The sequence below is a fragment of the Catellatospora paridis genome, from assembly GCF_009720365.1.
GTDB classification, from domain to species: Bacteria; Actinomycetota; Actinomycetes; order Mycobacteriales; family Micromonosporaceae; genus Catellatospora; species Catellatospora paridis.
In genome coordinates this window covers 1-57671 of sequence record NZ_WBZD01000048.1, presented here as the reverse complement: position 1 = coordinate 57671, position 57671 = coordinate 1, and the positions used below count along the sequence as shown (strand labels likewise).

The 57671-nt window shown below is 73.8% G+C and carries 48 protein-coding genes and 1 tRNA gene (1 of these 49 running past the window's edge); 17 read left to right on the top strand and 32 right to left on the bottom strand.

Annotated features, from left to right (window positions below; all coding sequences use genetic code 11):
• The 3 genes from F9C41_RS40160 to F9C41_RS40150 all read right to left on the bottom strand — a co-directional run.
• Positions 1-89, bottom strand: partial view of a MerR family transcriptional regulator gene (locus F9C41_RS40160; RefSeq protein ID WP_155392096.1) — the 5' portion only. The gene continues 298 nt to the left of window position 1, outside the view; the window shows 89 of its 387 coding nt (coding positions 1-89); it begins with the start codon at positions 87-89; its stop codon lies off the left edge, out of view.
• A 225-nt stretch (positions 90-314) separates the two neighbouring features.
• On the bottom strand, positions 315-2840 hold the full coding sequence (locus tag F9C41_RS40155; protein ID WP_155392095.1) for an ABC transporter permease: 2526 nt from the start codon (positions 2838-2840) through the stop codon (positions 315-317).
• A complete protein-coding gene (locus tag F9C41_RS40150) occupies positions 2840-3637 on the bottom strand; it encodes an ABC transporter ATP-binding protein (protein WP_155392094.1) in 798 nt (265 codons plus the stop codon). The genes F9C41_RS40155 and F9C41_RS40150 overlap by 1 nt, the downstream gene beginning before the upstream one ends.
• A gap of 160 nt (positions 3638-3797) precedes the next feature.
• Here F9C41_RS40150 and F9C41_RS40145 point away from each other — a divergent pair, with 160 nt between their 5' ends.
• Complete coding sequence (locus tag F9C41_RS40145) at positions 3798-5078, top strand: sensor histidine kinase (protein WP_230690379.1); 1281 nt, start codon at positions 3798-3800, stop codon at positions 5076-5078.
• Complete coding sequence (locus F9C41_RS40140; protein WP_155392093.1) at positions 5075-5746, top strand: response regulator; 672 nt, start codon at positions 5075-5077, stop codon at positions 5744-5746. The genes F9C41_RS40145 and F9C41_RS40140 overlap by 4 nt, the downstream gene beginning before the upstream one ends.
• A 66-nt stretch (positions 5747-5812) precedes the next feature.
• Here the strand turns inward: F9C41_RS40140 and F9C41_RS40135 are convergent, their stop codons facing one another.
• Positions 5813-6061 carry a CsbD family protein gene (locus F9C41_RS40135; RefSeq protein ID WP_330164812.1) on the bottom strand — a complete coding sequence of 83 codons (249 nt, stop codon included), beginning with the start codon at positions 6059-6061 and terminating at the stop codon, positions 5813-5815.
• 179 nt (positions 6062-6240) lie between these two features.
• Here F9C41_RS40135 and F9C41_RS40130 point away from each other — a divergent pair, with 179 nt between their 5' ends.
• Together F9C41_RS40130 and F9C41_RS40125 are read left to right on the top strand one after the other, a co-directional pair.
• Entirely contained in the window at positions 6241-6513 is a 273-nt protein-coding gene (locus tag F9C41_RS40130; RefSeq protein WP_155392092.1) for a hypothetical protein, read from the top strand.
• Positions 6514-6568: 55 nt separating this feature from the next.
• Positions 6569-7549, top strand: coding sequence for a carcinine hydrolase/isopenicillin-N N-acyltransferase family protein (locus F9C41_RS40125; RefSeq protein WP_155392091.1), 981 nt, complete (start codon positions 6569-6571; stop codon positions 7547-7549).
• Positions 7550-7586: 37 nt separating this feature from the next.
• Here the strand turns inward: F9C41_RS40125 and F9C41_RS40120 are convergent, their stop codons facing one another.
• Both F9C41_RS40120 and F9C41_RS40115 read right to left on the bottom strand, forming a co-directional pair.
• A complete protein-coding gene (locus F9C41_RS40120) occupies positions 7587-8018 on the bottom strand; it encodes a hypothetical protein (protein WP_155392090.1) in 432 nt (143 codons plus the stop codon).
• 79 nt (positions 8019-8097) lie between these two features.
• Complete coding sequence (locus F9C41_RS40115; protein ID WP_155392089.1) at positions 8098-8724, bottom strand: pyridoxamine 5'-phosphate oxidase family protein; 627 nt, start codon at positions 8722-8724, stop codon at positions 8098-8100.
• Between the two features lie 228 nt (positions 8725-8952).
• Between F9C41_RS40115 and F9C41_RS40110 the strand changes: the two genes are divergently transcribed.
• From F9C41_RS40110 to F9C41_RS40085, 6 genes are all read left to right on the top strand, one after another.
• Positions 8953-9303 carry an STAS domain-containing protein gene (locus F9C41_RS40110; protein ID WP_170212919.1) on the top strand — a complete coding sequence of 117 codons (351 nt, stop codon included), beginning with the start codon at positions 8953-8955 and terminating at the stop codon, positions 9301-9303.
• Entirely contained in the window at positions 9300-10748 is a 1449-nt protein-coding gene (locus tag F9C41_RS40105) for a trehalose-6-phosphate synthase (RefSeq protein ID WP_155392088.1), read from the top strand. The genes F9C41_RS40110 and F9C41_RS40105 overlap by 4 nt, the downstream gene beginning before the upstream one ends.
• A 7-nt stretch (positions 10749-10755) precedes the next feature.
• Positions 10756-11433, top strand: coding sequence for a response regulator transcription factor (locus F9C41_RS40100; protein ID WP_155392087.1), 678 nt, complete (start codon positions 10756-10758; stop codon positions 11431-11433).
• Positions 11433-12794 carry a sensor histidine kinase gene (locus F9C41_RS40095; RefSeq protein ID WP_407924787.1) on the top strand — a complete coding sequence of 454 codons (1362 nt, stop codon included), beginning with the start codon at positions 11433-11435 and terminating at the stop codon, positions 12792-12794. The genes F9C41_RS40100 and F9C41_RS40095 overlap by 1 nt, the downstream gene beginning before the upstream one ends.
• A gap of 86 nt (positions 12795-12880) precedes the next feature.
• On the top strand, positions 12881-13444 hold the full coding sequence (locus F9C41_RS40090; RefSeq protein ID WP_196280165.1) for a GerMN domain-containing protein: 564 nt from the start codon (positions 12881-12883) through the stop codon (positions 13442-13444).
• 26 nt (positions 13445-13470) lie between these two features.
• Complete coding sequence (locus tag F9C41_RS40085) at positions 13471-13974, top strand: DsbA family protein (RefSeq protein WP_155392084.1); 504 nt, start codon at positions 13471-13473, stop codon at positions 13972-13974.
• A 16-nt stretch (positions 13975-13990) separates the two neighbouring features.
• On the opposite strand, the gene nhaA is transcribed toward F9C41_RS40085, so the two are convergent.
• The 6 genes from nhaA to F9C41_RS40055 form a co-directional block, all read right to left on the bottom strand.
• On the bottom strand, positions 13991-15343 hold the full coding sequence (gene nhaA / locus F9C41_RS40080) for a Na+/H+ antiporter NhaA (RefSeq protein WP_230690378.1): 1353 nt from the start codon (positions 15341-15343) through the stop codon (positions 13991-13993).
• 244 nt (positions 15344-15587) lie between these two features.
• Positions 15588-17399, bottom strand: a complete 1812-nt coding sequence (gene ggt / locus F9C41_RS40075) for a gamma-glutamyltransferase (protein WP_155392083.1) — start codon at positions 17397-17399, stop codon at positions 15588-15590.
• A gap of 77 nt (positions 17400-17476) precedes the next feature.
• The gene (locus tag F9C41_RS40070; RefSeq protein WP_155392082.1) at positions 17477-17974 is read right to left on the bottom strand and encodes an EXPERA domain-containing protein; all 498 of its coding nucleotides are present in this window, start codon (positions 17972-17974) and stop codon (positions 17477-17479) included.
• A gap of 81 nt (positions 17975-18055) precedes the next feature.
• Positions 18056-18478, bottom strand: a complete 423-nt coding sequence (locus F9C41_RS40065; protein ID WP_155392081.1) for a protein-tyrosine phosphatase family protein — start codon at positions 18476-18478, stop codon at positions 18056-18058.
• A 53-nt stretch (positions 18479-18531) separates the two neighbouring features.
• Complete coding sequence (locus tag F9C41_RS40060; RefSeq protein ID WP_155392080.1) at positions 18532-18885, bottom strand: hypothetical protein; 354 nt, start codon at positions 18883-18885, stop codon at positions 18532-18534.
• Between the two features lie 248 nt (positions 18886-19133).
• On the bottom strand, positions 19134-19964 hold the full coding sequence (locus F9C41_RS40055) for an alpha/beta hydrolase family protein (protein WP_155392079.1): 831 nt from the start codon (positions 19962-19964) through the stop codon (positions 19134-19136).
• Positions 19965-20147: 183 nt separating this feature from the next.
• Between F9C41_RS40055 and F9C41_RS40050 the strand changes: the two genes are divergently transcribed.
• Entirely contained in the window at positions 20148-21173 is a 1026-nt protein-coding gene (locus tag F9C41_RS40050; protein WP_155392078.1) for a DUF695 domain-containing protein, read from the top strand.
• 6 nt (positions 21174-21179) lie between these two features.
• On the opposite strand, the gene F9C41_RS40045 is transcribed toward F9C41_RS40050, so the two are convergent.
• The 7 genes from F9C41_RS40045 to F9C41_RS40015 form a co-directional block, all read right to left on the bottom strand.
• Positions 21180-22154 carry an AraC family transcriptional regulator gene (locus F9C41_RS40045; RefSeq protein ID WP_196280164.1) on the bottom strand — a complete coding sequence of 325 codons (975 nt, stop codon included), beginning with the start codon at positions 22152-22154 and terminating at the stop codon, positions 21180-21182.
• A gap of 135 nt (positions 22155-22289) precedes the next feature.
• Positions 22290-23564, bottom strand: coding sequence for a Gfo/Idh/MocA family protein (locus F9C41_RS40040; RefSeq protein WP_155392076.1), 1275 nt, complete (start codon positions 23562-23564; stop codon positions 22290-22292).
• A 141-nt stretch (positions 23565-23705) separates the two neighbouring features.
• Complete coding sequence (ypfJ, locus tag F9C41_RS40035) at positions 23706-24614, bottom strand: KPN_02809 family neutral zinc metallopeptidase (RefSeq protein ID WP_155392075.1); 909 nt, start codon at positions 24612-24614, stop codon at positions 23706-23708.
• Positions 24615-24652: 38 nt separating this feature from the next.
• Complete coding sequence (locus F9C41_RS40030; RefSeq protein WP_155392074.1) at positions 24653-26320, bottom strand: hypothetical protein; 1668 nt, start codon at positions 26318-26320, stop codon at positions 24653-24655.
• A 215-nt stretch (positions 26321-26535) separates the two neighbouring features.
• Entirely contained in the window at positions 26536-27483 is a 948-nt protein-coding gene (locus F9C41_RS40025) for a sensor histidine kinase (RefSeq protein WP_155392073.1), read from the bottom strand.
• A 126-nt stretch (positions 27484-27609) separates the two neighbouring features.
• A complete protein-coding gene (locus F9C41_RS40970; protein WP_196280163.1) occupies positions 27610-27945 on the bottom strand; it encodes an STAS domain-containing protein in 336 nt (111 codons plus the stop codon).
• Between the two features lie 53 nt (positions 27946-27998).
• Complete coding sequence (locus F9C41_RS40015) at positions 27999-29999, bottom strand: APC family permease (protein WP_155392071.1); 2001 nt, start codon at positions 29997-29999, stop codon at positions 27999-28001.
• Between the two features lie 117 nt (positions 30000-30116).
• On the opposite strand from F9C41_RS40015, the gene F9C41_RS40010 reads away from it, so the two are divergent.
• Positions 30117-30189: transfer RNA gene (locus F9C41_RS40010), tRNA-OTHER, on the top strand.
• Between the two features lie 23 nt (positions 30190-30212).
• Positions 30213-31808, top strand: a complete 1596-nt coding sequence (locus F9C41_RS40005) for a hypothetical protein (protein ID WP_155392070.1) — start codon at positions 30213-30215, stop codon at positions 31806-31808.
• A gap of 70 nt (positions 31809-31878) precedes the next feature.
• Here F9C41_RS40005 and F9C41_RS40000 read toward each other — a convergent pair whose 3' ends face one another.
• Together F9C41_RS40000 and F9C41_RS39995 are read right to left on the bottom strand one after the other, a co-directional pair.
• On the bottom strand, positions 31879-32670 hold the full coding sequence (locus tag F9C41_RS40000; protein WP_155392069.1) for an SDR family oxidoreductase: 792 nt from the start codon (positions 32668-32670) through the stop codon (positions 31879-31881).
• A gap of 16 nt (positions 32671-32686) precedes the next feature.
• Positions 32687-33022 carry a nuclear transport factor 2 family protein gene (locus F9C41_RS39995; RefSeq protein WP_155392068.1) on the bottom strand — a complete coding sequence of 112 codons (336 nt, stop codon included), beginning with the start codon at positions 33020-33022 and terminating at the stop codon, positions 32687-32689.
• Between the two features lie 91 nt (positions 33023-33113).
• On the opposite strand from F9C41_RS39995, the gene F9C41_RS39990 reads away from it, so the two are divergent.
• Positions 33114-33830 carry a TetR/AcrR family transcriptional regulator gene (locus F9C41_RS39990; protein WP_155392067.1) on the top strand — a complete coding sequence of 239 codons (717 nt, stop codon included), beginning with the start codon at positions 33114-33116 and terminating at the stop codon, positions 33828-33830.
• Positions 33831-33884: 54 nt separating this feature from the next.
• Here the strand turns inward: F9C41_RS39990 and F9C41_RS39985 are convergent, their stop codons facing one another.
• The 8 genes from F9C41_RS39985 to F9C41_RS39950 all read right to left on the bottom strand — a co-directional run bounded on the left by F9C41_RS39985 (position 33885) and on the right by F9C41_RS39950 (position 47543).
• Positions 33885-35564 carry a PucR family transcriptional regulator gene (locus F9C41_RS39985; protein WP_230690377.1) on the bottom strand — a complete coding sequence of 560 codons (1680 nt, stop codon included), beginning with the start codon at positions 35562-35564 and terminating at the stop codon, positions 33885-33887.
• Positions 35565-35704: 140 nt separating this feature from the next.
• On the bottom strand, positions 35705-36904 hold the full coding sequence (locus F9C41_RS39980; protein WP_230690376.1) for a M20/M25/M40 family metallo-hydrolase: 1200 nt from the start codon (positions 36902-36904) through the stop codon (positions 35705-35707).
• On the bottom strand, positions 36904-40239 hold the full coding sequence (locus F9C41_RS39975; protein WP_155392066.1) for a serine hydrolase: 3336 nt from the start codon (positions 40237-40239) through the stop codon (positions 36904-36906). Before F9C41_RS39975 ends, F9C41_RS39980 begins: the two co-directional genes overlap by 1 nt.
• 164 nt (positions 40240-40403) lie before the next feature.
• Positions 40404-41390 carry an ABC transporter ATP-binding protein gene (locus F9C41_RS39970; protein WP_155392065.1) on the bottom strand — a complete coding sequence of 329 codons (987 nt, stop codon included), beginning with the start codon at positions 41388-41390 and terminating at the stop codon, positions 40404-40406.
• The gene (locus F9C41_RS39965) at positions 41387-43285 is read right to left on the bottom strand and encodes a dipeptide/oligopeptide/nickel ABC transporter permease/ATP-binding protein (RefSeq protein ID WP_155392064.1); all 1899 of its coding nucleotides are present in this window, start codon (positions 43283-43285) and stop codon (positions 41387-41389) included. Before F9C41_RS39965 ends, F9C41_RS39970 begins: the two co-directional genes overlap by 4 nt.
• Before the next feature lie 3 nt (positions 43286-43288).
• Positions 43289-44281, bottom strand: a complete 993-nt coding sequence (locus F9C41_RS39960; RefSeq protein WP_230690375.1) for an ABC transporter permease — start codon at positions 44279-44281, stop codon at positions 43289-43291.
• 185 nt (positions 44282-44466) lie between these two features.
• Complete coding sequence (locus F9C41_RS39955; RefSeq protein ID WP_155392063.1) at positions 44467-46050, bottom strand: ABC transporter substrate-binding protein; 1584 nt, start codon at positions 46048-46050, stop codon at positions 44467-44469.
• A 110-nt stretch (positions 46051-46160) separates the two neighbouring features.
• Complete coding sequence (locus tag F9C41_RS39950) at positions 46161-47543, bottom strand: serine hydrolase domain-containing protein (protein WP_155392062.1); 1383 nt, start codon at positions 47541-47543, stop codon at positions 46161-46163.
• A gap of 203 nt (positions 47544-47746) precedes the next feature.
• Between F9C41_RS39950 and F9C41_RS39945 the strand changes: the two genes are divergently transcribed.
• The 3 genes from F9C41_RS39945 (at position 47747) to F9C41_RS39935 (ending at position 50054) form a co-directional block, all read left to right on the top strand.
• Positions 47747-48394 carry a hypothetical protein gene (locus F9C41_RS39945; protein ID WP_155392061.1) on the top strand — a complete coding sequence of 216 codons (648 nt, stop codon included), beginning with the start codon at positions 47747-47749 and terminating at the stop codon, positions 48392-48394.
• Between the two features lie 67 nt (positions 48395-48461).
• Positions 48462-49214 (top strand): aminoglycoside adenylyltransferase domain-containing protein, encoded by a 753-nt coding sequence (locus F9C41_RS39940; RefSeq protein ID WP_155392060.1) that lies wholly within the window; start codon positions 48462-48464, stop codon positions 49212-49214.
• 93 nt (positions 49215-49307) lie between these two features.
• Positions 49308-50054: a hypothetical protein gene (locus F9C41_RS39935; RefSeq protein WP_155392059.1), complete on the top strand. Its 747-nt coding sequence runs from the start codon at positions 49308-49310 to the stop codon at positions 50052-50054.
• Positions 50055-50058: 4 nt separating this feature from the next.
• Here the strand turns inward: F9C41_RS39935 and F9C41_RS39930 are convergent, their stop codons facing one another.
• Genes F9C41_RS39930 through F9C41_RS39920 form a run of 3 tightly spaced genes read right to left on the bottom strand, consistent with a single transcriptional unit; the run spans position 50059 to position 57477 of the window.
• Positions 50059-53106: a non-ribosomal peptide synthetase gene (locus F9C41_RS39930; protein WP_155392058.1), complete on the bottom strand. Its 3048-nt coding sequence runs from the start codon at positions 53104-53106 to the stop codon at positions 50059-50061.
• Entirely contained in the window at positions 53103-56186 is a 3084-nt protein-coding gene (locus F9C41_RS39925; protein WP_155392057.1) for an AMP-binding protein, read from the bottom strand. The genes F9C41_RS39930 and F9C41_RS39925 overlap by 4 nt, the downstream gene beginning before the upstream one ends.
• A 4-nt stretch (positions 56187-56190) precedes the next feature.
• Positions 56191-57477: an SGNH/GDSL hydrolase family protein gene (locus F9C41_RS39920; protein ID WP_230690374.1), complete on the bottom strand. Its 1287-nt coding sequence runs from the start codon at positions 57475-57477 to the stop codon at positions 56191-56193.
• Positions 57478-57671 lie beyond the last annotated feature (194 nt).

The following is a 57671-nucleotide window of genomic DNA, read 5'->3' as shown; positions in this document are numbered from 1 at the left end:
CGCCGCGACCGGATCAGGCCGTGCTGCTCGTAGTACCGCAGCGTGCGGGTGCTGGTGCCGGCGCGTTGCGCCAGCTCGCCGATGCGCATCCGAGTCCTCCTCCCTGTCCCCCGCAACGCTAAACGTTGCCGCCGGTGTCAAGGCAAGCGTGGCGCCGGTCACGCCCCGCCTCCGGGGCCGTGGGCGACCCGGCTTGAAATAGACATTGGCCTATCTAGATGAAAAAATCGACATCACAGTCATCCAGATAGGCCAACGTCTATCAAAGGCCCGGCCCGGTGCTGCGACTCGCGGAACCGGGCCGGGACCGCGGATCACTCGGTGGCGATCGCCGCCAGGATGTCGGCGCGGGCGGCGCGGCGGGCCGGCCACAGCGCGGCCAGCACCCCGACCAGGCCCATCCCGGCCAGCGCCACCAGGGCCGTCAGCCACGGCACCGACATGCCGAACACCGGGTTGGCCAGGATGACGTACTGCATCACCCCGCCCAGCAGCACGCCCACCGCGATGCCGAGCACGCCGCCGTACAGCGAGATCACCACGCTCTCCCGGCGCACCGTGCGGCGCACCAGCGCCCGCGACGCGCCCAGCGCCCGGAACACGCCCAGCTCGCGGGTCCGCTCCAGCACCGACAGCGCCAGCGTGTTGACCACCCCGAACACCGCGATCACCACGGCCGCGCCGAGCAGCACGTAGACCAGCCCCAACACCAGCTGGTACGGCTCCAGCAGGTCGTCGAGCAGTTCGTCCCGGTCCTGCACCAGCACGTCGGGCCGGGACGCGAACGCCTTCTCCAACGCGCCGCGCAGAGTCGAGGCGTCCGCGCCGACGGCGTACATGGAGTCGCCCTGCCGGTACACGCCCGCGGGCACGAGCGCGTCGTCGATCAGCTGCCCGCGCAGCAGGTCACTGCCCTCGTGCACGCCGGCGACGGTCGCCGGCACCTCGACCGGCGCAGCCTTCCCCGCCTCCCCGATGACCGGGAACCGGAGCCGGACCTGGTCCCCGGGCTGCACGCCCAGCGCCGTGGCGACCCGCTCGGCCAGCAGCACCCCGCGTCGCAGATCGGAGCCGCCCGCGAGGACACGGGGGCGGATCGCCGAACCGACGGCGGCCGGGTCGAGGCTGGTGAACTCGGTGTCCTGCGACGAACCCCGCGCCGAGATCACCTCCACGCCGCCGGAACGCGGCGCGGCCAGCGCGGTCACCCCGGGTGCCGCGGTCGCGGCGGCGCGGGCCGTGTCGTCGAGGTAGCCGAACGCCGCGGCGCGCAGCACCACCGCGTTCTCGGGCACCGTCGAGCGCACCTGCTCGGTGATGTCGGCGCTGAGCGTCTGCCCCACCGTCGCGAACGCGCACACCAGCGACAGCCCGATCATCAGCGCGGACGACGTCGCCGCGGTGCGGCGCGGGTCGCGTACCGCGTTGCGCAGCGCGATGCGGGTGACCGGCCGCGGCGCGCGCAGCAGCCGGGTCAGCGGGCCGAGCACCGCCGACACCAGGATCGGCGCGGTGAGCAGCACCCCGACCCAGGCCAGCACCGCCCCGGCCATGGCCAGCATGCGCTTGGGCTCGGTCAGGTCCTCGGGCGAGGTCACCGCGACCATGGCCGCCCCGGCGGCGACGGCCAGCAGGCCGAGCACGCTGCGCAGCACCAGTGAGCGCCGCGGCACGGCCGCGTCGGTGCGCAGCGCCGCCATCGGCGACACCCGCGCCGCCCGGCGCGCCGACCCGTACGCCGCGACCATCGTCACCACCACGCCGACCGCGTACCCGAGCAGCACCGCCCACGGCGACACCACGTAGGCGACGTCGCCGACCACCGGTAACAGCCGCATCGCCAGCAGGCCCAGCCCGACGCCGAACGCGACGCCGACCGTCGAACCGACCAGGCCCAGCACGACGGCCTCGGTCAGCACGGCCCGGCGCACCTGCCGCCGTCGCGCCCCGACCGCCCGCAGCAGCGCGAACTGCCGGGTGCGCTGGGTCACCAGCATGGTGAAGGTGTTCGCGATGACGAACACGCCCGCCATCAGCGCCACCGCCGCGAACGCCAGCAGCGCCTTGCGGATCACGTCGCCGTCGGCGGCCGCGTCCTTGGCCCGCTGCTCGCGAAGCTCGCTGCCCGAGTCGATCCAGTAGCCCGCGCCGAGATCGGCCTCGACGGCCGCGACGACCGCCCGCTCGTCGGGCCCGGACAGCTCGACCTGCGCGAAGCCCGGCTCCGCGGTCGGCGTGGCGTCGGGGTCGCGCAGCAGCCGGGTCGCGGTGTCCGCGTCGTACACCACGGCCGGGTCGAACCCCCAGCCGGTCGCCCGGTAGCTGAACACGCCGACGACGGTGGCGGTGTCGGACCGGTCGCCGCCGAGCAGCACCCGCGCGGAGTCGCCGACCGACAGCCCGGCCTCGGCGGCGGCCTGCTGCTCCAGCGCGACCTCCCCGGCGCGCTGCGGTCCGCGGCCGTCGATGAGCGCGAACCGCTGGGAGTCGTCCCAGTCGGTGCCGGCGGTCTTCGCCCAGGACGTGGTCCCGATCTTGCCGCTGGCCCCGACCAGGGCCGCGTAGCCGGCGCGCACTCCCTCGGCCCGGGTGACCCCGGGCAGCCGGGCGAGCCGGTCGAGGACGTCGGCGGAGATCTCCGCGTCCGCCGGGCCCGTCGGCTTGGCCCGCACGAGCGCGCCCAGGTCGGTGCGGGACGAGCCGCTGCTGACCGTGGCCGCGGCGGAGTCCGACACCACCCAGGTGGCGACCACGAAGGCCACCCCGAGCACGATCGCGGCCAGGGTCATCGCGACCCGGCCCAGGTGTGCGCGCAGGTCGCGCAGCATCGCCCGCAGCATCAGGCACCCGCCCCGACGGCTGTACGGGCGCCGCGCGCGACGGACTCCAGCGAGCGGATCCGGTCGAGCACCCGGTCGGCGGAGGGTTCGCGCAGCTCGTCGACGATCTTCCCGTCGGCCAGGAACAGCACCCGGTCGGCGTACGACGCCGCGACCGGGTCGTGGGTGACCATGACCACGGTCTGCGCCAGCTCGTCGACGCTGCGGCGCAGGAAGCCGAGCACCTCCGCGCCCGCCCGGGAGTCCAGCGCCCCGGTCGGCTCGTCGGCGAAGACCACGTCCGGGCGGCTGATCAGCGCCCGGGCGCAGGCCACCCGCTGCTGCTGGCCGCCGGAGAGCTGGGCGGGACGGTGGTGCAGCCGGTCGCGCAGCCCGACGGCGTCGATCACGGTGTCGGCGAAGGCCTGGTCGGGCCGCCGCCCGGCGAGGTCCAGCGGCAGGGTGATGTTCTCCCACGCGGTCAGCGTCGGCAGCAGGTTGAACGCCTGGAACACGAAACCCATCCGGTCGCGGCGCAGCGCCGTCAGCGCGTCGTCGCGCAGGCCGCTCAGCTCGACCCGGTCGGCGTCGCCGTGGCGCGAGCCGTCCAGCCACACCCGTCCGGCGGTCGGCGTGTCCAGGCCCGCCAGGCAGTGCATCAGGGTGGACTTGCCGGACCCGGACGGGCCCATGATCGCGGTGAGCTCGCCGCGGCCGAAGGCCACCGTCACCGTGTCCAGTGCGGTCACCTGCGCGTCGCCCGAGCCGTACCGTTTGGTGAGGTCTTCCGCGCTCACCGCGGCGTCGAAGTTCGTCATGACCGACACGCTGCCGCCCGGCCGCGGCCGTGCACTCGGGCAGGAGTAGATCACGACCCACTACTTAAGTAGCAGGACGCGGCGACGGAAGTAGTGGCCGCCACGGCGGCACACCTGCCTAAGCTCGTCACCGACACGGCGGCGAACGGGAGGTGGGCACGTGGAGCACAGCGCGGCACGGGTGCCCGGCCTGCCGTCGTGGCTGCAGCCGTCGAGCCGGCTGCGCCGGTTCGCGCACTGGCTGTACCCGTTCGCGCTCGGCTGCGGGGTGACGACCCTCTCGTTCGTCTCGCCGTGGCGGCCGCCGATCTTCCTCTTCGACGGCATGTCCGCCGACCCGCCCTGGGCGCTGGTCGCGCTGGCGATGCTGGCCGCCGGGGTCAGCGCCATGTTCATCCGGCGGGCGCGCTGGCCGCTGTTCGTCGTCTCGCTCCTGGCATGGCTGGGGCTGACCATGATGGCCGCGGTGTTCGTCGCCGCCTACTACGCGGGCGCGGGTCGCCCCGGCCGCCCGCACGACCCCGGCCGCGCCTGGCCGTACTTCCTGGTCGCGAGCACCCTCGTCGGGTTGCCGGTCGGCTGGAGCGCGGTGCACGGCGACCTGCTGTACGAGGGCATGACCGGCGGCGTCATCGTCGGCGGCACTTTCACCGCCCTGTTCTGGGTGGGTATGACCGTCGGGCTGCCGTTCGTCTTCGGGCTGTGGGTGCGCGCCCGCCGCCAGGTCCTGGAGCAGCTGCGCGACCGGGCCGAGCGGCTCGAACGCGAGCAGCACGAGCGCGCCGAGCGGGCCCGGTCCGAGGAGCGGCGGCGCATCGCCCGCGAGATGCACGACGTGGTGGCGCACCGGGTCGCGCTGATGGTGCTGCACGCCGGGGCGCTGGAGGTCAGCACAGCGGACCCGCGCACCGCCGAGGAGGCCGCCTTGATCCGCACCACCGGCCGGGAGGCGATGCAGGAACTGCGCGAGGTGCTCGGCATGCTGCGCGCGCCCGACCTGGCCGACGGCACGGTGCCGGAACTCGCGCCGCAGCCGACGCTGGCCGACCTGGACCGGCTGCTGGACGCCAGCCGTGCCGCCGGGCTGCCGGTACGCCGCGTCGACGAGGGGCAGCCGCGGGAGGTGCCCCTGTCCGCGCAGCGCACGGCATACCGGGTGGTGCAGGAGGCGCTGACCAACGTGGCCAAGCACGCGGGGGCCGTGCCGACCACGGTCACGCTGCGCCACGAACCGCACGGGCTGACCGTGTCGGTGGACAACGCGCCGCCGCCGCAACCGGCCCCGCCGGTGCCGGACAGCGGGCTGGGCCTGGTCGGGCTCGCCGAGCGGGTCGCCCTGGCCGGCGGCTCGGTGCAGGCGCGGCCGCGGCTGGACGGCGGGTTCACGGTGCACGCGCGCATCCCGGCCGACCCGCCGGAGATCCGGGCGGTGCCCGCGTGATCCGGGTGCTGATCGTCGACGACGAGGCGCTGGTGCGCTCCGGGCTGCGGATGATTCTGGAGGCGGCCGGTGACATCGCCGTCGTCGCCGAGGCCCGCGACGGCGCCGAGGCGGTGGAGGCCGCCCGGCGGCACCGGCCCGAGGTGGTGCTGATGGACGTACGCATGCCGGGCACCGACGGGCTGACCGGCGCGGCCGCGGTCGCCCGGCTGCCCGACCCGCCCCGCGTGATCATGCTGACCACGTTCGACCAGGACGAGTACGTGCACGGCGCGCTGCGCGCCGGCGCGGTCGGCTTCCTGCTCAAGGACACCCCGCCGCGCGACCTCGCGGAAGCGGTGCGCACCGTCGCGGCCGGCAACGCGATGCTCGCCCCTACGGTCACCCGCCGCCTGATCAGCTCGTTCGCCGAGCGCGGGCCGTCGGTGGCCGACCAGGCCCGAGCGCGCCTGGCGGTGCTCACCGACCGCGAGCGCGAGGTGGTGCGCGCGGTCGCCCGCGGCCTGTCGAACGCCGACATCGCCCGCGAGCTGGACATGGCCGAGGCGACGGTGAAGGCGCACGTCAGCCGGGCGCTGGCCAAGCTCGGCCTGACCAACCGGGTGCAGGCGGCGATCCTGGTCCACGACGCCCGCCTCGACGACTCCCCCGGCCCACCGGCGGCCTGACCCGGGCGGCGGCACGAGGCGGGCCGGCCTCCACGGGGAGACCGGCCCGCCTCGGATCAGCCGAGATCAGTTCTTGGCGTCGTCGCGCGTGCCGTCACGCTCGTCGTCGCGGCCGCGCACGGCGTCGCGCACATCGTCGGCGGCCTTGCCGGCCGCGGCCTTCGCCTGGTCGGCGATGCCCTCGGCCTGCAGGCTGTGGTTGTCGGTCGCGTCGCCGACGCGCTCCTTCACCTTGCCCTTGAGGCTCTGGAGATGGTGCTTGGCAGAATCGACCGTACCCATCGGAACATCCCTTCGTAGCTGGTCGTGCTTCATCGATCTGCCCCACTGGCGGCCACGGCAAACCCGGGAGCGACCAGGTCACAGCCGAGACGGCGCGATGTTCGCCGAACCGTGACGTACGCGACTACGGGAAGTAATAACGGCTCACTCACGTTTGTCGTTGGTGCGGTGAGGACATGGCTCACACGGTGGATTCGGGAGGGGTGGGACCCATGACGGCGACGGACGTGATGCTGGGCGGCACACTGGCCGGGGCATACCTCCTGCTGCTGGCCCTGCGCCGGCGAGCCGCCGCCCGCAAGCGCCGGACCGAGCGGGCCCTGTCCGCCACGCGCCTTCCCGCACGGGCCTTCATCCGCTCCGCCCGGCGTCCGGTCCGGGTGCTGCGCACGGGGCTGCGCCACCACGCCGACCGGGTGCTGCGCCCGCGCCGCTCGCGGCGGCGGCTGCCGGTGCGCCCCGCCAACCGCAACGCCCTCGCCTGAGGCACCCCCGATCCGGCCCCTGTCCCATCGACGCCGACCGTGCCACTGTGGAGCCATGAGACGGTTCGGGTTCGCGCTGCTGCTCGTCCTGGCCTCGTGCACCCCCGCACCGTCGTCCCCGCCCGCGCCGGGCGCGGCGTCACGGCAGTCGGCCGCCGAGGCGGACGCCACGCTGGCCAGCCTGCGGCGCGTCGACGACCTGCCGCTGTACGAGATGACCTACACCGGCGACTACGACACCTCGGCACCCGGCCCGCAGCCGACGGCCGCGACGCCGTTCGGGTGCTCGCTGTTCGCCGCCTTCGGCGACCCGGCCCGGCCAATGTTCGGGCGCAACTTCGACTGGGACCCGAACCCGGCGCTGGTGCTGCGGGCCGACCCGCCGGACGGGTACGCCTCGATCTCCCTGGTCGACCTGCGCTACCTGGGACTGACCGCCGCCGACGACCCGCAGGGCGACCGCCGCCTGCTCGACGCACCGCTGCTGCCGTTCGACGGGCTCAATGAGCGCGGGCTGGCCGTGGGCATGGCCGCCGACGAGGGCGCATCCGCCACGCCCGACCCGGCCAAACCGACCGTGGGCAGCGTACGCATCCTGCGCCTGGTCCTGGACCAGGCGGCCACGGTCGACGAGGCGCTGGCCGTGTTCGACCGGCACAACATCGACTTCACCGGCGGTCCGCCGCTGCACTACCTGCTCGCGGACGCCTCGGGCGCGTCGGCGCTGGTCGAGTTCACCGCCGGACGGCAGCAGGTCGAGCGCCGCACCGGCCCGTGGCAGGCGCTGACGAACGTCCCGCTCATCGGCGTCGGCGAGCAGGAGCGGCGTCATGACCAGCGCTACCGCATCCTCACCGACTCGCTCGGCCGCTCCGGCGGCACGGTGACCGAGGTGGACGCGATGGGCCTGCTGCGGGCGGTGTCCCAGTCGAACACCCGCTGGTCGGTGACGTACGAGCTGGGCACCGGTCAGCTGCGGCTGGTGACCGGCCGGCACTGGCAGAGCGTGCACACGTTCCGCCTCGCGCCCGGCTGAGCGACGGCCTCCGGGGCGGCTCGGCCGGGTCCGTGGCTCAGTCCCGGGGCAGCCGGGGGCGCGGGATGGGCTGCAGGAACGGCTGGCGCTGGTTGCGCAGCACCTCCGGCACGAGCCAGGTGGCGCCGCTGGCCAGCACGGTCACCATCAGCGGCACGGCGAGGTACGGGATGCCCGACAGCAGCACCACCAGCCCGCCCCCGACGAGGTAGGCGACGATCGTGCCGAACCGGCGCTGCCGGACCTCCGCCGGCTCACCGCGCTCGGCGACCCACCACTTCGGCGGCTCGGCCCGGCGGCGACGGATCTCCCCCTGCACGGCGCGGTTGGCCGCCTCCCACACGTTGCGGCGGTAGTCGTAGTCCTCGGCATCGAAGTCATCCGGGAAGTGCCTGCGCAGCACGATCAAGCGCAGGTAGAGCGTCTCGTCGGGCACCTGGCGCAAGTCGTGGAGCGGCAAGCCTGACATGTCCGACACCTCCCATTCGGGGATCGGCCCTGACGCTACCTGCCTGCTCACCCGGCCGATATCACCCGCCGGGCGTATTTCAGCTGTAGATCTTCTCCTCGTAGCCGGGCCCGTAGTGGGCCTCCAGCTCCTCAATGGACTGGTGCGGACGCTCGAAGGTCCGCGCGAGCTGCGGCCGCGACGGGACCGCGTCCGGCTGCCAGCCCTCGGGCTTCCACAACGCCGAACGCAGGAACGACTTCGAGCAGTGATAGAACACCTCTTCGATCGACACGATCACGGCCAGCTGCGGCCGGTGGCCCTTGACCACCATGTCGTCGAAGAACGGAGCGTCGGAGACCAGCTCCGCGTGCCCGTTGATGCGCAGCGTGTCCGTCCGGCCCGGGATCACGTACAGCAGGCCGACCTGCGGGTTCGACAGGATGTTGAAGAACCCGTCGGCGCGCCGGTTGCCCGGACGCTCCGGGATCGCGATGGTGGTGTCGTCGAGCACCAGCGTGAAGCCGGCCGGATCGCCCTTGGGCGACACGTCGCAGCTGCCGTCGGCGTGCGCGGTGGCCACGAGGCAGAACGGCGACGCGGCCAGCCACGTCCGGTCGTGCTCGTGCAGGCTGGTGCGGGTCTTGCCGGCGGCCGCCGCGGTGGGCTCCCCCAGCAGCGCGCGCAGCTGTTCCGGTGTCGTGATCCGATGCGGACTCGCGCTCATGATCAGGTCCTCCCCGTCGGCGATCCTGGTCAGCAGCCTACTCGGCAGGCGGCACAGCCCCCGCCCCGCGCCGTCGCGGTCCGGTCCGGACCTCCAACCTGACCGCCCGGACGGCCGGAACACCGAGTCCTGACACGAAACAGCGGAACTGTCACACAACTGTCACAGTTCCGCCGGATGATCGCCGTACCGGCGGGTAAGGCTCGGGGTCCATTCCAGGAGGTGACGGTGGACGACGTGGTCCCCGCCGGCGCGACGCAGGTCGTGCCGTTGGTCGAGGTGCAGGTACGCGGCGATCTGGACGTGCGGTCCGCGCCGAGCGTGAACGACGTGCTGGAGGAGGCCCTGGCGCTGCACCCGCGCCAGCTCGTCATCGACCTCGCCGACTGCGAGCTGATCGACGCGGCCGGCATCCTGCTGCTGCTGGACACCCACCGCCGGGCCATGCGCGACGGCGGCACCGTCGCGCTGCGCTCGCCGTCCGCGCGGGCGCGGCGCAACCTGAAGCTGGCCCGCGTCGACCGGGTGCTGCAGGTGCTCAACCCGGAGCCCGAACCGCCGCGGCAGGTGACACCGTGAGCCGCGGGCGACGGTACGGCCTGGTCGTGGCCACGGACCGCCTGCCCGCAGCCGATCCCGACGACAGCCGCGACCACGTCGACGCCGCGCTGGCGTCGCTGCGGCCGCTCGTCGCGGGCAGGTCCGGGGCGTGGGCGCCCGCCGGCGGCGAGGGCTCCGGCGACGGCGTGCTCGGCGTTAACCCGCCCGCGCGGGCCGACGCCGCCGCGCTCGGCGCGAGCCTGCTCCGCTCCCTGTGCCACCACCAGCCCGTCGACTTCCCGAGCGGCTGGTTCGAGAGCTACCTGGCGGTCAACCGCCGGGTCGCCGCCGCCGTGGCCGCGTCGGCGTCGGCCTCGGCGACGGTGTGGACCCACGGCCACCAGCTGCAGCTGCTCCCGCGCATGCTGCGCCGGATGCGTCCGGACCTGACCGTCGTCGCGCACCTGCACAGCACGTTCCCGCCCGCGGAGTCGTTCGCCCGGCTGCCCGAGCACCGGGCACTGCTGTCCGGGCTGCTCGGGGCGGACGTGATCGCGCTGCCGCACCACCGCGCCGTGGACAACCTGCTGGACCTCGCCGAGCGGGTGCACGGCCTGCCGGTGCGCGACGGCCGCATCACGCTCGGACACCGGGCACTGCGGGTCATCGCGTATCCCCTGCCCCCCGACACCGCGGGAGCCCGGCGGCTGGGCCGGCTGGCCCCGGTCCGGGCGGCCGGCGGGCGGGTCCGCGAGGCGATGCGAGTGACCGGGACGGTGCTGCTGTCGGTCGCCGGGTGGGATCCCGCGGACGCCGTCGAGCAGCGGCTGCACGCCTTCGAACGGTTCCTCGCCGAGCACCGGCCCGCCCCGGGCGAGGTCGCGCTGCTGCACGTGGCCTGCGGCGATCCGCGCACCCCGGCCGAGGACGCGCAGCGCGAACGCGTCGACCGGCTCATCGCGAAGATCAACGGAACGCACGCCAGCGTCGGGCAGGCGGTCGTCCACTACGTACGCGCCGAGCCCGACCGCCGCGACCTGGCCGCGCTGTACCTGGCCTGCGACGGCATGCTGGTCACGCCGACCCACCACGGCACCGTGACGGCCGCGCACGAGTTCATCGCGGCCCGCGGCGAGCTCGGCGCGACGGTCGTGGTCAGCGAGCTGACCAGCGGTGTCACCGACCTGCCGGGCGCGATCGCGGTCAACCCGCACGACACCGGCTCCTTCGCCGACGCCATCGCGCAGGCCACGGGCCGCTACGGGCCGGCCCCGCGGGCCCGGCACGCCGACGCCCCGCCCGCGCTCGACGGCTGGGCCGAACACCTGATCACCGCGATGGGGACGCGCGGTGTCGGCGTGGCGGCGACGCCGGAGCGGCGCGCCCGGCGGCTGCCCGCGGGCGGTCACGCCCGGCACACCCGGCCCGGCGGGTACGAGGTCGGCGGGCCGCCACTGGCCGCACGGCGGGTTGTTGGGCGATGATGCGGCCATGGTTGCCGTACTGGTCATCGAGGACGACGACCGCATCCGCCTGTCATTGACCCTGGCGCTGGAGGATGAGGGCTACACCGTCTCCTCCGCCGCGACCGCCGAGGAGGGGCTGGTCCGCCAGCGCCGCGAGCCCGCCGACACCGTGCTCGTGGACCTGATGCTGCCCGGCATCGACGGGTTCGAGTGCATCCGCGAGCTGCGCCGGGCCGACGACGTGCCGATCGTGGTGGTCAGCGCCCGCGACGACACGCACGACATCGTCGCCGCGCTGGAGGCCGGCGCCGACGACTACGTCGTCAAGCCGATCGCGGTCAAGGAGCTCACCGCCCGGCTGCGGGCGTTGCGGCGGCGGGCCCGCGCGGCGACCGCGCCCGGCCCCCGCACCTCCGTGGTCGGCGAGCTGGAGATCCGGCCCCAGGCCGGGGAGGTGCTGCTGCGCGGCAACCAGGTGGCGCTGACCCGCACCGAGTTCCGGCTGCTGTGCGAGCTGGCCGAGCACGCCGGCCAGGTGCTGTCGCGCCAGCAGCTGCTGGAGCGGGTGTGGGAGTACGACTTCGGCGACGAGCGTTTGGTCGACGTGCACATCGGACGGCTGCGCCAGAAGGTCGAGGACGACCCCGGCGCCCCGGCCCGGCTGGTGACCGTCCGCGGCCTCGGCTACAAGCTGCAGAGATGATCCGCAAACCGGGGCTGCGGGCGCGGGTGACGGCGGGCTTCGCCGTCGGCGCGCTGGGCGTGTCCACCGTCATGGGCGCGCTGTCCTACCAGCTCACCGAGCGGTTCCTGCTGGCCCAGCGGGAGGACTCGGCGGTGCGCGCCGTGTCGCTGGACGCGGCGATCGTCGCGTCCGGCCTCGACGCCGACTCCCCCGACGCGCTGACCGCGCTCAGCACCCTGAACACCGGCGCGGACCGGCGCGCGTTCCTGCGCCGCGAGGGCCGCTGGTTCTCCGCCCAGGTGGACACCGCCAACACCGCCGCCGAGATCCCCGACGGCCTGGTACGGCTGGCCGACCAGGGCGAGCCGGGCATCCAGCGGGTACGCGTCGACGGCGTGCCCGCCATGGTGATCGCGGTGCCGCTCGGCGACGGCACGTCCCTCTACGAGGTCGACTTCATGCGCGAGCTGGACCGCTCGCTGAAGGTGCTCGCACTGGTGCTGACGCTCGTCGCGATCGGCACCGCCGGGGCCGGGGCGCTGCTGGGCTCGTACGCGGCCCGGCGGGTGCTGCGCCCGCTCACCTCGGTCGCCAACGCCGCCAGCGAGATCGCCGCCGGTGACCACAGTGCCCGGCTCGACCCCGCCGCCGAACCCGAACTGGCCCGGCTGACCACCTCGTTCAACCTGATGGTCGACCAGCTGTCGCGGCGCATGGACCGCGACCGCCGGTTCGCCGCCGACGTCAGCCACGAGCTGCGCTCACCGCTGCAGACCCTGTCCGCGGCCGCGAGCGTGCTGGCCCGCCGGCGCGCGCACCTCGACCCGCGTACGGCGACCGCCGCGGCGCTGCTCACCGATGAGGTCGAGCGGTTCCAGGCCCTGGTCACCGACCTGATCGAGCTGTCGCGCAGCGACCAGGCCGCCGACCGCGCCTCGGTCGACGTGCCCGCGCTGGCCCGCCGCCTGTGCCGGGCCCGCGGACTCGGCGTGAACCTGGTGTCGGTGGCCCCGGGCAGTGACGCGATCTGGCAGGTCGACCGGCGGCGCTTCGAGCAGATCCTGGTCAACCTCATCGACAACGCGCAAAGCCACGGCGGCGGCGCGGTGGCGGTGCGCCTGGGCGGCCGCCGGATGATCGGGTACTACGTCGAGGTCGACGACGAGGGGCCCGGCGTCAGCCCGGCCGACCGCGAGTCGATCTTCGACCGGTTCGTACGCGGGCGCACCGCCGGGGCCCGCGGTGACAGCGAAGGCACCGGCCTCGGGTTGTCCCTGGTCGCCCAGCACGTGCAGGCGCACGGCGGCCGGGTGCACGTGACCGACCGCCCCGGCGGCGGTGCCCGCTTCCGTATCGACCTGCCGAGGGTCGCCTCGTGATCCGCCGCGCTCAGGCTCGCCCGCCGATGCCGCCGTCTGCGAGGTCCGTCCCGGTGCTGCCGTCGTCCCTGCGGAGGCCGCGGCGGGTGCTGCGGTCACTGCTGATGCTGCCGCCACTGGTGGCGCTGCTGGTCGCCGGGTGCGGGGTGCCAGTCGAGGACACCCCGCGCGTCATCGAGGTCGGCACGCCGTCGCGCATGGCGACGGGGGCTCCGTCGGCCGCCGCGTCCGGCCCCGCCGCCGAGAGCCTGTACCTGATCCGTGACGGCTCGCTGGTTGCCGTGCAGCGGCGGCTGCCCACCGAACCCGACCCGCAGCACCTGCTCGGCGACCTGCTGGCCGGGCCGACCGAGGCGGAGCAGGACCGCGGCCTCGGCACCGCCCTCGGCGGCCGCGGCGTCATCGCGTCGGTGCAGTTGCTCGACGACATCGCGCACGTCGAGCTGCCGGCGGGCATCGAGAGCACCGGACGCAACGACGACGTGCTGGCCTTCGGCCAGATCGTGTGCACGCTGACCAGCCGCGCCGGCATCACCGGTGTGGTGTTCACCCAGCAGGGCGCGCGCATCGGCGTGCCGCTGCCGGACGCCTCGCTGAGCCAGGAGCCGCTGCGCGCCGCCGACTACGCCGCGCTGATCGCCAACGGCTGAGCGCCCCGGCGAACTACGCTGCAGGAGTGACCGAGTCCGTCGCGGTGGACCTCGACCGGCACGTGTACGGGCTGGCCGACGCACCGATCACGCTCGTGGAGTACGGCGACTTCGAGTGCCCGTACTGCGGCGCCGCCGCGCCCGTGCTGCGGCGCCTTATCGACGACTCCGACGGCATGGTGCGCCTGGTCTACCGGCACTTTCCGCTGTTCACCGTGCACCCGTTCGCACTGACCGCGGCGCTGGCCGCCGAGGCCTCCGGCGAGCAGTTCTGGGAGATGCACGACCTGCTGTTCGCCCACCAGAGCCGGCTGACCGACCCCGACCTGGAGAACTACGCGCAGATGCTCGGCCTGGGCTCGGTGACCGGCGAGGCCGTCCAGGACTACCGGCCCGCCGTCGAGGCCGACTACCGCTCCGGGGTGACGTCCGGGGTCCGCGGCACGCCCACCCTGTTCGCCGACGGCCGCCTCTACCAAGGCAAGGTCGAACTGGGCGCGCTGCGCAGCGCGCTGGGCATGCACCGCTGACACCTCGCCGCGGCGGTCAGCGCTGGCCGAGGCTCGGGTCGCGCCACGGGCCGGTCGGCAGTTCGGGCATCTCCATGTCGTCGTCGACCATGCACAGGGGCAGCCGCTCACCGAGACAGCGGAGCGCGACCGAGCCGAGCACCGCCGCCAGCAGCGAGCCGACCAGCACGCCGATCTTGGCCTCGGCCTGCAGCAGCGGGTCGGGGAAGGCCAGGTCGGCGATGAACAGCGAGATCGTGAAGCCGATGCCGGCCAGCACCGCGCCGCCGATCAGGTGCCCGTAGCGCACCCGGCCCGGCAGCTCGCCCCAGCCGGTGCGCAGTGCGAGCGCCGCGCCGAGGCTGATGCCGATGGTCTTGCCCGCCAGCAGCGCCACCACGATGCCGATGGTGACCGGCGACGTCACCGCCCGCCGCAGCGTCTCGGCGTCCAGCCGCACCCCCGCGTTCGCCAGGCCGAACACCGGGATCACCAGGAACGCGCTGACCGGGTGCAGCGCGTCCTGCAACCGGTCGTTGGGCGGCACCGTCGCCCGCGCCGCGGCCGCCGCCAGCCGGGCCCGGACGGCGTCGGCCTGCTCCAGCACCGCCCGGCCGTAGAAGCGCAGCCGGTCGGCCTGTTCCGGTTCCACCGGCGTGGCCGGCACGAGCAGTCCCACGATCACCCCGGCGAGCGTCGGGTGCAGGCCGGACGCGAACACCGCCACCCACAGCAGCATGCCGACGACCACGTACGCCTGCAGCTGCCAGACCCGGGCCCAGCGCAGACCCACCAGCACCAGGGTCAGCGCCAGCACCGCGACCAGCGCGGGCGCCGACACCCCGCCGCTGTAGAAGATCGCCATCACCAGAATGGCGCCGATGTCGTCGGCGATGGCCAGGGTCAGCAGGAACAGCCGCAGCTGGTCCGGGCAGCGCGGCCCGAACAGGGCGAGGATGCCGACCAGGAACGCGGTGTCGGTCGAGATCGGAATGCCCCAGCCGTGCAGGGCCGGCGGCGACGGGTTGAACGCCACATAGATCAGCGCGGGCAGGATCAGCCCGCCGAGCGCGCCCAGCACCGGCACCAGCACCGCCCGCGGGCGGCGCAGCTCCCCCACCGTCACCTCGCGGCTGATCTCCAGGCCGACGGTGAGGAAGAACAGCGCCATCGCCAGGTCGTTGACCCAGTGCCGCAGATCCAGGTCGATCCCGGCGTCGCCGATCCGGACCGACGCCTGGGTGTGCCAGAACTGCTCGTAGCCGCCGCCGGGCAGGTTCGCCCAGATCAGCGCCGCCACCGTCGCGATGAGCAGCAGCAGGCCGCCGCCCGCCTCCGTGGCCAGGAAGCGCTGCAGCGGATACGACACGTGCGGCACCGGGATGGACACCCGCGGACGGGGACCGGGCCGCGGTGGCAGCGCCGTGCTCGCCCCGCTCACCGCAGCCCGTCCGGGTGTTTCGTCACGTTCCCATGATCCCGCGCGGCGGCCCTCCCGCCCGGCCCTTTCCCGGACCCGCCGAACCCAGCGGCGCTGCACTTTCGGGGAAAGTGCAGCCAACAGCCGCTGGATTCGTGCAGTTTCCCCGAAAGTGCAGCGCCGGGCGCTGGCTTGCGGCGCGCCTGGGCGCTCGCTACGAACCTGCCACGGGCCAGACGACCCCGGCGGAGCCGCCGCCGCGGCGGACGGGTTCGGCGGCGGCCAGCAGGCGGCCGTGGCCCAGGAACTCGATGCCGGTCGCGGCTCCGATCTCTGGGCTGGCCGCGAACGTGTGGCCGAGCGCCGTCAGCCCGGGGATCTCCGGGGCGAACTCGGCCTCACCCAGCACCGCGGCCGTGTTGCGCTGGGTCGCGCGGGCGGCGGCGACCGCCTCCGGCAGGCTCATGCCCAGGTCGAGGCGGTTCACCAGGATCTGCAGCACCGTCGTGATGATCGTCGAGCCGCCGGGCGTGCCGACCGCCAGGAACGGCCTGCCGTCGGCCAGCACGATGGTCGGCGCCATCGAGCTGCGCGGGCGCTTGCCCGGACCGGGCAGGTTCGGGTCGGGCGCGCTGCCCTGCGTCGGGGTGAAGTTGAAGTCGGTCATCTCGTTGTTGAGCAGGAAGCCCCGACCGGGCACGACCATGCCGTTGCCGCCGGTCTGTTCGATGGTCAGCGTGTACTCGACCACGTTGCCCCAGCGGTCCGCGACCGTCAGGTTGGTCGTCGACTGGCCCTCGGTCACCGCCGGGCTCGGCGCGGCCGCCGCACAGCCGCCGTAGGCGCCATCCGGCTCACCCGGGGCGACCGGCTTGACCAGCGCCTGCGCCGGGTTGATCAGGCAGGCCCGCTCCTTGGCGAAGCCGTCCGACAGCAGCTGGTCCAGCAGCGGCCGCGGGGTCAGGTCGCCGACGAAGCGGTTGCGGTCGGCGAACGCCAGCGCGCTCGCCTCCAGGTACTGGTGCAGCGCCTCGGTGCGGGTGACCGCGCTCAGGTCGGTCTGCTCCAGGATGTTCAGCGCCTCGCCGACGGCCTGGCCGCCGCTGGACGGGGTCGGCATGCCGTACACGTCGTAGCCGCGGTAGGACACCCGCGTCGGCGACGGCGTGCGCACCTGGTACGCCGCCAGGTCGGACAGCGCCATGGTGCCGGGACGGATCGGGAACGCCCAGGTGCCGATCGGCACGTCGGCCACCGGCGGGTGCTGCACGGTGTCGACGATGTCGCGGGCCACCGCGCCCCGGTAGAACACGCCCGTGCCCTGCCGCGCGATCAGACGATAGGTGTCGGCCAGGTCAGGGTTGCGGAACACCGTGCCGGCCGCGGGCGGCGCCCCGCCCGGCAGATACAGCTCGCTCGTGGACGAGAACTGCCCGAACGCGGCCGCATTGTCGCTGATCTGGGTGCGGAACGTGGGGTCGACGACGAAACCGCGGTCGGCCACCTTCGCCGCCGGACGCAGCGCGTCGGCCAGGTCCGTGGTCCCCCACTTGCGCAGCGCCTTGTCCCAGGTGGCGAGGGTGCCGGGCACGCCCGCGGCGATGCCGCTGACCCGGGCCTCCTGGAACGCGTACGGCAGCCCGGTCGCCGGGTCGACGAAAGCGGTCGACCCCATCGACATCGGCGCGGCCTCCCGGCCGTCGATGGTGTACACCCGCCGGTCCTTGGCGCTGTAGTAGACCAGGAAGCCGCCGCCTCCGATGCCCGCAGAGAACGGCTCCGTCACGCCCAGCGTCGCCGCCGCCGCGATCGCCGCGTCGACCGCGTTGCCGCCCTTGCGCAGCACCTCCAGGCCGACCTGGGTGGCGTCGAGGTCCACGGTGGCGACCGCGCCGCCGTAGCCCGTGGCCACCGGCACCTTCTCCGGGCCGGGCGGCCGCGGGCTCGCCTGGACGGGCGCGGCGGCGGTCGACGCCAGGGTCGTGACGGCGATCAGGACGAGCGCACGGCGGTGGCGCAGTCTCATGGACTTCCTCCCGGATCGGATCAGGTCTATGTCTTCACCGTATGCCGTGAGGCCGCCGCGCGCACGCCGAGTCGTGACTAGAACCGCCGGGTGAACGGCTCCGGTTTGCGCATGCGCACCAGCAGGAGCAGTGGCAACAGGACATACGGGAGGTTGAACGACAGGAACTTGACCGGGTTGGGGGTCTGCCACTGCGGCTCGCCGAAGAACTCCACCCCGAAGACGATGATCCCGGTGATCGTGGAGATCATCGTGGCGTAGATGACGGCGGGGAGCTGGATCCAGTTGCGGCCGCGGATCAGGGCGTACACCAGTACCAGGTAAAAAGGCATGTAGACCAGGGCGGACAGGCCGGTGACGATGCGCATCCACACCGGCGGGCTCATGAACAGCGGGTCGGTGTCGTGGGCGTACCAGTAATTGGAGTTGAGGATGAAGTTGTCCGACGGCTGGCTGAAGTCGAAGCCCAGCGTCGGCATCAGGTCGGCGATCAGCGACGTGATCGTGAAGACGCTGAACACGACCGCGAAGAAGATGTCGATGCGGCGTTCGCGCAGGGGCAGGTTGGCGCTCATGGGGGTCCTCACTCCGTGCGAGGGAGAGTGATCGATTGGCAGGCAATGTACTGCCTCGATCACGCCGCCGGCACCCCTCGATCAGCTCGCGCCGAACCGCTCGACGAAGCGGCGCTGCCAGGGCGTCTCCACGGCACGCGGATGGTAACCGGCCCGGACGTAGGCGACGGCTTGATCGGCGGGCACGCCGTCCAGGACCGCGAGGCAGGCCAGCGCCGTCCCGGTTCGACCGATCCCGCCGCCGCAGGCCACCTCGACCCGCTCGGCACCGGCCCGGTCCAGCGCCTCGACCAGCACGTCCCGGAACGACGCCCGGTCCGCGGGCAGCCAGAAGTCCCGCCAGCGCACCCACCGGGCCGGCCAGGGCGTCTCGGGTGGCGGGTCGCCGAGCAGGTACAACGCGAACTCCGGGACCGGGCCTTCGGGCAGCGGACGGCGCAGCCCACGCCCGCGTACCAGCCGGCCGGACGGCAGCCGCAGAACCCCGAACGCCCGGGCTCCCACCTCACCACGGCGTGACCGTAACAGCCGTCGCGACCCGACCCCGTCACAACCGGCTACGAGGGCATGGGATCCGGGTCTGCTGACCGGACCCGGCGCCTGCGCCAGAGCGGCACCGAAGCCAAGGCCAGCAATCCCACGCCCACCGTCATCCTGCTGATGTCCTTGCCGCTCCATCTCGCGTCGGTCACGCAAGCCTCATCGGTGTTGCAGTTGAAGACCGCGGCCCCAGGGTCGCCATAGATCTGGCAGGAGGCTCCGACCAGGCAGTTGTAGGTGGAACCCAAGGGCGGTCGATGGACCGGAGTCGACGAGGACGACGGCGGTCCCTGCTCGTCCGACATCAGGACGTTCATCGCCAATAAAACGCCCGCGATCGCGACGACCAGCGTCCACCATTTGAGCTTCATCCCGAGCCTCTCCGATCACCGGATGGCGAAGCTATGCGTCCCATGGTTCAGGCGTCAAGCGTGCACGACTCAACCCGCGGGTCGGATGGCGACCGGTGCCAACCTCAACCGACATGATGCGTGATGCGTCGGCGGGCAGCACCCAGCCGACGCGGCCGCAATCCTCCGCTGCGGGAGCCGTCGTGATCGGAGCACAGCCTCAAGCTCGCGTTGAATGCGTGCTCGCTGGCTGAAGCCTGACGACCCATTCAGCCCAAACGGTCGACGAAGTGTGTTCCAAGCGCCGCCAGACGCTTGCGGGCGTCCGCGTCGCCGTTGAGACGCCAGCGGAGGAAGTCGGTGGTGGACTCGGCGACCAGCTCGAAGTCAGGGTCGGCCGGGGACATGAAGGGATTGCGGTGGGTGCCGGACGGCAGCGTCAGGAAAGCCTTCGGCCAAGGGACCGCGTCGTACGCCGCACGACCCTTGTCAATGGTCACCACCTGGTCACCCATGCCGTGGATGAACAGCATCGCCGCCGGGTCGCCCCGGAACTCCGCGCCGACCTCCCCGGCGCTGCCCGCGAGCACGATCCCGGCCTTCAGCCGCGGGTCACGCCACTTCCCAAGCGCGCCGACCGTCGTCATCCCGCCCAACGAGTGCCCACCGGCCGCGATCCGTTCCGCGTCGATCCGCCCATACAGCGGATCGCCCTCCTTCGCCGCCCGAGCCAGCACCCCGTCAAGCACCGCGGTCACGTCCTGCGGCTGGTTGAGCAGGTCCATTACATCGAGCTTCGCCGCCGCTCCATTCGTGTACGGAAACGTAGGCGCAGCCACCGCAAACCCCGCCACCACCCAGTTTGCGATCAGGTCCGCATACTCCGACACGTAACACGTGTAGCCGTGCACGAACACCACCAGCGGATGCCTGCCCTGCCCCGGCGGCAGGTGCACCTCGGTCGGCAGCGGCCGATCCGGCCCCCGGGCGAAATCGATCCGGACCACCGTCGACGGCGCTGCCTCCTGCACCGGCGTCGGCGAGCCGCACCCGGCCAGCACCAATAGTCCCGCAGCGATGATCGCAGTGTGGCGGCGCAACGTCTTCTCCCCCGTCGTCGTATGGCGTCCTGGAAGGAACTACCCGACGGGCCCCACCCCGGGTTGCCCCTCACCCCACACCACTCGCAGCGCCCGCCCCCCACCACGCGTCCGGAACCGGCCGCCCGCGGTGGCGGACGACAGTCTTCCGCCCCGACCCGCCTGCCGTTAAGCTCCCGCACCATGATCTTCTCCCGGAAGCGGCGTCCCGATCCTTCCGCAGCGATCGCCGCGTTCTGGTCCGCGTGGCCGCAGCTGCGCGCCCGGTCCGAGGCGGCCATCGCGTCCCGCGACTTCCCCGAGGGCCTGGTCGCCGACCTGTCCACGCGCGTCAACGACATCCACCCTGAGCTGGAGTGGGAGTTCAGCAAGGGCCGGGTCGCCGAGCACGCGTTCATCGTCAGCGCGGCCGGCGACCCCGTACTGCGCGCACTCGCCCACCGCTGGCGCCAGGCGGCACCCGCGGCAGACGAGACCTGGGAGTTCCACGACGCCCGCCAGGCCGAACCGGAGATGTTCGAGGCGACGTTCCAGGCCGACGGCCACCGGGTGGCGCTGGCCGAGCTGTGTTACGCCTTCAGTCTCGACGAGCCGCGCAGCGAGTACGACGTCGTGGTCTTCCACCCCGCCTTCGCCGACATGACGGAGGAGCAGCGGGCCCGGGTGGCGTTCCTGTCGCTGGCCTGGCTGCTCGGCGAGGACGCCGTCGAGATCTGGATCGGCGGCGTCAACATCACCGCGGTGCCCCTGGACGGGGCGCGGTCGCCGCAGGAGCTGGCCGCGGCGGTGGCGGAGCTGGCCGACCAGTACCGCGAGGAGACCTGGGTGCTGATGGGCAACAGCCCCGACGCCGAGGTCCCGCGTGTTGCCACAGTTCAGCGCCCGCTCAAGCCCGCCCGCTGGCCGGTGCTGGACACGCACGTCGCGATCACGCTGGCCTTCCGGGGCCGGGACAACGGCATGCCCGACCCGGACGCGCTCACCGCGCTGCGCGACTTCGAGGACCGGCTGCGCGAGCTGCTCGCCGACGCCGCGCTGATCGCCCACGAGACCAGCGGCGGGGTGCGGACCTTCCACGTGTACGCCGACTCGGCCCGGTTCTCCGCCGACGCCGTCGAGAAGCTGGCCAAGACCTGGTCAGGGGGCCGGGCGAAGGTCAAGGTCAGCGCGGACCACGGCTGGGAGGGCGTGCGGCACCTGCGTCCCTGAGCCTGTTCAGGTGCGCAGGGTCTGCCGGGGCGAGCGGCCGTACTCGTCGCGGTAGACGGCGGCGAAGCGGCTCAGGCTGGTGAAGCCCCAGCGGCGGGCCACCGCGGCCACGGTGTCGCCGCGGGTCGGGTCGGCGTTCTGCAGGTCGCGGTGGGCCCGGGCGAGCCGCACCCGGCGCAGGTATGCCATCGGGGTGCTGTCGGCGTGCCGGGCGAACGCCGCCTGCAGGCCCCGGGAGGAGATCCCGGCCGCCTCGGCGATGTCCTCGACCGTCACCGGTTCGTGCGCGTGCGCGTCGATGAACGCCACGGCGCGGCGCAGCGCCGCGGGCGCGACCCGGCCGGGCTCGCCGACGTATCCGGTGGCGGTGGCGGTGTTGGGGAACGTCGCGATGGCGGTGGTGGCGGCGAGGTCGACGGCGGCCGCGTGCACCAGAGGGTTGCCCAGCGGGGTGTCCGGTGTGTTGAGCGTGTGGAACAGGTACGCCATGGTGTCGCGCCAGTGCCGGCCTGCCTCCGCGGAGATCGGGCTCATGGCGTCGAAGCGGAAGTCGGCCAGGGCGATGCCGGCGCGGGCGGCGACCCGGGCGACCCGGTCGACGGGCAGGCGCAGGATGCGCAGGTCGAAGTCGGTCCAGCGGATGGTCAGCGGCTGGCCGACCGGGTAGAGGAAGGATTCGCCGCGCAGGGGGCGCAGCTCGTCGCGCCCGGCCCGGACGGTGAGGTCGGCGTTCAGCGACACCACGAACATCAGGTACGGCAGCGGGTCGGTGACCGTCTCCACGGTCGCGGTGTGCCGCACGCTGTCCATGCCCAGCTCACCCGCGGTCACCACGTGCTGGCGGAACTGGAAGTCCACAGCCCCGCCGAACACCCGATGCCGGTGCTCGATGTACGTCTCGCGGAGGACCTCGTGGGCCACCTCCACGTCCCCGGTCGCGAACTCGCGCGCGCGTATGCGCACCGCAACACCCTCAGCCATCTCACCCATCCCCTGGTGCGGCGGCCCGTCCCGAGGTGTTCGGTGCCGGTCGCCTAACCAGGAAACGAGGGTCCGGGGAACGGGGTGTTGCCCAGTCCGCGGGGCAGGAGGACCTGAGCCGCGTTCACGACCGCGTCAGCCGGCGAGCGCGCCCGGCCGGGCGACGGTGACCACGGTGCCCTCGTGCCGGGCCTGCTCGGCGGCGAACGTGGCCAGGTGCGAGTTGAGGGTCTGCGCCGGGCCGGACAGGATGCGCGCCCGGTCGCCGGTGGCCACTGCGGCGGTGAACGCGTCCATCAGCCCGGCGTCGCCGCCGCCGTGCCCGCCGGCGGCGTCCGCGCCGCCCGCGGTCTGCGGGTCGTGGCTGGTCGCCGTGCCGGTGGTGAAGTCGTGCACGGTCACGCTGACGGCGTCGCAGACCAGCTCGCCGCGGGTGCCGAAGACGCGGGTGCGCCGGTGCCCGCCGGTGTTGAAGGCGTTCATGGTGAACGACGCGGTCACCCCGCCGTCGAACTCCATCGCCACCACCTGGTGGTCGACGACGTCGTTGTCGCAGGCGTACACGCAGCGGCCGTAGGGTCCTTCGCGCAGGGCCGCGGTCAGCGCCTGCTCGGTGAAGACCGGGGTCACCACGGACAGCGGCCAGCCGTGCTCGCCGCGCGCCAGCCGGTCGCGGTAGAGGCGGGGGGCCGAGTACGGGCAGTCGGGCTCGACGGCGCAGTCCAGGCACCGGTCGGCGGCGTCGGCCGGGCGGTTCTCGGGGCGGAAGTGGCGCAGCCCGCCGAAGCTGGACACCCGGACGATGTCGCGGCCCACGATGTGCTGCAGCCAGTCCATGTCGTGGCAGGACTTGGCCAGCAGCATGAAGCTGGACAGGTCCTCGCGCCGCCAGTTGCCGCGCACGAACGAGTGCGCCTGGTGCCAGAAGCCGACCGGCTCGTGGTGCTGCACCGACACGACGTCGCCGATCGCGCCGGCGTCGATCAGGTGCTTGACCAGCCGGGTGTACGGGGCATAGCGCAGCACGTGGCACACGGCGAGCATCACGTCGGCCTCGCGTACCGCGTCGACGATGCGCACGCACTCCTGCGGGGTGGGCGCGAGCGGCTTCTCCAGCATGATGTGCAGCCCGCGCCGGGCGGCGGCCACGGCCGGGTCGGCGTGCCCGGAGTCCTGGGTCGCGATGACGACCGCGTCGACGGCGAGGTCACCGTCGGCCAGCAGCTCCTGCCAGCCGTCGTGCCGCGCGGCCGGGTCGATGCCGTGAGCCGCGGCGAAGCGGGCGCGCCGGTCCGGGTCGGGCTCGGCGACGGCGACGAACCGCGCCCGGTCGGGATGGGCCAGGGCCCAGCGGGCGTACGCGTTGCCGCGGTCACCCGCGCCGATCAGCGCCAGGCGCACAGGGTTCACGACGACTCTCCCGCCCCGAAGATCAGTTCCCGGTCCCGGCCACTATAGGAACCGTTTACTGGAACGGCAAGCCGTCGACCGGGTCCGGGACCTGGCACCTCCCGGACCCGGCACGCCCTCATCGCGGCCGCGGGCCGGGGGTCAGACGCCCTTGCTGAAGGTGTCGCACTGGCGGCCGTCGCCGCTGCGGTAGCCGGTGTTGAACCAGTCGCTGCGCTGCTTGGCGGTGCCGTGGGTGAACTGCGACTCGTCGACCGGACCGCCCGACCTCTCCTGGATCTTGTCGTCGCCGATCGCGGCCGCCGCCTCCAAGGCCTGGTCGATGTCCTGCTGGGTCAGCGACTTGAAGATCGGGGTGCCCTTGGCGTCCTTGGTCTCGATGGCGTGCTTGGCCCACACCCCCGCCAGGCAGTCGGCCTGCAGCTCCAGCTTCACCGACAGCGCGTTGGCCGCGCCCGGGTCGCGCTCGGACTGCCGCTGCACGTCCGTCGAGATGCCCAGCAGGTTCTGCAGATGGTGGCCGTACTCGTGGGCCAGCACGTACGGCTGGGCGAACTGCCCGTCCGCGCCGAAGCGTGTGGCCAGCTCGTCGTAGAACGACAGGTCGATGTACACCATCTGGTCCGGCGGGCAGTAGAACGGGCCCACCCCGCTGTCGGCCGGACCGCAGCCGGTGTTCACCGCCTGCGAGAAGAACACCGTGTCGGTCTGCTGATACTGCTCGCCGAACGTCTGCGGCAGCGCCTCGCGCCAGTAGGCCTGGATCGAGTTGATGTACAGCGCGTTGCGGCACTCGGCGTTGTCCAGGCGGTCCGGGTTCGCCGTCGAGCAGGTCTCGCTGACGCCCGGCCCGCCGTCGTCGCCGCCGAACATCTGCGGGCCGAGGAACGTGCCCACCAGCGCCAGCCCGATCACGATCAACGTGCCGACGATGCCGCCGCCGACCGGGATCGGGATGCCGCCGAGTCCGCCACCGCGACCGCCGCCCCCGGATCCCCGGGCGTCGGTCACCTGGCTGGTATCGATGTCCGCGTTCTCGTTGAGGGTCATGCCGCCGCGATACCCCGCGCCGGCTGCCCCTTAACCGGTCACGAGACTCCCGCATACTCCTTCATGGAGACCCGGCACACCGGCTCGCCCTCGACCATGACCGCGTGCACCTCGCGGTAGCCGGCACCGGCCTGGCTGGTGGTGATCCGGAAGAACGGGTCGCCGTCGCCGACCGAGACGAAGTTGTCCGGCAGGTCGACCTCGGCCAGCGAGTTCCACTGGTGCTCGTCGCGGAACGTCGGGGCCGGGTCGTCGGTGAACTGGCGGTAGTTCTCCCCCAGCCAGGCCGCCGCGGCGCGGGTGCAGGAGCCGTAGTAGGTGCTCTCGTAGTCATGCCGGGCCGTGGTGTAGCCGCCGGCCAGCGGGCTGAAGTAGGAGTACTCGTACGGGTAGATGCGGGCGGAGGCGTACAGGGCCTCGCCCTGGCCGAGCACGGCCGCGCCGATCAGCGCCCAGGCCAGCGCCGTGCGCCCGGAGTCGAACGACCCCCGCGCCCAGCGCACCAGCAGCACCGCGGCCAGCACGATCATGCCGGGCGCCACGAACAGGAACTGGCGCAGGCTGTTGTAGAGCGTCGAGTGCGCGCCGATGATCAGGGCGAGCGGGACCAGGATGTACGCGCCGACGAGCAGCATCCGCCCGTCCAGCCGCTGCCGCCGGACCAGTGCCACGACCGCGGCCACCGCGGCGGCGACGGTCAGCGCGACCACGGGCAGCGGGGAGCCGATCACCAGCCACCAGGGGGCGTAGTACCAGGGCAACTGCGTGGAGCGGACCATCTCGCCGCCGAACAGGATCTCGTTGTCCCAGTCGTACTTGGCCATCGACTCGACCGACGACATCAGCCCGTCGACCGGGTTGGTCAGCAGGAACGGCCAGAACAGCGACATCACCAGGTACGCCGTGGTGCCGATGGCGAGCATCGCGGTGAACTGGTTGGTCACCTCGGTGCGCAGCGCCGCCCCGCGCAGCTTGTAGCCGTGCCGCACCCAGAAGCCGAGCCCGACGAGCGCCAGCAGCCCGAACCACAGCAGGGCGTTGACCCGGATGGAACCGGCGAAACCGATCGCCGCGCCGACCGCGGCCAGCTCCAGCACCTCGAACCGGCGGTTCGGCTGCGACCAGCGCCGCATGAGCCGCAGCACCAGCCACAGCACCAGCACCATCGCCACGGCCAGCGGGATGTCCTTGGAGTTGTTCATCATCTGGCCGGTGTAGCGCGGGTAGAGCGCGAGGCCGACCGCGGCGGCCAGGCCCGCCCACGCGCCGAGCCGGCCGCGACCGGCCAGCTCCCGGGCCGCCAGCGCGGTGACCAGCATGCCGAGCACGCCGAACAGCCCGTTGACGATGGTGCGGGTGTTCCAGATCTCGCCGGACAGGTGCTGGAAGAACGCCACGATCAGCTCGAACCCGGCACCGTGCTGCGGCATGTAGAGGTAGTCCGGGAAGTCCAGGAACGAGCGGTCGGCAGTGCCGGACAGGTAGAACTTCAGCACCCGCGCGCCGTAGTCGTCCTGCATGTACTCGTCGTAGGTGCGGCCGTGGAAGCGGCCCTGCGCGACGGTGAACCAGGCCATCACCAGCAGCAGAGCGCCCAGCAGCAGGTGCGGCAGCCGCTCGCGCCACCACGGCGCGGCGGGCTGGGCGGCGGGCTCTGGGGCGTCCTCCGGGCTCGTGGTCACCGGTTCGACGTCGACATCGGACACGAAGCTGCTCCTGAGGTATGGGGACGGGGCGGGCGGCCGGACCCGTCACCGCCGGGCCCCGGGTCGCCCGGGTCGCCGGGAACCGCGCCGCCCGGATCGACGGGGCTCCCTACCGCAAGATTGTCGCCCAGGGTGCCGCCGAGCACCAGCCACGGCGACGCGCGTCCCGTGAGCGGGCACGGTCGATGATCTCCAACGGGCCGTTGCCGCGCTGCTCAGCCGGGCAGCTGCCCGCCGAGCAGCCGTACCGTGAACCCGTCCGGCGCACGCTGCAGGGAGACGTACGCGCAGACCTGGTGGGCCAGCCACAGGCCCCACCCGCCCGGGCTCGCGCCGGGCACCAGGCCGACGAGCGGGTCGGTTGGGCCGGGACCGTGATCGGTCACCGTGACCACGATGCGGCCCGGCGCGGCCCACATCCGCAGCAGCACCGGCGGCCGCCCGTGCAGGATCGCGTTCGTGACCGTCTCGGTGATCGCCAGCAGCAGGCCGCTGAGGTCGTCGTCGGGCAGGCCGGCGGTCGCCTGCAACGCGACGACGGCACCGCGGGCCTGCGCCGTCGTCGGCCCGCCCAGCTCGATCGCGGGCGGGGTGTCCTCCAGCGGGTCGCGCCACGGCGTCACCCCGGCCGCCAGCACGAACGGATCCTGGAAGGCGAGGTTGGCGGTGTGGCCGAGCGGCGTCGCGATGTGCGCGTGGGTCCGCCGTACGAAGTCGAGCACCTCGTCCGGCGTGTTCCGGGTGTCGTACGGGCACAGCCCCCACATCGGGAAGTCGTCGTATGCGTGGTTCACCGCGGCCTCGTAGCGCGCCCACCACTCCCACGGCACGCCCACCCCCGGATGCGGCACGTCGCCCGCGACCCGGATCTGCGCGGCTCCGGCAGCCACGTGCTCGGCGAGCATCTCCCGGTACTGCTTGATCGCGGTGGCCGGGCGCTGGTAATGCGCGTCGCCGTGGATGAAGGTCACCCCGCAGTCGGCGCCCATGGCAACCCGGACGAGCCGCTCCTGGGGTTGCGCGAAGACGGCGAGCGTGGGCTCGCCCGCGGCCACCCCGTCCCGGAGGAAGGGCACGACGACGGAGAGGAACTCGTCGTCGGATGCGTAGAACGCCGTCTCGTGGAAGAAGCCGCGATGGTCTGCGGCCGCGCCCGTTCTCACGACACCTGCTTCCGCATCCTGGCCTCCCCGCACGTCAGGCAGGTACCCCTGACGCGTGCGCCCAACCTAACACAGGCACGTGAAACCGACTCGGCTCACGATCAAGACCTGCGCGAAGGCTCGGGGTCAGTCCAGTGGTTCGCCGCTGAGGTGCGCGTACACCCCGGCCACCTGCAGCACGCGCAGCGCCATCCCGGCCGTGTTGACCAGGCGCAGGCCCCGTCCCGCGCCGACGGCGTCGTTGCGGGCCCGCACGAACGCCCGGATGCCGGACGAGTCGATGAACGTCACCGAGGTCATGTCCACCTCGACCGGCAGGCCGGGGTGCTCGGCCGCCGCCGTGGCCAGCCAGTGGTGCAGGTCGTCCGCCACGGCCAGGTCGACCTCACCGGCCAGCGCGACGCGCACCACGCCGTCCGACGCGACGACGTGGTGGCTCAGCTGGGGTGGTGGCAGGCTCACGCGAAGCTTTGTAGCACACGCGCCCGCACGGGCGCGCCCCCCGGTGGGCGAGGTCAGCCGCCGACGTGGATGCCCGGCCGCCGGGCCGGGTCGGCGTCGCGCTCGCGCAGGATCTCCCGGACGACCGGCGGGGTGTCCCCGCGCCCGAGGAACAGGTAGCGCAGCAGGTGGGTCAGCGGGGAGCCCTCCGACCACTCGAAGTAGCAGTGCGGGCGCACCCCGGTCGTGTCACGCAGCGCGAGCAGGATCGCCGCGATGGCGTTCGGCGCGGCCGGGGCCGACGCGCGCAACACCCGGTGCTCGCCGACCTGCACGCCGGTGACCTGCAGTACGTCGGAGAACGCCGACGGGTCCACCACGTCGATCTCCAGGAACAGCACGTCGGCGCGGCCCGGGACCGGGTTCATGCCGCGCTGCTCGCGCTCCTTGGCGGAATACTCCGCGACGTCGCCCGCCTGGCGGCGGTTGGCGATCAGGTTCAGGGCACCGTCGTGGGCGATCGAGTCGGTGACGAACTGCCGCGCGCGGGTGTCGAACTCGATGTGCTTGACGCGCAGCTCGGTGGTCCGCGCGGCCCGGGAGATCAGCGAGATCACCACGATGGCGGCGATGAACATCGCGGAGATCGCGATCCCGTCGGGCTTCTCCCGGATGTTCTCGCCGAGGGCGTACAGCAGGACCAGGGTGAGCACCGCGAACCCGGCGGCCGCCCACTTGCGGCGGTAGCGGGCGGCGGAGATGGTGACCGCGACACTGCCCGACACCATCATCGCCAGGATGCCGGTCGCGTAAGCCCCGGCCTGGGCCTCCACGTCGGCGCCGAAGGCGATGGTCACCCCGACACAAACGACCGTGTAGACCAGCACCACGGGACGGACCGCCCGCGCCCACTCCGGCGCCATGCCGTACGACGGCAGGTACCGCGGCACGATGTTGACCAGGCCCGCCATCGCCGACGCGCCCGCGAACCACAGGATCAGGATGGTGCTGATGTCGTAGACGGTGCCGAAGCCCTCACCCAGGTGCTCGTGCGCGAGATACGCCAAGGCCCGGCCGTTGGCCGCCCCGCCGGGCTCGAACTGCTCCGCCGGGATCAGCACCGTCGTGACGAAGCTCGTCAGCAGCAGGTAAACCGACATGATCAGCGCGGCGACGGTCAGCAGCTTGCGGGTGTTGCGCACCCGCGACGCCATCCGGGCACGGCCATCCTGCCCGTCGGCGGCGACCAGAGGCATCATGCTCACTCCGGTCTCGAAACCGGACAGGCCCAGCACCAGCAGCGGGAACGCCAGCACCGCCGGGCCGAGCATCCCACCGAACCCGCCCCCGCCGCTGGTCAGCGCGCCGGTCCAACCCGACCACGCCCCCGGCGTGGTGAACACCTCGACCAGCCCATACACCGCGATCACCGCGTTGAGACCCAGGAACACCGCAACCAGCGGGATCGCGACCCCGACGGCCTCGCTGAAACCGAGCAGGAACACCCCGCCCAGGATCAGCAGCAGGACCACCGTGATGGTGACCGCGTGGCCCTCCAGGAAGTGCGGAGCCAGGGGGTTCTCCAGCAGGTGCACCGACGCGTCGGCGGCTGACAGGGTGATCGTGATGATCCACGACGTGGCCACGAAACCGAGCAGCACCAGCACGAACGCCTTACCCCGCCAGAACGGCAGCAGATCCTCCAGCATCGCCACCGAACCCTGCCCGTGCGGGCTCTCCTTGGCCACCCGCCGGTACATCGGCAGCATGCCCAGCAGCGTCAACGCCACGATCAGCAGCGTCGCCAGCGGTGACAGCGCGCCGGCCGCGGTCGCCGCGATTGCGGGCAGGTAGGCCAGGGTGGAGAAGTAGTCGACGCCGGTCAGGCACATCACCTTCCACCAGGACTGCGGCTTGGCGTGGCTCTCGTCGGCCTCAGGACCGACCGGCTGCACGCGGTGCTGCAGCAGCCAGCCGCCGAGCCGGCCTGCGGGCGGGTGCGCCCCGGCGGGGCTGTCGACGACGGCGGGAATGGCGTACTCGACTGCCTTGCCGGTGGTGGTGTGGCTGCTCATGACCTTCCGATGCCCGAGGTGCGAACCTGATTCGCGAACAGGGGACACCTTAGGCGTGCCGGTCACATCCCACGCACCCGCGTCCGCTGTCGGAGTCGCTGGGTACGCTCCCGGCGGCAGGCCGTAGCGCAGAGGTCGTCGCGCCACTTCGCGCAGTTGGAGGACGCCGGTTCGAATCCGGCCGGCCTGCCACCCACCGTCCCGGAGGTGTGCATGATCACGCTGCTGCGCGGCGACCTGACGCAGTGGCGGCGTATCCGCGCGCAGATGCACTCACCAGCCGTGGTCGCGGCGGCGGCGGACGCCCGCGCGGTTGGTGACTGGCGCGCGGCCGCGGCCTTCGCCGACACCGACGTCGACCTGGATCTCGACAAGGTCCGGCACCGGTTCGGCACGGAAGCCGCCGTCGCCGTCGACGAGGACCTGCACCACCTGGCCCTGGACCTGCTGCTCTGGCACCTGCCGCGGCATCAGGGCGGGATGACCACGCTGCGGGCCCGGACCAGCGCCGTGCTCGCGCCGCGTGCCGTGGACCACGGCACCCCGCTGATCCGGGTGCGCCTGCCGCTGTCGCCGACCGGCCCGCAACGGCTCCGGCTGACGGTCGTGACGCTCAGCGAGCTGAACGACCACCGCTGGTATGTCGCACCGCGCCACACCTGGGACGTGCGCGAGACCTCGGCGTTGCGGGCCGCGTGGGGCTGCTCGGCGGACCGCCCGCCGCTGCTCGCGCCGGACGGCTCGCCGCTGCCCTGGTCCGCGCTCGGCATCGGCGACGACGCGGCGGCCGCGACCGAACGCGTCTACCTGATGCTGGCCGCGGGCGAGTACACCGCCGCCTGGCGCGCCTGCGGCATCGAGATCCCGTTCACCGGCACCAAGGCGCTGCAGCGCGGCTCCGCCGGGCCGACCTGCCCGGTCGGGCTCGCCGACGAGATCCGCGCCGCCGCCACGACGTTCGCGCAGCGCCCACGGTTTCCCGCCGAGCGGGTGGACACGCTGTTCGGGGCACATCTCAACGTGAGCGTCGGCGACGAGCTGGTCGCGGCGGAGTCCGACCCGCACGAGTACAACGAGGGCCCGCCGCAGGTCGCGAGCGGCCCCGTTCCGGCCGACCTGGCCCTGCTCCACGCCGGGCTGCTGACCCCTGCCGAGCTGCACCCGCTGCTGCGCGCCGCCCTGTTCCCGGCTATGCCGCAGGCGGGCCCGCGCCGGTCGGTCGGGCGCGCACCGGAACCGGCGGCGGGTGAGCCCGGTGCACCGGTCCGGGTGCGCTGCCGGGGCGAGTGGCATGTCGTGAGCGTGCGGGACGGGGCGCTGCGGCTGCACGACCACGATGCCGACGAACTGCGCCGGGAGCAGACAATGCGCGTGCTGGGCGGGCCGGGCGCGGGTTGCTTCGCGGTACGCGACACCTGGCTGACCGGGGTCGGCCGGCTGCCGAAGGCCCTGGCCGCCCAGCGCACCCGGGTGCGCGAGCGCGTGCTCGACGGTGACACCGACTGGCTGCTCGACGGCCTGGCCAGGGGCGTGGTCGATCCGCTGATGCGCGACGGCAGCGGCTGGTCACTGCGACACATGGCGATGTGGGTCGACCACGCGCGGCTGCTGCCGCTGCTGGACGCTGCCGGGCTGCCCGTGGACACCCCCGACCGCATCGGCCGGCACCCCGCTGTACGTGGCCGTCATGAACGGCGGCGACACCGTGCTGATCCGTGCCCTGCTCGACGCGGGTGCCGACCCGCTCGCGGAGACGGTCCACGGGGCCAACCCGGGCGGCGTGGCCGCCGATCATGCGCGCCGCGATGACCTGGGGTTTCTCGTGAAGTTGTGGCGCGAGCGCTACGCCGCGACGCGGCGCTGACCGCGCGGCCGGCGCTCAGACCGTCGGGACGGTGCCGCCGTCGATGGTGTACTCCGCACCGTTGATCGACGCGGCCCGGTCGCCGCCGAGGAACGCGACCAGCTCGGCGACCTCCTCGGGCCGGGCGGGCCGCCCGATCGGGATGCCGCCCAGCGACCGCATGAGGCCGTCGCGGGCCTCGTCGCGGCCGCCGCCCGCCTCCTCGGCCAGGCGGTCGATGAGCCGGGACGCGGCGGCGGTCTCGACGAACCCGGGGGCCACGGAGTTGACCCGGATGCCCTGCGGGCCCAGCTCGTTGGCGAGGTTCTTGCTGTAGTTCGACAGCGCCGCCTTGGCCGCGGCGTACGCGATCGTCGAGGTCAGCGGCAGTCTGCGCTGGATCGAGGAGATGTGCACGATCGCGCCCGAGCCCCGGGCCAGCATCCCGGGGACCAGCAGCCGGTCGAGCCGGACCGCGGCCATCAGGTTCGCGTCCAGATCGTTGCGCCAGTGCTCGTCGGTCAGCGCCAGCACGCCGCCCGGCGGCGCGGAGGAGCCGCCGACGTTGTGCACGACGAGGTCGACCGTGCCGAGGGAGGCCAGCGCTCGCTCGGCGAGCAGGCGTACGCCCTCGGGGGTGCTGACGTCGGCCTGGACGAACTCGGCGGGCAGCGGCTGCTCCGGCGCGCGGCGTGCGCTGACGACGACCCGCGCGCCCGCGGCGGCGAGCCGGGCGGCGACCGCCGCGCCGATGCCCTGGGTGCCGCCGGTGACGACGACACCCCTGCCTTCGTAGCCGTCGGCGATGCCGACCGTGGTGGTGCTCATGCGCTGTTCCGTTCGGTCAGGGTGCGATGTGCAGTTCGGTGATCAGGTCCTGCTGCGTGGTGAACCGGAACGTCAGCCGGACCGGGCTGCCGGGGAAGTCGCCCGCGACGCGCACCGGGACGCTGCTCAGCTCGGGTGCGTGGTCGCGCCGGCCGAGCACGGTGATCGTGTACGACAGCGTCCCGGCCAGCTCCTCCCGCCACTGGCGGATCTCCGCCCGGCCCCGGCGGGTGCGGCCCTCGTCCGTGACGGTCGCGTCCGGCGCGAAGCAGCCGACCATCGCATCGATGTCGCGCTGGCGCTCGGCGTCTAGATACCGGCTCACGGCGTCCGGTCTGGCGGTGATCGTCATGGTGCTGCCCTCCTGTGCGCCGCTCCGCCGCGATTCGGACAACACGGTCCGGGGCTGGCGCTATATACGCTATACCAACTACTATAGCGCTATGGAACAGCCCTCGACCAGTGCTAATGCCCGCGATCGACTGCTGCTGGCCACCGCGGAGCTGCTCACCGAGGCAGGCGGGGGCCCCGTGTCGACCCGGGCGATCTGCGACCGCGCGGGCGTCAAGGCACCCACGCTGTATCACCACTTCGGCAGCAAGCAGGGTCTCGTCGACGCGGTGCTCGACTACGGCTTCGCTCAGTACGTCGGCGGCGGCGGGCCGGGATCGGCCGATCCGATCGCCGACCTGCGGACCGGCTGGGACCGGCACGTCGCGTTCGGGCTGGCGCACCCGAGCTTCTACGTGCTGCTGCACGGGCAGGTGAAACCCGGCGTGCCGTGCGGGGTGACCGGCCCCGAGCTGGTCCGGCTCACCGAGTTGTGCGAGGCCGCCGCCCGCGCCGGGCTGCTGCGCCGGCCGCCCCGCGACGCCGCCGAACGGCTGTTCGCCGCGAACGTCGGCGTCACGCTGAGCCTGATCGCCCAGCCCGAGCGGTCACGCGACCCGAACCTGTCCGCGGACCTGCGGGAGACCGTGCTGGCCGCGATCACCACCGGCCCGGGTCCGGCCGAAGGTGCCAACGCTGCCGGGCCTTCCCGGGCCACCGCCGCGGTGGCGTTGCGGGCCGTGCTGGGCGAGGCCCCCTCCGGGCTCTCCCCCGGCGAGACCGCCCTGCTCGGCGAGCTGCTCGACCGCCTGGCCCGTGCGGGCGGCTGACCGTCACCCCGCCGGACCTCGACCCGCCGGGCGAACGCACATCCGGTCGCGCGGTCAGCGGCTGCGGTCCGCCGCGGCGCCCGGTGTGATCACGCGCAGCTGGAGCATGGCCGCGAAGCGGGCCTCCGGGTCGGTCAGGTCCAGGCCGCCGACCTCGGCCAGGCGGCGCAGCCGGTAGCGGAACGTGTTCGGGTGCACGTACATCGCCGCCGACGCCGCGATGACGTCGCCGAACGCGTCGAGCCACGCCCGCAGGGTGTCCACCAGGTTCGCGTGGTGCTGCTCGTCGTACGCGAACAGCCGCGCGACCGGCCCGGTCGGCCGGTCGCCGCGTGCCGCCACCAGGTCGCGCAACTCCAGCACCAGCGATTCCACGTGCACGTCGGCCAGCCGCGCCACGCGGTGCCCGTGCGTGCCGTGCGCCGGACCGGAACGCAGCACCCGCAGTGCCCGGTCGGCCCCGGCCCGCGCGTCGGCGAGGCCGCCCGCGTCCGCCGCCACCGCGCCGATGCCGATCACCGCGCGCACCCGGTCGCCGACCCGGTCGAGGAAGTCGGTGGCGATGCGCAGCGCGCGCTGCTCGCCGTCGCCGTCGCGGGCCACCGGCAGCAGGCCGTACGCAACGTCGCCGACCAGCGCCGCGACGCAGCGAGGATGCACGGCGGTCAGGTGCATCGCCAGGCCGTCGGCGAGACGCTGGCGCTCGCTGGTCAGGTTGACGTCCGCGCCGATCGACTCGTCACCGGGCGGCAGCATGGCCAGTGCCAGCACCACCACGGGCTGGTCGGCCAGGCCGAGGCGGTGCAGCGCCTCGCGCGCTCCCGCGCCGCCCTCCAGCGCGGTGCTCAGCAGGTCGGCGCGCAGCCGCCGTTCCACGTCCGCGCCGGCGCGGATGCGCAGCATGTGCAGCGCCACGAGGCGGGCCGCGTCGCGCAGCGCCTGGCTGCGCTCGCCGCTCAACGGCTCGCGTACGGCCGCCCAGATCGAGCCGAGCACCTCGTCGCCGGCGCGCACCGCGACCGCCACCCGGGGCACGCTGAACCCGTCCGGCTCGCCCCGCGGCTCGACGAACACCGGCTGGTCACTGCGGTACAGGTCGCGGAACACGCCACGCTCGGCCAGCATGCGCGAGTAGTGCTCTGGCACCTGGCGGCCCAGGATCGTCTCCACGCGGGACGGGTCGGCCTCGTCCTGCCGGCCCGAGAACGCCAGCACGCGGGAACTGCGGTCCTCGATGGTCACCGGCGCGTCGAGCAGCGCCGCGACCGCGTTGGCCAGGGCGAACAGGTCTCCTGAGGGCATACCCCCGATGGTCTGCGGCTCGGCGTCGCCGACGTCGCCCTCCGCGAGCAGTGCCCGCAGCAGCGCGGCCAGCTGCGCCCACGACGCGCCGCGGGTCAGCGCGAGCAGCGCCACGCCCGACTCGTCGGCGGCCTGCCTGAGCTCCGGGGTCAGCGCGAGCGGCGCGCGCAGCACGAGGGCGGTCGCATCGTGCCGGCCCAGGGTGCGCAGCAGGGTCGCGACCTCGGCGGGTTCGCGCAGGCCGACGCCGAGCACCAGGGCGCGCTGCGGCAGCACGGGCTCTTCGAGGGGGTCGTGGATGGCGACGCCGCCGATGTCGCCGCCGCGGTCCGCGTCGCCGTGGACCAGCTCGAGCAGCGTCGCGCCGAGATCGTCGAGGACGCGGCCGAGGGTGGCCTGGGAACGCAGGTTCATCTTCACCGGGGCGAGCACCGTCCGAACATAGGAGCAGGACGGCAAGGCTAGTTCGTGCCATCCGACAACACCAGGCCCCCACTTCGTCCCGGCGTACCGTTCCCGGACCCCGCCCCCGCCCCCAGATCGCCGCCGCGGCGATCTTGGGGCGGGGGCGCTCAGTGCGGGGAGGTCAGGAGGTCGGTGGTCAGGGCGGTGAGGAGGGCGGTGCGGGCGGGGAGTTCGGCGATCAGGACGTGCTCGTCGTCGGCGTGGGCGCCGCCGCCGACCGCGCCGAGGCCGTCGAGGGTGGGTGTGCCGACGCCCGCGGTGAAGTTGCCGTCCGACGCCCCACCGACGGCGGCGCAGGTCAGTGCGGGCAGCCCGAGTTCGGCGGCGAGCTTTTCGGCGCGGGCGTACAGGCCGGCCGAGGACGCGGCGTCCAGCGGCGGCCGGTTCGGTCCGCCGACCAGCTCCAACGCCGCCGCATGGTTAGGAAGGGCACCTTCCTCTACATGTAGCGATGTGCCGAGCTGCTGCTCGTCTCGCTGACGCGAGCCGACGGTGCCCTTCCTTTCCACGCCGAGGAGGCTGGTGTGGATGCGGGATTGTTCGGTGCGGGTGCGGACGCGGACGTCGATGGCGAACTCGCCCGCGGCGGGGACGGTGTTGGTGGTGGTGCCGGAGGTGAGGAGGGTCGGGGTGACGGTGGTGCCGAGGGCGGGGTCGGCGAGGGCAGCCACGGCGAGGACCGCTTCGGCGAGGGCGATGGTGGTGTTGACGCCGCGTTCGGGTTCGAGGCCGGCGTGGGCGGCGCGGCCGGTGGCGCGCACCCGGTAGAGGGAGACGCCCTTGCGTTCGGTCTTCAGGGCGCCGCCGGGGGCGGCGGCTTCGAGGACCAGGGCTGCGGCGCAGCCGGTGGCCTCCTGCTCGACCAGGGTGCGGGAGCTGGGCGAGCCCAGTTCCTCGTCACCGGTGACCAGGATCGTCACGCCGTCGCGGTCCGGCAGCGCGGCCACCGCGTGGAAGATCATGGCCAGCCCGGCCTTCATGTCGAAGCAGCCGGGCCCGCGCAGCACCCCGCCGTCCACGGTGAACGGGTGGGTGGCCAGTGAACCGATCGGCCACACCGTGTCGTGGTGGCCGAGCAGCAGCACCCGTGCCGGGCCTGCGCCGAAGCGCCAGCGCAGGTGGGTGCGCCCGTCCCGCACGATGCGTTCCGGCGCGACGCCGAGGCGCCGGCCGCCGACGCGGGCCACCACCTCGGCGCTGCGCGCCACCGCGGCCAGGTCGTCCGACGGGGACTCGCAGGTCACGAGTTCCTCGATGTCGACCAGTAGGCCCGGCAGCGCGTCCTGCATCCGCGTGAGCAGCGACATCAGCCGACCTTGGGGGTGGCCCGCACGCCGAAGTGCACGTACCGCTCGCCGGTGGGCAGGCCGTAGAACGTGACCGGCGTCCAGGTCTGCTGGCCCGGCTCCCGCACGACGTACAGGTCGGTGGCGACCGGGGTCAGCGTGAACTCGTGCACGGGATCCGGCATCAGCGAGGCCAGCGGCCCGGTGATGGTCACCCGCAGTACGCCGTCGGCGAGCACCTCCATCCGGGAACCGGCCCGCTCGTACACGCCCACGTGCGGCGTCAGGTCCGACTCGACCGGGCCGGCCGGCGGGGCGAGCGGGTGCGGCATGGCCACCCCGGCGAGCTCGGCGAAGATCTCCCGGTACAGCTCCTCGTACAGGTCGCGGGCGTTGCCGCCGTTGGTGAGCATGGTGACCGCGAGGCCCTGCGCGGGCAGCATCCGCAGGAACGCGGCCTGCCCGATGGTGTTGCCGTCGTGGCCGATCAGGCGTGCGCCGTCCCAGCCGAACCGGATCCAGCCCAGGCCCCACGAGTCGCCGAGGGAGTGCTTGTCGGGCAGGTCGGCGTGCAGTTCCGCCATCGCGGCGGTGCTGTCCGCGCTCAGCACGCGGGTGCCGTCGGCGGCGACGCCACCGGTGAGGTGCATTCGGGCGAAGGCGAGCACGTCGGCCGCACTGGCGCTGATCAGGCCGGCCGGGCCCAGCGCGCGGGGCAGGCCCCAGACCGGGGCGCGCAGCTGCTCGCCGTCCGGGCCGGCTACATGGCCAACCGCGGCGCGGTGCAGCAGCGCCTCCTCGGGCAAGGTGCCGGTGCGGGTCAGGCCGAGCGGGGTGAACAGCCGGTCCCGCATCGCCTTGTCCCAGGTGCCGCCGGTGAGCCGCTCGATGACGTACCCGGCCAGCGAGAACCCGGAGTTGCAGTAGGACCAGGTCGCGCCGAGCGGGTGGTTCTGCGCGACCTCGGCCAGCAGCGTGGCGTACTTCTCCAGGCAGTCGTCGCCGCGGCCGGTGTCGTCGAACACGTCGCCGTCGATGCCGCTGGTGTGCGTCAGCAGGTGGCGCATGGTGACCTGCTTGGCCACGTCGGAGTCGGACAGCCGCAGCTCGGGCAGCACCTGCGCGAGCGGGGCGTCGAGGTCGAGCAGGCCCTCGTCGACCAGCTGCAGCGCGACCGTGGCGGTCCACACCTTCGAGATCGAGCCGATCTGGAACACCGAGTCGGTGGTGGCCTGCACGCCGGTGTCGCGGTTGAGCACGCCGTACGCGGCCTCGACCAGCTCGTCGGGCCGCCCGTCGACGCCGACCCGCAGGATGCCCAGCGTCGCGCCGGGCACCTTGTGCTTGGCGGCCAGCGCGGACAGGCGGCGCTGCCAGTGCGCGGCGTCGACCGGTGCCCGGCCGGTGCCGGCGTACTGCTCGACCCAGTCGACGACGCGGCGGTTGAAGTCGACGCGGTGCGAGGGTGCGCCGTCGAGGATGAACAGGTGCGAGCCCTCCGGGTACAGCACCAGGCTGGTCGGCACGCCGTTCTCGCGCAGCGCGGCGTGCCACTGCTGGGCCTGCCCGACGGGGCAGCGCAGGTCCGCGCCGCCGTGCACCACGAGAGTGGGCGTGCGCACCTGGTCCACCTGCGCGTACGGCGACATCGCCGCGTAGCGGGCCGGGTCGTGCCAGGGCAGCCCGCCCAGCTCGTGCACGGCGAGGAAGTGCCCCTGGTCGGAGGTGCCCGCCATGCTGTCCAGGTCGCTGACGACCCCGCCCGCGACGGCCGCCGCGAAGCGCCCGTCCCGGCTGGTCAGGTAGCAGGTCATGAATCCGCCGTAGCTGTAGCCGGTGACCGCGAGCCGCGCCGGGTCGGCCAGCCCTTCGGCGACGAGCTGGTCGATCGGCTCCAGGAAGTCCTTGGCGTCGCCGTCGCCCCACGCACCGACCGCGGCGTTGAAGAAGCTCTCGCCGTAGCCGTCGCTGGCACGCGGGTTGAGCAGCAGCACCGTCCAGCCGCGTGCGGCCAGCTCCTGGTGGTAGAGGTGGATCTCGTCGGCCGCGCCGTTCCAGGCGTTGTGCGGGCCGCCGTGGATGTCCAGCAGCAGCGGCCGCGGGCCGGTGACCGCGGGGTCGCGGACCAGCCAGCCGTGCACGACCGTGCCGTCGGAGACGGTGAACTCGCGCTCCTCGCGGGCGTACAGCCCGGACAGGTCAGTCCCGTGCGAGGTGCGCACGTCTCGCACGCCGGTGGCCGGGTCCACGGCCACGATCTCGCCGTACGACGTGGCGGTGCCCAGCACGACGGCCGCGGTGTCCCCGGCGACGGCCATGCCGGACACGTTGAGCCCGGCCCCGGCGACGACCGGGCGGGGCGTGCCGCCGTCGGTGTCCACCGCGTACAGGTGGGTGCAGCCGCGGTCGCGCACGCAGAACAGCACGGTGCGCCCGCCGTCCACGAGCCGCGGCACCGCGCCCGGGTAGCCGGGACCGCCCGACATGACGTTGCGGTCCAGCGCCGCGGCCAGGTCCACGATTGGGCCGCCGTCCAGCGGCAGCCGCAGCAGCCGGGCGTGCCCGACCGGCCCGTCGACGCCGCCGACGACCAGCAGGTGCCGACCGTCGGGGGTCCAGCCGACCGGGCCGGCGACACCGTCGGCGAGGCCGACCTGGCGCGGCGCGGCCGCCGGGTCGGTGAGGTCGAGGACGTGCACGGGCACGCGTACGCGCAGGTCGGCGTCGGGCGCGGTGGCCGCGGCGAAGGCGAGCGTGGTGCCGTCGGGCGACCAGGACGGGTCGCCGGCGTGCCAGTCCCCCGCGGTCACCTGGCGCACCTGCCCGGTGGCGACGTCGAGCACGTGCAGGTGCTTGCGCATCGTGCGCAGCAGGCCCGCGCCGTCGGCCTGGTAGTCGAGCCGGTCCGCGACGATCGGGGCCTTGGCCCGCCGGGCGCGGGCCGGGTCGTCCTCGCCGTCGGCGGCGTGCGTGTCGACCGCCGCGCCGAAGGCGATACGGGTGCCGTCCGGGCTCCACACCGGTGCGCCCGCGCCCAGCGGCAGCGTGGTCAGCCGGGTCGGCTCGCCGCCCGCCGCGGGCAGCAGCCACAGCTGCGCCGGGCCGTCCTGGGCGCGCAGGAACGCGACCCGGGTCCCGTCCGGCGACCACGCCGGGGCGGAGTCGGCGTCGCCGCGGGTGAGCTGCTCGGCCTCGCCGGTGCGCGTGCCGACGCGCCAGATCGCGTGCCGGTTGCGGTCGGCCCCGGCGTCCGCGGTGCGCAGCACGTACAGGATCGTGCCGCCGTCGGGCGACAGCGCGGGCTGCTCGGGCACCGCGAACATGGTCAGATCGTCGATTCGCTGGCGTGTGGTCACCGGGATCTCCTCGCTGGTCGGTCAGGTCGATGTCGTCGCGCCGCCCGGTGGGGCGGCGACTGCTTCGTCGGGTGGGCCGCGGCCGGGTCGGCGGCGGGCCCGTCGTCAGGACCGGGCCGGGTCGGCGGCGATCCTCTTGCGCAGAACCGCGGCGGGTCAGGGGGTCAAGACCCTGGGTCGCCGGGCGGAGGTACGCCCGGCCGGTCGGCCGCGCCGCCCGCGAAGTGGCAGGCGGCGCGGTGGCGGCGGCCGTCGCCGGTGGGCGCGGTGTCGCGGCACACGGCGCGGTCCGCGTGGACCAGCGGGCCGACCGGGCAGCGCGGGTGGAACCGGCAGCCCGGCGGCGGATGGTGCGGGTCGGCCGGTTCGGCTTCGGCGACCTGGGCGGGCACGGTGTCCACGGCCTCCCGACCGGGCCGCCGCGCCGCGGCGAGCAGTTCGCGGGTGTACGGATGCTGCGGGTCTGCGAGCACCGACTCAGCCGGACCGTACTCGACGATGCGACCCAGGTACATCACCGCGATGTAGTCGCTGACGTAGCGCACCACGGCCAGGTCGTGCGTGATGAACAGCATCGACAGCCCCAGGCTGCGGTGCAGGTCGCGTACCAGGTTCAGCACGGTGCCCTGGATGGACACGTCCAATGCCGAGGTGATCTCGTCGGCGATCACGACGTCGGGCCGCCCGGCCAGCGCCCGGGCCAGCGCGACCCGCTGCCGCTGCCCGCCGGACAGCTCGGCCGGGTGGCAGGCGGCACGGTCGGCGGACAGGTCCACCAGTTCCAGCAGCCGGGCCACCTCGTCGCGGCGGCCCGCCGCACCCGTCACCGCCCCGCGCGGGATCGCCTCGGCGATCGAGGAGCCGATCGTCATCCGCGGGTCGAGCGAGGAGTACGGGTCCTGGAACACCATCTGCAGCGGCCGCCGCCCGGCGCGCGGCAGCGGCCGCCCGTCGAGCAGGATGCGCCCACCGGCCACCGGGGTCAGCCCGACCGCGGCCCTGGCCAGCGTCGACTTGCCGGAGCCGGACTCGCCGACGAGCCCGACGACGGCACCGGACGGCACCGTCAGGTGCACCCGGTCGACCGCGGTCATGGCCCGCCGCCCGCTGCCGAACCGGACGGTCACGTCCTCGAAGGTCAGCTCGCTCATCGCCCCTCCCCTTCCGTCGCGGCGGACAGCACCGGCTCGGGGCGCTCGTCGGCGTGCCAGCACGCCACGCGCCCGCCGGACCCGTCGTCGACGAGCGCGGGATCGGCGCGTACGCAGTGGTCGTCGGCCAGCGGGCAGCGCGGCGCGAAGGCGCAGCCCGGCGGCGGTGCGGCCGGATCGGCGGGGCGGCCGGGGATCACCACCAGCGGCTGGTCGCGGTCGGTGGCCAGGTCCGGCACGGCGCCGAGCAGTGCCCGGGTGTACGGGTGCCGCGCCCCGTCGCGCAGCCGTGCCACGGGCAGGTCCTCGACGAACCGCCCCGCGTACATGACCAGCACCCGGTCGCAGACCTGCTCGACGACGCCGAGGTCGTGGCTGATCAGCAGGACCGCGACGTCGTCGGCGGCACGCACGTCGGCCAGCAGCGAGAGCACCTGGCGCTGCACGGTCACGTCGAGGGCGGTGGTCGGCTCGTCCGCGATGATCAGTTTCGGTTCGCCCATCAGGCCCATGCCGATCATGGCCCGCTGCCGCATGCCACCGGAGAACTCGTGCGGGAACTGGCGCGCCCGGCGTGCCGCGCCCGGGATGCGCACCGCGCGCAGCCGGTCGACGGCCCGCGCCAGTGCCGGCCCGCGCCGCTGGCCGAGGTGCTGCTCGGCGACCTCGGCGAGCTGGCGGCCGATGCGCTGCACCGGGTTGAACGAGGTCATCGGGTCCTGGAAGACCATGGCCAGGGACGTGCCGAGCAGCCGCGGCCGGGCCCGGGGCGGGGTCCGCAGCAGGTCGTCGCCGAGGAACTCCAGCCGCCGCGCTTCGACCCGACCCGGCTGTTCGATCAGCTGGGCGACGGCGAGCGCGGTCAGGCTCTTGCCGGACCCCGACTCCCCGACGATGCCGACCGACTCGCCGCGTCGCAGCGTGAAGCCGACCCCGCGGACCGGCGTGACCGGTCCGAAGGAGACCGTCAGGTCCTCCACGACCAGCACCGCATCGGCCTGTCCGGCGGGGAGGTCCGCCCCGTGCGCGATGCCGTCGGCGGACGCTCCACGGACCGGCGCCGTCGCGGTACGCGGCCCGACGGCTTTCGCGGCCGCCTCGCCGACCAGGTTGAACGCCAGCCCCGCCAGTACCACGGCCACACCGGGCACCAGCGCGGCGGCCGGGTTGAGGTAGATGCCGTTGAGTCCCTCGCCGAGCAGCCGCCCCCAGTCGTAGCCGGGCGTCTGCACGCCCAGCCCCAGGAACGACAGGCCCGCGAAGGCCAGCAGCGAACCGCCCGCCGCCATCGTCGCGTTCACCAGCAGCGGTTCGGCGATATTGGGCAGCACGTGGCGCAGCAGCACGCGGATCCGCCCGACGCCGGCGATCCGGGCGGCGGCCACGAAGTCGCGCCCGGCGACCGTCGCGGACAGGGTCTGCGTCAGCCGGGCGAACCCCGGTGCGATGGCCAGCCCGATCGCCGGGACCGCGCCGCTCGCGCCCGCCCCGAAGATCACCGCGAAGGACAGCGCCAGCAGCAGGCCGGGAAACGCGACGGCGATGTTCACCGCGGCCGTGACCAGGCGGCCCAGCCGTGGCCCGAGCAGCAGCGGCGCGGTGCCGAGCAGCAGCCCGACGGCCACGCCCAGGCCGGTCGCCAGCAGCGCCAGCCACACCGAGGTACGGGTGGCCACCAGCACCCGGAAGAAGATGTCGCGGCCCAGGTTGTCGGTGCCCGCCCAGTGCTCCGCCGACGCCGGGGCCAGGATGTGCGCCGTGTCGACCTCGTCGGCCCGGCCGCCCCACAGCAGCGGCGCGCACACCGCCAGCAGCAGCACCGCGCCCAGCAGCACGGCCGCGGCCACGCCCACCGGCGTCCGCAGCACCCCGGCCCACCTCGCCCGCGACGTCACCGCTCAGCTCTCCCTGATCGTGGAACGGGGGTCGAGCAGCGCCAGCGCCACGTCGACCACGAGGTTGACCAGCAGCACGCCCAGGCCGTACACCAGCACCACGCCCTGCACCACCGGGTAGTCCTTGGCCAGGATCGAGCTCACGATGGTGCTGCCCAGGCCCGGCCAGGCGAACACGTTCTCGGCCAGCACCGTGCCGGCGACCATCGCGCCCAGCAGCAGCCCGCCGACGGTGATGGTGGCGGTCAGCGCGTTCGGCAGCGCGTGGCGCAGGTAGACCCGCCGGTCCGGCAGGCGTTTGGCCCGCGCGGTGCGGATGTACTCGGCCTGCAGCACCGCGAGCGTCTCCACCCGCACGATGCGGGCCAGCACCGACGCCGGGCCGAGCGCCAGGGCCAGCACCGGCAGCACGTACGACGACGGGCCCTGGCGCATCGCCACCGGGGCCCAGCCCAGCTCGACGCTGAACACGTAGACCAGCCCGACCGCGACCAGGAACTCGGGCACCACCGCGAGCAGCACGCTGCCGGAGGTGAACGCCAGCTCGACCGGCCTGCGCCGCCCGCCCCGGGTCAGCACCGCCATGACCAGGCCCAGCGGGATCGACACGAGCACCGCCAGGGCGAACGCGAGCCCGGCCAGCTCGGCCGTGGCGGGCAGCCGATCGCCGATCACCTGCGACACCGGCATGCCCGACAGCATCGAGGTGCCGAAGTCACCGGCGAACAGGTGGCGCAGGTAGTCGGCGTACTGCTGCCAGAGCGGGTTGTTCAGGCCCAGCGTCGCGCGGCGGGCCTCGACCAGCTCCACCGGTGCGGTGTTGCCCAGCGCGGCCCGGACCGGGTCGCCAGGAATCAGATGGATCATCAGGAACGCGGCCGTGACGAGCACCCACACCGAGACCAGCAGCCGGCCGAACCGGCGGGCCGCGAAGCGCAGCCAGGGGTTGCCGGAGAGGTGTGCGAACACGGCGGTGGAGGCGGTTGTGCTGGTCACCGGCATGGCCTCCGTCACATCGTCGGGTTCGGTGATCAGATCCTGCCCGCCTGGCCGCCACCCGGTCTTGGTACGCCCGCACAAGGCGACCCGGTCGACCCTGTCCGCGCGCACCATCGCCGGTGGAAACAGACGGTGCCATGACCCGGGAGGGGGCCATGGCACCGTCGTGCGGCACGGATCTGTCAGGCGAGCATGCGGATCGAGCCGGGCGTGACGCTGCCCTGGCTCAGCTCGAACTCGGCGCCCTTGCCGAACACCGGCACGGTCGAGTCCACGAACGGCACCACGTCGAGCCGCTTGAACAGCGCCTCCTCGGCGGCCTGCCACTTGGCGCAGCCGCCGCTGCCCGCGATCGCCGACGCCGCCTGCACATTGGCTGTGTAGTCCGCGTTGTCGATCGAGGCCAGGTTGACGCCGTTGGGCGGGGTCGCGCCGGACAGGAACGGCACCAGCTGGGTCGGCACGTTGACCCCGAGCGGCAGGATCGCCGCCTGCCACGCGCCCTGCCCGCCGACGATGAGCTGCCCGACCTCGGCGTCGCTGAGGCCCTTGACCGTGACCTCCGCGCCGAGCGCCGTCCACTCCTTCTGCAGCAGTTCCGCCGCGGCCTGGGTGCCCTGACCGACACTGGTCGGGAAGTACAGCAGCAGCGCGAGCTTCTGCCCGTCCTTGGCACGCACGCCGTCGGCGCCCGCGGTCCAGCCCGCGGCGTCCAGGGCGGACTTCGCGGCAGTCGTGTCCTTGGCGGGCAGCAGCGCCGCGGCGTTGCCCGGCGGGCAGGGGCCGCCCGGCGCGACCAGCCCGGCCGAGCGCCGGCCGGTGCCGCTGGTGACGACCTGGCCGACCTGGTCGAGGTCGAGCGCCTGGGTCAGGGCGCGGCGCACGCCTTCGTCCGCACCGGCCATGCCCTTTTTCTGGTTGAACCACAGCTCGCCGAGCGGCGCGGCGACCACCCGCTCGTGCAGCTTCGCCGCCCGCAGGCGCTGGGAGTCCGGGCCGACCATCACCGCCGCGTTCACCTCACCCGACAGCAGCAGGTTCGCCGCGGTGGTCCCGTTGGCGACGACGCGCAGCACGACCTTGTCAGGCAGGCCCGCCTGGTCCTTCTTCCAGTCGCCCGGACCCCACGCGTACTCCTTGCGCCGGGTCAGCGTGTAGTGGTCGCCGGCCACGGCCTCGGCGACGGTGAACATGCCGGTGCCGTCGGAGCCCTGCTTGAGCTGGTCGCGCGCGGCCATGCCCTTCTTGCAGACGATCGGCAGCCCGCCGACGTTGCGGTCGAGGAACGGGTCGGGCGCGGGCGAGGTCACCGTGACGGTCCCGGCCGCGTCGTCACCGGCGGCGGTCGCGCCCGGCGGCACGTACACGCCGATGCGGGTGGACGCGTTCTTCGGGTCGCCGACGAAGGTGATGTTCGCGGCGATGTCGGTGGCGGTGAGCGGGCTGCCGTCACCGCAGGTGATGCCCTTGCGCAGGGTGAACGTCGCGGTGGTGGTGGTCGCGTCCCACTTCTCGGCCAGGCCCGCGACCAGGCTGCCCTTCTCGTCGACGTTGACCAGCGAGTCGTACAGGAAGCGCCCGGCCTGCAGCGCGGTGGACAGCGAGGTGAAGTGCGGGTCCAAGGTGCCCGGGTCGGATGCCAGCACCAGCGTGAACGTCTTGCCGTCGGCATAGGACCCGCTGCCCGCGGGCTGCCCACCGCCGCCGCAGGCGGCGAGCGCCAGGGTGAGCGCGCCCGCCGCCGTGACCGTCGTTATCGATCTCATCGTGCCTCCGTTAGCAGGATTGTGGGGCGCAGCCTGCCCGCCGCGGCGGCGGCTGTGTTCGTGCCGGACGACCAGCCCCCGGGGCCGGATCCGTACGCCGGACCGAAGAGTCAGGCCGTGCGCCGGGTCGCGCGTCCGCTGTGGACGTACTGCGCCTTGCCGTCCTCGTCGCCGACGAAGACGTGCGGCAGGTGCACGCCGTAGTGCGGCACGGCGGGCAGGAAGACGTCGCCGTGCAGGTGCACCAGCTCGCTGCGTTCGGCCTTGCCGCCGAGTTCGGCCAGGATGCCGCGGGGCGTCTGCGCCAGCCAGATCCGCCCGTCGCCGTCCTGGCTCACCACCAGCTCGGCCACCTCCGAGGCGTACGTGCCCAGGTAGCGGGCCGCGTCGACGTGCGACGGCTCGGCCGGCGGCACCGGCATCACGGGCATCTCGATCCCGGCCAGCTCGCGCAGCAGGTGCGGGAACAGCTCGGTGTACAGCGCGATCGGGTTGCCGCCGTTGACGTTCAGCGCGATCGCGACACCCTGCTCCGGCGCGATGCGCAGGAACGCGCTCTGCCCGATGGTGCCGCCGTCGTGGCCGAAGACCACGCCGCCCGGCCAGTCGAACTGCTCCCAGCCCAGCCCCCAGGCGTCGCCCATGAGCCCCGAGCAGGGCACCGTCACCTGGCGCTGCTGCATCGCCGCGACCGAGGCCGGGCTGAGCACCGCGGTGCCGTCGGCGGCACGGCCGCCGTCGAGGTGCATCCGGACGAAGGCCAGCAGGTCACGCGGCCGCATGGCGAGCATCGCCCCGGCCGCGACGTTGGAGCGCACCAGCGCCCAGATCGGCGCGGGCACCGGGTCGGCGTCCGGGTCGGGCTGCAGGTGGCCGACGGCGGCCCGGTGCAGGATCGCCTCGTACGGGCCGGTCGCGGCGTGGGTCAGCCCGAGCGGCGTGAACAGGAACTCGCGCAGGCAGGTGTCGTACGGCTTGCCGCGCAGCACCTCCACGATCCGCCCGAGCACGCAGTAGCCGGCATTGTTGTAGGAGAACAGCTCGCCGGGCGGGAACAGTTGCGTGGTGGTGCCCAGCGTGGCGACGTACTTCTCGACGCAGTCGTCGCCCGGGCCGGTGTCGGTGAAGATGTCGCCCTCGAACCCGGCGGTGTGGCACAGCAGCTGCCGCACCGTGACCGCGCCCGCGGCGGCCTCGTCGGCCAGCGCGAACTCCGGCAGGTACCGGCGCACCGGCGCGTCGAGGTCCAGCGCGCCTTCGTCGGCCAGCTGCATGACCAGGGTCGCGGTCCACACCTTGGTGATCGAGCCGATCTGGAACAGGGAGTCGGGCGTCGCCGTCACCCCGGTCGCCGTGTTCAGCACCCCGGCGGCATGGTCGACGACCTCGCCCCCGGCGTACACCGCGATCGCCGCGCCGGGCACCCGGTGCTCGGCGAGCAGCTCCGGCAGGCGCACCTGGAGCCAGTCATGGATCTCGCTCAACTTCGACATGCGCCACACCCTAGGTTCGCCCCACCCCCGCGCCGTTCGTCCGCACCAACGAACCCCCGCCCCCGCCTCCGTTCCCCAACACGAAGGAATGGCACGGCGCGACAGCTGCTGTCGTCCTCGCGACGACGCGGAGCCTGGGCCGCCCTGCCGCCCCTATCGTGCAGTGGCCCACGCCGTATCCCGCTGCCGCAGAAGGACCACCCATGCCGCTCCACCCCCGCCGTGCCGCCCTGCTGATGATCCCGATCCTCGCCCTCGCCGGGGCGGCGGCCGGCTGCAAGTCCGGCGGTGACTCCCCGTCGGCCGCGCCCAGCGCGGTCACCGTGCTGACCCCGTCGCCGGAGACGGCGTCGCCCAGCCCCGCCAAGCCGGCCACCCCCGTGCCCACCTGCGCCGAGGTCAAGGAAGGGATGGTGCGCGGCCTGATCGACCCGTACTACGCGTTCGGCAAGGACGGCGCGCCGCTGACCGAGGGCATGTTCTCCGGCGAGGACGGCCTGGTCCTCGCCGTGCAGAAGCCGTGCGCCACCGGTGACCTGGGCGGCGAGCTGGGCAACGTCACCGTAGGCACGATCATGAGCAGCGTCGTCGACACCACCGGCCGCTACTGGGGCGTCATGCTGTGCACCAAGGCCCCCGACCGGGCGCAGTGCGTGGTGCACTTCGTGCTCGGCGACCGGGACCCCATCGAGTCGGTCAGCATCGCCGACCAGAAGCTCACCCTGGTCTACCTGACCCGCCCGGCCGACGCCGGGTCCGCCCTGGTCAGCATCAAGCGCACCGCCGTGTACGCCGCCGACGGCTCCATCCTCAAGGAGCAGTCCCACACCGACGCCCCCTACACGCCGTGACCGCCGCCCAGCAGGTCCCGTGCCGCCGCGGCCGGGACCTGCCGGGGCGACGTGCGATGGTGGGCTGATGACCTTGCCCGACCCCGAGACGGCGTACCTGCACGCGGTCACCGACCGGCTGCGTGAGCTGCTCGGCAGGCGGCTCACCGGCGTGTATCCCACCGGGAGCGTCGCCCTCGACGGCTACCGCCCCGGCCGCAGCGACCTCGACCTGATCGCCGTCGGCGAGCGCGTCACCGCCGCCGACGTCACCGCCGTGGCCGCCGCACTGGACCACGAGGCGCTGCCCTGCCCGGCCGCTGGGCTGGAGTTCGTGCTCTACGACCGAGCCCAGCTGGCCGGGCTGACCACGCAGGACGGTTTCACCCTCAACCTCAACACCGGCCGCGAACTGACCCCGCTGGCCGAGTTCGGGCCGCAGGGGCGGCCGGGCTTCTGGTATCCCATCGACCGCGACATCACCGCCCAGCAGGACCGGGCGCTGACCGGACCGCCGTTCACCACCCTCGCCACGCGCCTGCCGTACCCGCTGCTGCGACCAGTGGTCGCCGCGTCGGTCGCCGCGAACGACGGCCCCGACCTGAGCGACGACGCCGTACTCAACGTCTGCCGCGCGCTGTACTGGCGAACCACGAGGCGCTGGGTCTCCAAACCGGAGGCGGGACGTGCGGCGGCCGCGGCGGTGCCCGAGTTCGGCCCGCTCATCACCGCGGCCGTCGCCAGTCACGGCCAGGGTCGGGCCGGCCGCGCCGTCGACGCCGCCGCGGCACGTGCCTTCGTCGGCTATGTCCTGCACCGCCTCGGCGACACGGCGGACTGAGCCGGGACGCGTGGCCCGCGCGTATGACGCGGGACTGACAGGTGCGTGGCCCACACCTATCCTGCAACGGCTTCGGCTATCGGAAGGACCCCGGTGAGCAGTCCGCGCATCACCCTCTACCACCGCGACAGCACCCACGAGCAACCCTCGGGCGGGCTGCTGTGGGTGCTGCTCGACCAGCTCAGCGACCTGCCCGGCGGCGGCTCGGTGGCGCTGGTGCGCGACGGGGACGACGACGACTTCATCCAGGCCTGGCGGCTGCCGGACGGCTACCGGCTGGTCGCCCAAGAGGGGCAGGACGCCCCGGTCGAGCTGGCCCACCCGGTCGCGTTCGACGCCGCGTTCGAGGCGATGCTGGCCTGGAACCTCGGCCGCGACGGCTGGCGAGAGGCGTGCGAGTGGCGGTCGCCCGTGCCGCCGCCGGAGCCGGACACGCCGCCCGCGCTGATCCGGATCGAGTACCACCCCGACTCGTCGCGCACCGACCGGCTCGGCCGGTACGCCGACGGCCAGTTCCTCGCACTCGTCCACGGCACCCGCAGCAACGCGCCCGGCGCCATCGGCGTGGCGCTGTTCCTGTTCGACCACACCGGGACGTACACGGGCTCCCGCATCCACAACGACGTGTTCGGCGATGCGCAGGCGCTGCGCGAGCAACTCATCGCCGACCTGCCCGACGTCGCGTACGGCGAGATCGCCATTCGTACGTTCTGCGTGCGTGAGGGCGACGTCACCTGGGAACTCGTCGACGAGACGGCCGAGTACGGCAGGCCGCGGGTCAGCTTCTACCCGATGGACATCATGTTCGCGTCGCCGTGGGACGGCACGTACAGCACCTGAGCCGTCACCGGTCCGCTGCGGCGACGATGCCGTTGATGGTGGGGGTGTCGAAGAAGACGTGCAGCGGCAGGTCCACGCCGAGCCGGCGACGCAACCGGGCCGCGATCTTCGTGACCGTGAGCGAGTGCCCGCCGAGGTCGAACAGGTCGTCGTCGGGCCCGATCTCCCCGTGCCCGAGCACCTCCCGCCAGATCTCGTACACCTGCAGCGCCAGCCCCGTGTAGGGCCGTGGCGACGACTGTGGCACCAGCGGTGTGCCCGCCAGCCCGGCCAGCGCGGCCCGGTCGAGTTTGCCGTTGGCGTTGCGCGGCAACTGCTCCACCAGCGTGAACACCGACGGCACCAGGTAGCCGGGCAGCCCGGCGGCCAACTGCTCGCGCAACCGCACCGGGTCCGGCGCGCCGACGATGTACGCCACGAGACCGTCGCCGTCCGCCGACGCCGTCACCGCCGCGTCCACGACCGACTCGGCCGCCCGCAGGTGCGCCTCCACCTCCCCCGGCTCGATCCGGTGGCCGCGCACCTTCAGCTGGTCGTCAGCCCGCCCGTGGAACTCCAGCGACCCGTCGGGCAGCCGCCGCACCCGGTCGCCGGTGCGATAGAGCCGCCCCCAGGCCGTGTCCACGAACCGCGCCGCGGTCAGCTCGGGGCGGCCCAGGTAACCGCGGGCGACCCCGGCCCCGCCCAGGCACAGCTCCCCCACCACGCCGTGCGGCACCGGGCGCAGGGCCGCGTCCAGCACGTACGCCGTGGTGTTGGCCAGCGGGCGGCCGATGGTCACCGGGCCGTCCCCCGTGAGGTCCGCGGCGGTGGACCACACCGTCGTCTCCGTCGGGCCGTATAGGTTGACCAGGCGCTTCGTGCGCGAGCGCAGTTCGGCGGCGAGCGGGGCGGGCAGCGCCTCCGCCCCGCACACCGCGATCACCCCGGGCTCGGCGAAACCGGCGTCGACCAGCCGCCGCCACGTCGACGGGGTCAGATGGGCGTGGGTGACCCCGGTCAGGCGCAACAGTTTCAGCAGCAGCTCGCCGTCGCGTGCCTGCTCGGCGGTGGCCAGCACGACCGTGCCGCCGGTGACCAGCGGCAGCCACAGCTCCGGCACCGACATGTCGAACGCCGCCGACGCCACGGCCAACCACACGTCGCCCTGCCCGGTCGGCACCACCTCAGGCAGCGCGTGCAGCAGGTTGACCACCCCGCGATGCTCTACGGCCACACCCTTGGGGCGGCCGGTCGAACCGGACGTGTAGATCACGTAACAGAGCCCGGGCTCGTGCCGGCCCGGCGCGCCTGGGCCGCCCGTGACGGCCAGGGTCTCGCCGAGCACTGTCACCCCGTCACCGTCGGCCGTCAGCACCGCGGCCGGGCGCGCGTCGGCGAGCAGGCCGTCGCGCCGAGCTTCGGGGTGCTCCGGGTCCAGCGGCAGGTACGCCGCGCCGGTGCGCAGCACGCCGAGCAGCGCGGGCAGCAGCCGCGACGTGCGGGTCAGGCACACCGCGACGAGGTCGCCGGGGCCGATCCCGCGGTCACGCAGCTGTGCCGCGACCGCGGCGGCCTCGGCGTCGAGCTGGGCGTACGTCATCGCGCTGTCGGCGGCGACCACCGCGATGGCGTCCGGCCGGGCCGCGATCCGCGCGTCGACGAGCTCGTGCAGGGTCTGCGGCCCGGGGACGGCCCGGCCGGTGTCGTTCCAGGCGGCCAGCAGGTCGTGCTCGGACGGATCGCGGATGTCGAGGTCGTGCAGTGGCGCGTCCGGCCGCCCCGCGAAGCCGGCGAGCAGAGTGCGCAGGTGCGCGCCGATGCGGGCGGCGTCGGCCGGGTCCAGGCGGGACGGGTCGACGTGCAGCAGGGCGGGCAGGTCCGGCGCGGCGGGGTCGTCGAGCAGCTGGACGTGCAGGGCGTTGCGGGCGGCGTGGTGGAACGCCGTCCACTCGACCCGCGCGTCGAGCCCGGCGAACACCGGCGACGGCCGGGTCCGGCGACGGTAGCTGATCGACACCGGGGTGAGCGCGGCGCGGGGAGCGAGGCCGGACACGGCCCGCGACAGCGGCACGGCGCGCACGGGATAGGTCTCCCGGAGCAGCCTCCGCACCTGCGCGACGCGTTCCCGCACGGTGAGCGGGTCGGCCGGGTCGGTCGCGGGCACGCCGACGGGCAGCTCGTTGACGTGCAGCCCCACCCGGTCGTGGCCGTCGGCGGGCCGGGTGCCCAGGTCGACGCCGACCACGGGGGCCGGGTCGCCGTACCGGTCGAGCAGCGTGAGCAGCCCGGCGAGCACCACCTCGAACGTCGTCGCGCCCAGCTCTCCGGCGACCGCCCGGACCGTCACCGCGTCCAGCTCCAGCGGCACCACGACCCCCGGCCGCGCGCCGGGCGACGTGGTCGCCCGCAGCCCCGGCAGGCTGGGCTCACCCGGAGCCCGGAACGCCGGCGCCCAGTGTGCGGCGGCTTGGGGCAGAAGCGCGGCAATGTGGTCCGATTCGCCGCTCGGGCTCGGCGGGAGAAGCGCCGCGGCGCGCACAGGTGCGTCAGCCAGGGCCGACAGCTTCGCGGCCGGGCCGGCAGCCGCCTGGCCGTCGGCGATCGCCACCGCGCTCGTCGTGCCATCCAGTGCCGAGTAGGCCGCCGCCAGGTCGGCGAGCAGGATCTCCTTGGATTCGCCGTCGAACACCAAGTGGTGCGCGACGATCAGCAGCAGGTGCCGCCCCGGCCCCGCGGGCACCAGGTCGAACCGGATCAACGGCCCCGTGGCGAGGTCGAACGGCGCGAGCGTGCGCTCCCGGACGAACGCCGTCAGATCCTCCGGTGCGTCGCCCACCACCAGCGACGGCGGGCAGGCAGCCGGGGTCAGCAGCAGTTCCCCGTCGGTCTCGGCGAATGCGCACGACAGCACCGGATGCCGGGCGACCGCCGCCGCGCACGCGTCCGCCAGCCGGGACGCGTCGAGCGGGCCGTCGAGCCATACCGGCAGCGGCATGTGGTACGCCGTGGCGGCCAGACCGAGGCGCTCGGTCAGCCACATGCCGTGCTGGGCCGGGGTGGCGGTGCTCATCGCGGGACCTCCTGCGGTGGTGCGGGGGCGAGCTCGCGTGCCGCGTGCTCGAACAGCTCGGCGACCCGCCCGGCAAGGGCGTCCATCTCGGACCGGTCGAAGGCGTGGTGGTTCCAGAGCAGGTGCGCGACCAGCGAACCGTCCGGATGCTCGACGACGGCCAGCTCGGGCGCCTGCAGGTCGGGCAGGCCCCCGGGCGTGGGCCAGTCCGCGTCGAGCGCCCGGGGCAGCTCGAACGACTCCGACTCCAGTCCCGGCAGGTGCGCCTGGCCGCCCCAGGTCTCCACCCGCAGCCAGGCCGCGCCGGTGTGCCGCAGGTAGAACTCGGCGAACGGGTAGTGCTGGTGGTCCAGCGCGAAAAGGACGGTGCGCCGGGTCCGGGCCAGCAGCTCGGCGGCGGACGGGCCGCCGGAGGTGTCCACCCGCAGCAGCAGCGACTGGCTCAGGCAGCCGATCAGCGCCTCGCTGCCGGGCCGGGTGCGGCCGGGCACCGGGGACATCAGCACGATGTCGTCGGTGCCGGTGCGTTCCGACAGCGCCGCCGCCCAGCACGACGCGATCAGCATGAACGGGGTCGCGCCCTGGGCCGCCGCGGCCCGGCGCAGCCCGTCGCCGAGCGTGCCGGGCAGCGGGAACTCCAGCGCGGCGCTGCGCAGCCGGACCGCCTCCCGGCGACCGCGGAACGGCGCCAGGTGCGCGGGCGCGCCGTCGAGCGTCCGCCGCCAGTGCGGCAGGGTGGCCGGCCAGCGCTGCCGGGTGTACGCGACGAAGTCGCGCAGCGGCGTGCCCGGTGCGGCGGCGGGCAGCGGGGTGCCGCCGCGCAGCGCCGCGTACGCCGCTCCGACCTCGTGCAGCAGCGGCCCCATCGACGCGCCGTCGCAGACCAGATGGTGCACGGCCAGCCCGAGCACGTGGTCGTCGGGGCCGACGGTGGCGACCATCGCCCGTACCAGCGGCCCGCGTACCGTGTCGAAGCCGCCTTCCCGATCGGCCCGGCACAGCTGCCCGGCGTGGTCGAGGTCGCGGGCCGCGACGGCGGTCACCACCGGCGGGCAGTGGTCGAGCACCCGCGCCCGGTGCCGCCCGTCCGGAGCACGGTCGAACACGGTCCGCAGCGCCTCCTGCCGCTCCGCCACCACGGTCAACGCCCGCTCCAGCAGCGCGACATCGAGCTGATCCCGCACCCTGATCCCGACACTGATCGGCCCGACGTCCCGAGGCTCCCCCGTCGCCCACATCCAGGCCAGCATGCTCTCCTGAGTGGACGCCAGCGGCATCTCCCCACCTGGCCGTTGGTGATCGGCGTCTGGTGTCGAAACCTGGGGTCCAGCGTCACTTTCCGACCCGGAACAGCGATCATCGCCCGCGGCGGCCCACTCCGGCTCCGGCGCGCCGGGCGGGGCGGCCGAGAGGAGTTCGGCCTGGGCGGCGAGTAGGGGGGTGTCGAAGATGAGGGAGACCGGGACGTCGCGCGTGAAGTGGGCGGCGGCAAGGGCGGCCAGGTGGGTGGCGCGCATCGAGTCGCCGCCGAGGGCGAAGAAGTCGTCGCCCACGCCGACCTCGGGCACCCGCAACACCTCGCGCCACAGCCCGGCCAGCGCGACCTCGGCCGGGGTGCGCGGCGCGACCCTGGCCGGGGCCTGCGTGAACAGCTCTCGCAGCGCGCCCTTGCGCACCTTGCCGCCGTCGTTGCGCGGCAGCGCGGCCACGGCGACGATCCGGGTCGGCAGCTCGTAGGGCGCGAGCCGGTCGGCGAGGAACGCCCGCAGCCCCGCCAGCGCGGACGGGTCGCGCAGCTCGACGGCGGCGGCGACCGTCGCGCCCATCACCGGGTGCGGCAGGCCGAGCACGGCCGCGCCGAGCACGGCCGGGTGCTCGTGCAGGGCCGCCTCGACCCGCAGCGTGGAGACCCGGTACGCGCCCGCGTTGACCAGGTCGGACTCGCGGTCGACCAGGAAGAGGTAGCCGTCGGCGTCGCGATAGCCGAGGTCGCCCATGCGCACCCAGCCGTCGCGGAACACGGCGGCGCTCGCGGTGGGGTCGCCGTGGTACGCCCGCACCGCGTCCCCCGCGCGCAGCCACACCTCGCCGGTCTCCCCCGGCCCGGCGACGGTGCCGTCGGCGGTGAGGATGCGCAGCTCCGCCCCGCCCTCGGCCCGGCCGACCGAGGCGGGTCGCTCAGGATCGAAGACCATGCTGGTATGCGCGGGCGCGGCCTCGGTCGACGTGTAGTTGTTGACGATCACGGCTTCCGGCAGCGCCTCCGCCAGCGCCCGGGCCACCGCGGGCGGCAGGGCCGCGGCAGTGCACGACACCAGTTGCACCGCGTCGAGGTCGCACCGCTCGAAGACGCCCGCCTCCAGCAGCGCGCTCGCCGTCGCGGGCACCAGGAACAGGGTGCCGACGCCGAGTGTCTGCGCGGCGCGGGCGTACGCCCAAGGGTCGAAGGCCGCGATGGTGACCACCGTGGGGCGCGCGACCAGCGCGGTGACCAGCATCGTCTGCGCGGCGTTGGTGCCGAGCGGGAACGCGTGCAGCGCGTGCCGCGAGTGCGCCAGCGGCGGCCGCGCCGGGTCGAGCCCGTGCGTGAGGCTGCCATGGCTCGCCGCGACGCCCTTGGGCGTGCCGGTGGTGCCGGAGGTGTAGACGATCTGCGCCGGCTGTCCGGGCCGGACGGTGACCGGCAGCTGCGCCGTGTCACCGGCGTCCAGCTCGGCCAGGGCCCAGCCGCCGGCGCCGACGACGGCTCGCGCCCCGGCGTGATCGAGCAGCTCCCGCAGCCGCGCCTCGGGCGAGGCCGCCGACAACGGCACGCCTACCGCGCCGATCCCGGTGACCGCCGCGTACGCGACCGCGTAGTCGAGCCAGTCCGTGCCGTCGAACACCAGGCCCACCCGGTCGCCGGGCGCGACGCCCTTGCCGAGCAGCCCGTGCCCGACGGCCGTGGCGCGGGTGTGCCACGCCGCCGCGGTGAGTTCCGTGGGCCCCGCCCCCTCCCCGCCTGCCAGGCGCAGCGCGACATGTCCGGGTCGCGCCGCCGCGAGGGCGGCCAGCAGGTCGGGGAGGGTGCGGGACGTCATCGGGTCACAGCAGCCAGAGCGGCACGGCCGCGGCGAGAGCCTGGGCGCCGGTGTCGTTGGGGTGGATGTGGTCGCCGCTGTCGTAGGCGGGCAGCACCTTGCTCGGGGCGGCCGGGTCGCGCAGGATCTGGTCGAAGTCGAGCAGCGCGTCGAACTCGTTGTTCCCGCGCAGCCAGGTGTTGACCGCCTGGCGGACGGCCTCCTTCTCGGGCGTCCAGGACGAGTAGCCCTCGAACGGGCCGAGTGTCGCCACGACGACCCGTACGCCGCGGTCCTTGGCCTGGATCGCCAGCTGGCGCAGGCCGCTGATGATCTGGTCGGCCGGGAAGCCGGACAGGTGCACGTCGTTGATGCCGAGTTCGACGATGACGGTGCGTACGCCGGGCTGGCTGAACACGTCGTCGTCGAGGCGGGCCAGGGCGCTGTCGCCCAGGGCGGGGGAGTTGATGGCCAGGCCGTCGCGGGTGACCTGGTTTCCGGCGAGGCTCACGTTGAGCACGCCGGGGTCGCCCAGTGCGGGCCAGGTGCTGGTCACGCGGCCGGCGAGGTAGTCGGGCCAGCGGGTGTTCGCGCCGAGCGTGGCGCCCGACCCGTCGCTGATCGAGTCACCGAGCACGACCACCGTGCCCAGGCCGGTCTTGGTGAGGACCTCGATGCCGGCCAGGTAGTAGAAGTGGTTGTAAGCGGCGGTCTGCCCGGTGCCGTCGGCGGTCTCGGCCTTGTCGCCGGCGTAGATGTAGGAGGTCTGCCGGGCGGTCCAGTGCCAGGACGTGGCTCCGGTCGGGGTCGGCAGGTAGAGCGTCACCGCGAGTTCCCCGATCGCGGACACCGGCAGGTCGATCGGGTCGGTCAGCAGCTCCGCACCCTTGTAGACGGTCGCGGACTCGCTGCCGTTGAAGGTGATCTCCCGGATGCTGCCGGGCTGCAGGGTGGGCGAGCCGGGCGCGGCGGGCAGGCCGACGCTGGCGTGGCCGATGGTCAGCGGGCCGGTGCCGTACGCGTTGGTGATCCGCAGGCGGACCTTCTCCCCGCCGAGGGAGACCCGGACGAGCTGGCGGATCGACTGGTCGGTGAAGCCGTTGAGCGAGCTGCCCGTGTTGGCCAGGCTCGGTGCGGTGAGTGCGGTCCCCCAGGTCCCCACCCAGCGGCCGGGCAGACTGCCGGAGGCCGGGCCGGCCGCGGCGACCAGCGTGGTCGCGAGCAGGCCGAGACCGGCGAGACCGGCGGCGACGCGCCGGCCGACCCGGCGCGACCCGGCACGCGATGTACCGCGCGTCGATTCTGTGATCACTTGTGGAACCTCCGTCGATTCCTGAGGGGGATGTGGCGGGCTGTCCCGCCGACGCGACCACGATGCCAATAAATAGTTAAGTTTCTTAGGTACAAAGCTGTGATCAAGGCTGCCGGTTCGGATGATTTAAATGGCCCCATCTATCGATGGCATCTAGGCGGCGGGCCGCCCGGGGGGCGCCGGGCGGCCCGCCG

What these genes read in the sequence shown, in the direction of transcription:
- F9C41_RS40155 (WP_155392095.1), bottom strand. Translation starts at nt 2,840, where the DNA reads ATGCTGCGGGCGATGCTGCGCGACCTGCGCGCACACCTGGGCCGGGTC.
- F9C41_RS40150 (WP_155392094.1), bottom strand. Translation starts at nt 3,637, where the DNA reads ATGACGAACTTCGACGCCGCGGTGAGCGCGGAAGACCTCACCAAACGG.
- F9C41_RS40135 (WP_330164812.1), bottom strand. Translation starts at nt 6,061, where the DNA reads ATGAAGCACGACCAGCTACGAAGGGATGTTCCGATGGGTACGGTCGAT.
- F9C41_RS40130 (WP_155392092.1), top strand. Translation starts at nt 6,241, where the DNA reads ATGACGGCGACGGACGTGATGCTGGGCGGCACACTGGCCGGGGCATAC.
- F9C41_RS40125 (WP_155392091.1), top strand. Translation starts at nt 6,569, where the DNA reads ATGAGACGGTTCGGGTTCGCGCTGCTGCTCGTCCTGGCCTCGTGCACC.
- F9C41_RS40120 (WP_155392090.1), bottom strand. Translation starts at nt 8,018, where the DNA reads ATGTCAGGCTTGCCGCTCCACGACTTGCGCCAGGTGCCCGACGAGACG.
- F9C41_RS40115 (WP_155392089.1), bottom strand. Translation starts at nt 8,724, where the DNA reads ATGAGCGCGAGTCCGCATCGGATCACGACACCGGAACAGCTGCGCGCG.
- F9C41_RS40100 (WP_155392087.1), top strand. Translation starts at nt 10,756, where the DNA reads ATGGTTGCCGTACTGGTCATCGAGGACGACGACCGCATCCGCCTGTCA.
- ggt (WP_155392083.1), bottom strand. Translation starts at nt 17,399, where the DNA reads ATGAGACTGCGCCACCGCCGTGCGCTCGTCCTGATCGCCGTCACGACC.
- F9C41_RS40070 (WP_155392082.1), bottom strand. Translation starts at nt 17,974, where the DNA reads ATGAGCGCCAACCTGCCCCTGCGCGAACGCCGCATCGACATCTTCTTC.
- F9C41_RS40060 (WP_155392080.1), bottom strand. Translation starts at nt 18,885, where the DNA reads ATGAAGCTCAAATGGTGGACGCTGGTCGTCGCGATCGCGGGCGTTTTA.
- F9C41_RS40050 (WP_155392078.1), top strand. Translation starts at nt 20,148, where the DNA reads ATGATCTTCTCCCGGAAGCGGCGTCCCGATCCTTCCGCAGCGATCGCC.
- F9C41_RS40045 (WP_196280164.1), bottom strand. Translation starts at nt 22,154, where the DNA reads ATGGCTGAGGGTGTTGCGGTGCGCATACGCGCGCGCGAGTTCGCGACC.
- ypfJ (WP_155392075.1), bottom strand. Translation starts at nt 24,614, where the DNA reads ATGACCCTCAACGAGAACGCGGACATCGATACCAGCCAGGTGACCGAC.
- F9C41_RS40015 (WP_155392071.1), bottom strand. Translation starts at nt 29,999, where the DNA reads ATGAGCAGCCACACCACCACCGGCAAGGCAGTCGAGTACGCCATTCCC.
- F9C41_RS40005 (WP_155392070.1), top strand. Translation starts at nt 30,213, where the DNA reads ATGATCACGCTGCTGCGCGGCGACCTGACGCAGTGGCGGCGTATCCGC.
- F9C41_RS40000 (WP_155392069.1), bottom strand. Translation starts at nt 32,670, where the DNA reads ATGAGCACCACCACGGTCGGCATCGCCGACGGCTACGAAGGCAGGGGT.
- F9C41_RS39995 (WP_155392068.1), bottom strand. Translation starts at nt 33,022, where the DNA reads ATGACGATCACCGCCAGACCGGACGCCGTGAGCCGGTATCTAGACGCC.
- F9C41_RS39990 (WP_155392067.1), top strand. Translation starts at nt 33,114, where the DNA reads ATGGAACAGCCCTCGACCAGTGCTAATGCCCGCGATCGACTGCTGCTG.
- F9C41_RS39980 (WP_230690376.1), bottom strand. Translation starts at nt 36,904, where the DNA reads ATGTCGCTGCTCACGCGGATGCAGGACGCGCTGCCGGGCCTACTGGTC.
- F9C41_RS39970 (WP_155392065.1), bottom strand. Translation starts at nt 41,390, where the DNA reads ATGAGCGAGCTGACCTTCGAGGACGTGACCGTCCGGTTCGGCAGCGGG.
- F9C41_RS39955 (WP_155392063.1), bottom strand. Translation starts at nt 46,050, where the DNA reads ATGAGATCGATAACGACGGTCACGGCGGCGGGCGCGCTCACCCTGGCG.
- F9C41_RS39950 (WP_155392062.1), bottom strand. Translation starts at nt 47,543, where the DNA reads ATGTCGAAGTTGAGCGAGATCCATGACTGGCTCCAGGTGCGCCTGCCG.
- F9C41_RS39945 (WP_155392061.1), top strand. Translation starts at nt 47,747, where the DNA reads ATGCCGCTCCACCCCCGCCGTGCCGCCCTGCTGATGATCCCGATCCTC.
- F9C41_RS39940 (WP_155392060.1), top strand. Translation starts at nt 48,462, where the DNA reads ATGACCTTGCCCGACCCCGAGACGGCGTACCTGCACGCGGTCACCGAC.
- F9C41_RS39930 (WP_155392058.1), bottom strand. Translation starts at nt 53,106, where the DNA reads ATGAGCACCGCCACCCCGGCCCAGCACGGCATGTGGCTGACCGAGCGC.
- F9C41_RS39925 (WP_155392057.1), bottom strand. Translation starts at nt 56,186, where the DNA reads ATGACGTCCCGCACCCTCCCCGACCTGCTGGCCGCCCTCGCGGCGGCG.